The organism is Chryseobacterium sp. HNCC26DJ241, assembly GCF_057180505.1.
In genome coordinates this window covers 1-57,671 of record NZ_JBXUGL010000012.1, presented here as the reverse complement: position 1 = coordinate 57,671, position 57,671 = coordinate 1, and the positions used below count along the sequence as shown (strand labels likewise).

The following is a 57,671-nucleotide window of genomic DNA, read 5'->3' as shown; positions in this document are numbered from 1 at the left end:
GTAGTGTCATAGACCATCATACCTTTTACAGGGTTTGCGATATCTGTGGTTGGGTTGGCTACTCTGTTGATAACAAAACCTTTTGTTTTGCTTTCCAGTGCCGTCCAAGCGCCATTTCTTAGCATTGGCCAATTGCCATCACCCACTCCGGCTCTACCTAGAGCAGTAATACCATGTATGGTAGGTAAAGCACCTGCTCCTGTGGTGGCAGGCTTGTAGCAGAATGTACCAATACTTATCGAATAATCTTCCACCTCACCATCACTAGCGACTCCTGTTGGGTTAGTAACTTCAGACGCTAAGGTAGCAATACGGAAACGGGCATAGGTAGTACCAGCAGTTAAACCACTAAGACCAGACCACGTAAGGGTAGCTGTGGTAGCTCCATTCGCAATAGTAGTAGTCGCTTTTTCACTGGTATCAAACACACCATTTTTATTAAAATCTATCCAACCACTAAGGTTAGTAGTAGCACCTGTAGTATTGGTAACATTTACTGTTACACTATATGTAGTAGAGTTAGTAACCAAAGTTGGGAAAGTAGTAATGCCATTTTCATCGTCTACTCCAGCCAAATCATCACCATCTGCATTAGTGGAAGGAACTCCCTCTGCCTCGACATCCGACAACGAGCCTAACATTAATTTTGATGTATTTGTTGTAGCATCAAAGAAAGATGGTGCATGCCTTGCTCCGTTGCTTGACAGTAAGGTGCCATAAGTATCTGGTGCATCGCCAAAATCGAATATTCCAAACGGATTCAAAGGAAAAGCACACGAAGTAAGATCCAGCGCAGTGCCACCAGAATAATTACCTATAAAATTAGAAGAAAAATCCTTATTGATTTTATATAGCCCAGAAGTATTGGATATGTACATATCCCCATTAGATGAGAAGGCTATACCATTAATCCCAGAAGTTATGGTTCCCTTAGCCACATAGTAGGCCGTAACATTTGTTTGTGGAGTGGTAGGTATAGGCGTGGGAATTTTAAATAAGTAATAGTCTGAACTTACACCCGTACCTGTAACAATCCAAAGATTGCCATTCCCATCGAATGCCATATCCCCACCTTGTAAGCTATTAATGAGCGAATTAACACTTGCCCCACTTTGATCTACATATTGGTTAGTAATATTTGTCCATGTATTTGCGGCTATATTGTAATAGGCTAATTGTCCTGCAGCATCAATAGAATAATATCCAGTACCATCTGCAGATACTCCACCCCTGTTCTGGGTATTACCTCCCGAAGAGGTGAGACCTGCGTATGTATTGGTAGCTGGGTCAAATGAAATAAAAGTTTTTGGGGTACCAACTGACACCTGATAATAATAAAATTTTCCATTTACAGGGCTGTAACCCATTGCATTAGCACTGCTTGCGGGTGTAGTATAAGCAGTTGTATTGAGTGCACTACCCAAAGCTCCAGATGTACTTGGAGAGACAAAAGGCCTAATTACTCCACCACCTGATAAAGCGAAGATGGTGCCCACATTACTACACACCGAAAAAGTCATCCCAAAATTAGCTTGTGTTATAGAAGAATTTACAGTGCCTAAAGATAATATACCGTTTGGTGTTCCGTCACTGCCTGTACAGCTTGCAGTGTTCACACAATTTTGTTCCCCTGTGTTTACCCAGCCAGTAGGTAAGGTAACGGTAGGCGTGGCCGTTTGCAATAATGTTGCAGCCGTAGTGGTAAGATATACCGTATAATTATTACCAGAACTGGCATTTAGAGTATAAGTACCAGATGCAGATACGGTGGTAGTATTTACAACCTGACCTGTCGTGTTATTATATAGCACAGCATACAATGTATTGCCAGTGTTAGTACCTGTACCATTTACAATATTATCAGTAAGCCCGTTGGCATCATTATACACATTACCGGAAATTGGTAAGCTTAGTGTTGCAGTTGGGCAGCTGGCACCATCATTGTTATCTGCAGGAACTGAGGTGGACAACAAAGTTGCTGTATTAGTGGCAAGATCTATCTGATAAAAATTGCCCAAGTTATTTGCAAATACATACAATTTTGTAAAGTTTGCATCTGAGAATACTGAGCCGAAACCTAAAGTCTCGCTCTGTATAGTAGATCCTGTAACGGCAGTGCTGCCAATTGTAACAGCAGCAGTTACCGGATTTATAGTAACTATTTTAAATTTATTTACCGCATCAGTTGCATTAATTAAGCCATACAGTAGGCCTGTATTAGGATTATATGCCAAATCTCTTGCTCTTGTTGGTACAATAGTAGTACCATAAGGTGCAGTATCTAATATATAGCCAGCTGTAGGGTCTACCAGTTGCAAAAAATTGGCATGGTTAGGATTAATATCTACAACATAATAGGTAGTTCCTGCTTGGTTGTTAATGAATAAATATCCGCCAGGGATAATGTCTCCAGCATTTTGAATTCCGCCAGGAAGATTTGGAATAGTAAATGAAAGCACTGCTCCAGTCGCATCTATACGCACAACTTTGTTATTAGCTACATCATATCCCCATATATAATTATCAATATTATAGCCAATAGAATTTATATTTACAGATCCTAAGCTGGCAACTAAAGTTCTTACACCAGTGTTTACATTGTAACTATAAAGTGTATTGCCTGCGGATGTACCTGCTACCTGATAAGCCACACTCTGACAAGTAAATGGTGTACCTGGCGTTATACGGATGCCAAAATTAGCATTTGTAACAGCGGTACTTACTGCTCCTATAGATAAAATGCCGTCAATGGTACCATCACTACCTGTACCAGAACCTAAATTTTCGCCTACAGTCACCCAATTCGTAGGTAATGTAACGGTAGGCACTGCTGTTTGCCCTACAGTGGGGCTGGCTGTAGTGATATATATATTATAACTATCACCAATAGCTACCGATGGGAAACTATAAGTACCGCCTGATGCTACAGCAGCTACAGCAGCCACTGTACCAGTGGTGGTATCATAAAGTACAGCATTTAGCCCACCTGCATTAGTACCGGTACCATTTACGGTGTTATCGGTAAGTCCGTTGGTATCATTATATACATTACCAGATACTGTGGTAGTACTGGTTGCAATAGAGGTACAAAGACTTGGGACTACCCCTGAAGGATTTAGCTGGGTAAAATTACTTCTTTGGATATTGCTAAGGTTCAGCCATATAGAGCCATAAGAAGCACTATAGCCCGACTGGCCTGTTGCCCATAGTGTATTATCATTTTTTGCTAAATATGAGAAAGTTTCCCCCGCCATAATATCTTTGGCACTGCCATCACTAATCACTTCTACAGGGGTGGCTATATCAGTATTAGATACGCCATTACCGGTTTCTCCGTAAATATTATCTCCCCATACCCAGCCCGTATTATCGTTTTTAATAACTGCCATTTTGTAACCGCAGGAGTAGCGTAATACATTGTTTGTAATAGATACCGGATTAGTAGTAGTAGAAGTTTGAGAATTATTCCCTAATTCATAATATGTATTGCCCTAGCCATATAGTTGCCCACTACATACAGTGTACCCAGAATAAGACCCGATAGCATAGTTTACGGGCTGATACCATAAACGCCCACCAAACCCATCACCTACAAGGCTGTTCAGTGCCTTCATATTATTGGGAGATAGCATACCCAATAAAAGGGAAATGGCTAAAAGTTTGTATTTTAAAAATAATGTTTTTCTCATATTTTTTTAATTAAAAAGTAGTTAAATTAAAAACTACTATATATTATTTAAATTTTTATTCGTCATTTGAGGTTTAATTTTATGTAAAATTATATAAATGTTATTTTTATATTTATTATCATATGTTAATAAAATTTGGTAAAAAAAGATTATGTATTTCATATAAAATCTCTTTATCGTTTTCTAATCGTCTTAAGTCGCTCGAGGTCATCATCATACCTCGCTCGAGGTAACTACATTATTTCGCTCGAGGTAACCGCGTTGCTTCGCTTGAAACAATCATCTTAAGTATAACATAAACTTTTTAAAAGGAGTGGCGCAAAAATTTCACGCCGCCCGAAAACCCTAAGATGAAAAAAAAATTTTTATTGTACCGTAAGTGTTTTATCAAACTCTGCAGTGCGAGGTTCTTTAAGGATGTTAGTAGCGGCATATTGTGTTACTACTTGCAGTTTGTATGTTCCTGCAGGTAATGCCGGGATGATGATGATGATTTCCGACGGGTTGTTGGTAACCACATCAGTCGGGTCTACAGCTATTCTGGTATTGGTGGCAGTATCCACAAAATAAACACCATTGGCTGTGTTCTCCCCAGCTATTTTTATCTTGTTCCCTGTTATTTTTAGATTTCGGTTCGGGGTAAGCGCATCGTTTACCGAGCCAGTTTTCACATCTTTCACCTCCAAAATGGTAGTAGAAGCATCTGCTACTCCTAAAATATTCACTTCTATTGAAGGGATTTCTACTCTTAATTTTTCACCCTGATTAAATTTGAAAAGTATATTATGCTTTGCAGGATTGAATGTTTCTGTAGGGCTATTGAACACGCCACGGATAAGGGTAGAGGCCGTGAAATAACCAGTGTTTACAGAATACCCATCACATAACTGGTAAGCCATCTCCTTCAAGAAAAGTTCTGTGGCGTGTTGCATGGAAGGAGCAGATACATCTGAACCGCCTCTATTAACGGCCGCTTCACATATTTCTTTCACATTTAGGGAGCGCTCGCTTACTGTGCGGGAAATGTAATCATTAGGATCATCTTTCGTGAGAAGATTCTCATACAAATAGGCTTTAATCTTGTGTAAAATAGACATAAAATTATATATTTTAATTAAAATTTATTGTTATAAAAGTTGGGTGGTGGGAGATAGCTGTATACATTCCTACATGGGCAAACCAATACAAAAATAGTATGTGCATAGCTAGGCCAAGTAAAGTGTTTTTTTCATCATTTGTGCCGCAATAATCATCTTCTTTGTGAGTGATAATTATTTGATGTGCAAAAATAAATAAATTTAATTAATAGGCAAATAATTTTGTGTTTTTTACATTGATATATAGTTAGTTATGAGTAAAAAGTAATTAATTTTTATTTATATCATTTTACCATTAAATTTCCTTAATAAAATGGCACTCCTACGGAGTGCGTTTGAGATAGCCTATTTATTCTACACAGATGTTGCTCCTACGGAGCAAACTAACTTTATGGTATTTTTCAAAGATAATTTGGTATTAGATGCTTTAAATAAATTTAATAAAAAATCTCCAGAAATTTCTGGAGATTTTTTATTTTGTAGAAGTCCCCTTTGGGGATTTAGGGGCTTACATATTCCTCCTATACTTTCCGCCCACTTCAAAGAGAGCATTGGTAATCTGTCCGAGAGAACAATATTTCACCGCTTCCATCATCACTTCAAAAAGATTTTGCTGATTAATTGCTGCTAATTGTAGTTTTTGCAACCATTCCGAAGTTTTATCTTCATTCGATTTCTGGAAATTTTCTAAATTTTTGATTTGCAATTGTTTTTCTTCTTCCGTAGAACGAATCACTTCGCCTGGTAAAACGGTTGGTGAACCATCTTTTCCAAGGAACGTATTTACCCCGATAATTGGATATTCTCCTGTATGTTTCAGCCATTCGTAATGCATCGATTCTTCCTGAATTTTTGAACGTTGATACATCGTTTCCATCGCACCCAAAACGCCGCCTCTTTCCGTAATTCTGTCAAATTCTGCGTAAACGGCTTCTTCCACCAAATCCGTCAATTCTTCAATAATAAATGAACCCTGCAACGGATTTTCATTTTTCGCCAAACCGAGTTCTTTATTGATAATCAACTGAATCGCCATTGCTCTTCGTACCGATTCTTCCGTCGGAGTTGTGATGGCTTCATCATAAGCATTGGTGTGAAGCGAGTTACAATTGTCATAAATGGCGTAAAGTGCTTGTAACGTGGTTCTTATATCGTTAAAATCAATTTCCTGAGCGTGAAGCGAGCGTCCGGAAGTTTGGATGTGGTATTTCAACATTTGGGAACGCTCATTGGCGTGATACTTCAGTTTCATTGCTTTTGCCCAGATTCTTCTTGCAACTCTGCCAATTACGGCATATTCCGGATCAATTCCGTTGGAGAAAAAGAAGGATAAATTCGGGGCAAAATCATTGATATCCATTCCTCTGCTCAAATAATATTCCACATACGTGAAACCGTTTGCCAAAGTGAAAGCCAATTGGGAAATCGGATTTGCTCCGGCTTCTGCAATATGATAACCGGAAATAGAAACCGAATAAAAATTCCGAACTTTTTCTTTAATAAAATATTCCTGAACATCGCCCATCAATCTCAACGCAAATTCCGTAGAGAAAATACAGGTATTCTGAGCCTGATCTTCTTTCAAAATATCTGCCTGAACCGTTCCCCGAACTGAGGCGATGGTTTCGGCTTTAATTTTCTGATAGGTTTCTTCATCTACAATTTCGTCTCCCGTAATTCCTAACAATTTTAAACCTAAACCATTATTGGAAGGAGGAAGTTCACCATTATATTTTGGTCTTGATAAGCCTTTATCATCAAATTTTGCTTTTAAAACTTCTTCAACTTTAGATTCCAGACCATTTTCAATAATGTATTTTTCAACATTCTGGTCAATAGCTGCATTCATAAAGAAAGCCAGCAACATCGGAGCGGGTCCGTTAATCGTCATGGAAACCGATGTCAAAGCATTAATCAAATCAAACCCGGAATACAATTTTTTGGCATCATCCAAAGTGGCAATAGAAACTCCCGCATTTCCAATTTTTCCATAAATATCGGGTGGAAGAGCAGGATCTTGTCCGTAAAGTGTTACAGAATCAAAAGCTGTTGAAAGTCTTTTCGCAGGCATTTCCGCAGAAACATAGTGGAATCTTCGGTTGGTTCTTTCAGGACCACCTTCTCCGGCAAACATTCTTGTCGGATCTTCTCCCGTTCTTTTGAAAGGGTAAATTCCTGCCGTAAAAGGAAAAGCTCCGGGAACATTTTCCTGACCTTTCCATTGGATTAAATCACCCCAATCCTGAAATTTTGGCAAAGCTATTTTTGGAATTTTCAGGTGAGAAAGAGATTCGCTTTTCGTTTCTACATTTATTTCTTTTCCACGAACAAGATAGGTGTAAACATCGGCTTGATGTTTTTGTTTAAAATCTTTCCAACCGTTCAAGAAATAAATATTTTCCTGATTCAGTTCTTTTTTAGTTTTTTGATAAACTTTTTCAATTTTTTCCTGACAATGCTCGTCATCAATCAAAATATTTTTTGCACCACGAAGCTGATAAAGATTCCGTGCAATTAAAGCCTGCTGTTTTACCTCATCATCATAATTACGATTGTTTTCTACAATTTCAGAAAGATAACGAACTCTTTTTGGAGGGATGATAACAGTTTCATCCTGAGAATTTTGTTCCTGATATTCGTGTAAATTTAGTTCTGGAAATTTAGAGTTGATTTTTTTAATGAGTTCGTTGTATAATTCTGTTGTTCCCCAATCGTTAAACTGAGATGCTTTGGTTGAAAAAACAGGCATTTCTTCCAAATTTTTATCAAATAATTGATGATTTCTCTGGAATTGCTTTCGTACAGCTTGTAGAGCATCAAGAGCACCACGTTTGTCAGATTTATTCAAAGCCACTAAATCTGCATAATCCAGCATATCAATTTTTTCCAATTGAGTGGAAGCTCCATATTCAGGAGTCATTACATACATTGAAACATCAGCAATATCGGTAATTTCAGAACCGGATTGTCCGATTCCCGAAGTTTCTAAAATGATAATATCCGGATGGGAAATTTTTAAAATATTTAAAGCCGAATGAATATATGGCGAAACGGAAACATTGTTTTCACGGGTTGCCATAGAACGCATATAAACTCTTTTGTCGTTAATGGAATTCATACGGATTCTGTCTCCCAACAATGCTCCTCCTGTTTTCTTTTTGGAAGGATCTACCGAAATAATGGCAATTTTTTTGTCAGAATTAGCTCTTAAAAATCTACGAACCAATTCATCCGTTAAAGAAGATTTTCCTGCACCACCTGTTCCTGTGATCCCAATGATCGGAATAGTTGAATTTTTTGCTTTTTCGTCAATAGCTTTTACCAATTCTGGTTTTTCGTCTGAAAAATTTTCAACAGCAGAAATTACTTGTGCAATGGATTTAGAATCCTCAAAAGAAATTTTGTCCAAATCGGCAACTTCCACATTTTTACCCGTCGCAAAATCTGATTTCTGAACCAAATCATCAATCATTCCCTGAAGTCCCATTTCTCTACCATCATCAGGAGAATAAATTCTGTCAATTCCATAGGACATTAAATCTTTGATTTCTTCCGGTAGAATTACGCCACCACCTCCACCAAATATTTTGATTTGTGGAGATTTTTTTTCTCTTAAAAGATCATAGATGTATTTAAAATATTCGTTATGACCGCCTTGATATGATGTTAAAGCAATTGCATTGGCATCTTCCTGAATGGCTGTGTTTACTACTTCTTCCGCAGATTTGTCATGACCAAGATGAATAACTTCACAACCGGTTCCCTGAATAACGCGACGCATGATATTAATTGCTGCATCATGTCCATCAAAAAGAGAAGCTGCGGTTACAATTCTTACTTTATGTTGAGGTTGGTATTTTGGATTTTCCATAAAAAATTTTGAAAAAATTATGAATTCTTCAAATATAAAAAACTCTGACGGATTATGAAAAACTATAGAAAAATTCTTTATACATGGCGGTTTAAAATGATATTTTCCTATCTTTACAGGTCTTGTATTTTTGCCAAATAAGATTGATAAAACATAAATTATGAAATTACTAAAACTAAAAAAAGTTCTATTATTATTTTTATTCTTTTCCATAATATTTGTCTTTTCTCAGGAGAAAATTTATTTTGACGAGACTTGGAAAGTCACTACAAAGGAAAATATGATGTATTATCGGGAATCTTCAAAAAATGGAAATCTGACACACATCAAAGACTTTTACAAAAACGGAAATCTGCAAATGGAAGGAGACGTAAGTGATGCAACTCCCGGAAGCGAAGTGTACGAAGGGAAAATTACATGGTATTACCCTATCGGAAAAATACAGAGTATTGTGGAATATCATAAAGGTGTTGCTTATGGAATTTCCAAAGATTATGATGAACAGGGAAGGTTACTAAAAGACTTTGTATATGAAAAAGATGATAATTACAGTGGTTCTTCTTATTCCTATAAAGATGAGTATGCTGAAAACAGCAGTTTTTCCGAATATAAAAATTCAAGATTGGTTAAAAATGTGATTTTTGATAATTCTATGTCTGGAATTCGTTATGAAACTTATTATAATCAGGATTTTGAAGAAAATGAAATTAAATTTTTTGGCGAAAATGGTAAGCTAATCGGAAGCAAAACAGTAAAAGATGGAAAATACAAAGGAATTTCGGTAGAGTATTATTACAAACCGATGAGAGTGGCTAAAATAGAAAAGTACGGAACCGAAAACGATATTGCCGAAAGTGTTCAATATTATGAAAATGGAAAAATTGCTCAGGAAATTAAATTCAACAAAACTTCGGGAACTAAAAAATCGTATGATAAAAATGGAAACAAAATAGGAGAGCTTATTTATAAGTATAGCAAAGAATTTTCAGGAATGCTACCTTGGGATGGAGTTGATGCAGATTTTTCTTATTCCAATTCATTTTTTGAAAATAGTAGAGTATATGAAAACGGGAAAATAATTTCTCAAAAACAATTTTATCCAAACGGGAAAGTAAAATCCGAAACTTTTTATAATAATAATCAGGAAGCCAAAACCAATTATTATAATGAAGACGGTAGCGTAAAAGGTACTCTTGTAAATGATGAATACGGTTCACCTTATAATGGAATTCTTTATTCGGATTACAGTGAAATGGTCTATAAAGATGGAGTAGTGGTTTTAGAAAAAGCTTTTGATGAAAGAGGAAAATTAAGATATGAAAGAAAACTGCTTTCCGACCAAAAAAAATATGATGTACAGGTGTACAATTATCAGCAATCTTTACTTTATCATTATCAGGTCGCTACAGAAAGCTATGATGGTTTTACAGGTGAAGTTGCACAGTATGAAAATGGAAAAGAAAAAAATAAAGCCAATTTTATTAACGGAATTCTGCAAAGTGGGAAAATAGAATTGGAAACACAAAATGGGAAAATAGAATTTGAACGAAATGGAGATTGGCTGATATCAAAACAATTTGACATCAACAGAATTGTTGTAAAAGAAACAAAGGAGAATATGAATGAAGGTTCAAATTATAGCCCTTCCATTATTTTCTATGAAAGTACTTTTTTGAATGAATATTATTAAAAAATGAAGAAAGCAATTATTTATTTTACAGCAGGAACACTTATCAGTTTTTTGCTAAATTATTTTTTATTAGGCAGTTTAGGATGGAAAGCGGATTTGTATCACGCATTTGCATTTGGATTAGGTTGGGGTTTGGCTTATTTTGTGGATCATCCGGAATGGCCGCTTGCACGGAAAATGGGTATTTCTCTTATTGGTATTGTTTTACTTCTAATAATAGGTTTTATTTTCTTTGACTTTGAGATTGCTATTCCGTCTATCATCAAATTTTCTACTGTTTTTGTAGCGTATTATCTCATTGCAAGTTTTAGGGAAAGTAAATCTTTACGTCAATAAAAAAGAAGAAAGCAAAAAATTGGCTTTCTTCAATTTAAGATATATAGTAAACATTTGTGTTTGATGCTTCTCATCACCAAATTATGTGCCAAAACATAATTCAGCAGTTATGCATTTTATCATCTTGGTCTTTGATTTTAGAAAAAACTTTTCCAATTCAAAAAATATCCTTACCTTTGCGCACCCTTATTGGGAAAATTATGTTTAATCGTTAAACTTATAAGTGTGAATACATTAAGTTACAAAACAATTTCAGCTAACAAAGCTACCGCTAGAAAAGAATGGGTTGTGGTAGATGCTGAAGGACAACCATTAGGTAGATTAGCTTCTACGGTTGCAAAGATTTTGAGAGGTAAGCACAAGACAAATTACACTCCGCACGTAGATTGTGGTGATAATGTAATTGTTTTGAATGCTGGGAAAGTTACGCTTTCCGGAAACAAGTGGGCAGATAAAACTTACATTTGGCACACTGGATATCCAGGTGGACAAAAGTCTATGACTGCAACTGAGCTTTTGAAAAAAGATCCATTGAAAGTTTTGGAAAAATCTGTAAAAGGTATGCTTCCAAAAACAAAATTAGGATCTCAGCTTTACAAAAACCTTTATGTATATGAAGGATCTGAGCATAAGCACGAAGCTCAACAGCCAAAAGTAATTAATGTTAACGAATTTAAATAATTAATATGTCTACAGTTCATAAAATCGGAAGAAGAAAAACTTCTGTAGCAAGAGTTTACGTAAAACCAGGTTCTGGAACTATTACAGTGAACGGAAAAGATGCTAAAGAATATTTTTCTACAGATGTAATGGTTTACAAACTGAACCAGCCTTTCATCCTCACTGAAACAGCAGGACAATATGATGTTACTGTAAATGTTTTCGGAGGAGGTAATACAGGACAAGCTGAAGCAATCAGATTGGGTGTTTCCAGAGCGCTTTGCGAAATCAACGCAGAATTTAGAGCGACTTTGAAGCCAGCAGGTCTTTTGACAAGAGATGCAAGAATGGTGGAAAGAAAGAAACCAGGTCAGAAAAAAGCAAGAAAGAGATTCCAATTCTCAAAACGTTAATATCAAGATTCAAGATATCAGAAACAAGATTCAAGACTTTCTTGTCACAAATCTTTGCTCTTGGTTCTTGGCTCTATTATCTAAACAAAAAATTGCCCGTTACGTTTAGCATCCAAACGCTTCTCCCATCTAAAGAAGTTGTTGATTGCCTAAAAAGCGGAAAGTAAACTAACAAAAAACAAAAACATGGCAAAAGCAAATGTAAAAGACCTTTTAGAGGCAGGTGTACACTTCGGTCACATGACAAGAAAGTGGAATCCGAATATGGCTCCGTACATTTTCATGGAGAAAAATGGTATTCACATTGTAGATTTACATAAAACAGCAGTAAAATTGGATGAAGCATGTTCAGCTTTGGAAAAAATTACTTCTGCAGGTAAAAAAGTTCTTTTTGTAGCTACTAAAAAGCAAGCTAAGGAAGTTGTTGCTAAGCACGCTCAAGAACTTAATATGCCTTATATTACTGAAAGATGGCCAGGTGGAATGCTTACAAATTTTGTAACAATCCGTAAAGCTGTTAAAAAAATGAACGCTATCGACAAAATGAAAAAAGATGGTACGTTTGAAACTTTATCTAAAAAAGAAAGACTTCAGGTAGACAGACAAAGAGCTAACCTTGAAAAGAACTTAGGTTCTATCGCAGACATGGTGCGTCTTCCTTCTGCTGTATTTGTAGTAGATATTTTGAGAGAGCACATTGCTGTAACTGAAGCTAAAAAATTGGGTATTCCAGTTTTTGGTATCGTTGATACAAACTCTGATCCAAGAAAAGTTGATTTTGTAATTCCAGGAAATGATGATGCTTCTAAGTCTATCGACATGATTTTAAGCGTAGTTTCTGATGCTATCAAAGAAGGACAATCTCAAAGAAAAGCAGATAAAGAAAAATCTAAAGAAGAAGGAGAAAAAGTAACTGCTGATGCAGATAAAGATTTTGATGCGGAATAAGATATTTTTCTTTTAAATAAAATTACGGCTCGCCAAAGGCGAGCCGTAATTTTTTAAATATTCTTATGCATTTTTACTTCATTTTAGAGAAACTCTGAGAAACATGAGCAGCGGAATTGTCTTTCATAATTTCAGGATTATTAAGAACAATCATAAAACTTTGAGTAATGTTTTTAGACGTCTGATAGCTTATAGAACAGACATTGCTGGATAGAGAATATTCTCCCTTATCTACAACCAAAGAGTTTTCTCCATGCGAAGGAATGGCTAAATTGTATGTTTTTTTTCCATTAACTCTCAAAATAAGATCACAGTCTGATTTATTTTTAATAAGCAAAATAGCTTCAGTATTGTGGATGTTTTCGTTAAAAAGAGTATTGAGCAATTTTATGGTTTTATCTTTATGCTCTTGTGAAGTTTCATTCAATAATTTATGAAATTCTTCCGTTTCTTTAATATTAGGATTCTTATTATTTAAAATAGAGGTTGGAATGTCAATTATCCATGGTCTTGCAGCCATAGGTTTTGCTGTTTCCTTGCCCTTTGTCCAAGCTTCATTTTTTAGCTTTATAAGCCGTTTTTTCAGGACAGTTCTTCTGGGATCTTCTGGATGTGCAGTCTGAAGAAATTCTTCTATTTCCTGAATATTCTGGCTATAAATCAAATTTTTGTCATATTTCTTTTGCGCAGTAGCCAAACATGCAATGTTTAGAGCTATGAAAGTAAATAGCGGAAAGATATTAATTTTCATTTATAATCTATGAAATTCTAAATTTAATATAGGTTATGGTTTTTCCTTTTGCTGAGAAAAGCTCTTCATAATAGGTTTTAATTTCCCGTAAATGTTCAGTTCCGGGTTCATATTCGGGTGCTCCATAAATATCATGATGTGCAGTGATGATTTCATATCCTAAACCTTGCAGAAGACCAAGAGTATAACCATGAAGAAATTCCGAATCGGTTTTCAGATGAATAACTCCATTAGGTTTTAGAATTTTTTTATACCTATTGAGAAAATCGGAATGGGTCAAACGATGTTTTGTGCGTTTGTATTTTATTTGCGGATCCGGGAATGTGATCCAGATTTCATCCACTTCATTTTGGTCAAAAAAACAATCTATGAGTTCTATTTGAGTACGTAGAAATGCTACATTTTTAAGATTTTTTTCAACGGCTTCTTTTGCTCCGAACCAAAAACGTGCTCCTTTAATATCAACACCAATAAAGTTTTTGTCAGGAAATGCTTTTGCCATTCCTACAGAATATTCGCCTTTTCCACAGCCAAGTTCCAGTACTATTGGATTGTTGTTTTTAAAAACCTCATTTCTCCATTTTCCTTTTAGATGAAAGCCTTCTAATGCTTCTTCTCGTGTAGGTTGAATAACATTCGGAAGAAGTTTATTTTCTGCAAATCTGGCTAATTTATTTTTACCCATATATTAATTATGCTAATATCTAAAGATATTTTCTTTTTTCAAAAATTTTTTTGTTATTTGGAATTGTTACTGATAGCAACCGGATTACCCAAAGAAATCATCATTGCTTTTTGTACCGTTTTTTGAGAAGCATATTGAGCACCACAAACAAGGCTTGAGAAAAGATAATCTCCTTTTTCTACAACTATTGAGTTTTCACTTTTTGCAGGTACAGCTATCCTATATTTGGTGTTTCCGGCTCCTTCTATTCGCATAATAATATTACAGTCGGATTTGTTTTGAACCATTATGATGCTTTCTTTACTCATTGGGTCGTTATCAAAAAGAGAATTAAGGATTTTTGTAGTTTTCATTTTGTGATCCAGTGGTGATTCATTCATCAGCATTGCAAATTCTTCTGCTTCAGGATTTTCCTGAGTCTTTACTTCAGTGGTTGTAGAATTAGAGTTGCTATTGGAAGGAGTTTCGGTTATTGTTTTTGCTTTATTTTCAGTACTTGATATTTTTGATTTCGAGGTTTCCAAATCTGCCTTGTATTTAGCAATTTGCTTTTGTTTGATGATGGCATTCATTTCTTCAAACGAAATTTTTGTTGAAGGCCTGCTTTTTAGTAGCGCAAGCATTTCCTGCATTTCTTTTACTCTTTGGTCGGCAGGATGTGCATTTTGAATGTACTCCTTCATCATCTTCATCACTTTTGGCTTCAGTACAGATCTTCGCGGATCATCAGGATGAGCATCTCTTAAAAAAGCATTGATTTCATATATACTTTTACTTTTAAGAATATTACTATAATCTTTCATTCTCATCTGAGCCGAAAGATGGTTAATAAAAAAAAGGCTTAAGAAAAGAAATAATTTCTTTTTCATATTATCAAACAAAAACATCATCTCTACAGTATATTGAAGATTTGAGGGCTGCTAATATAGGAATTTTTACCTGTGAATATGTCAGATTTTTTGCAAACAATTATCATGAATGCTAAAATCATTTGGTGTAAAAATAATCAAATTTTATTGAATATTCTCTAATAGGTAAGAGTTTTTTAGACGTTTTTGATATATAGGCTGGTACTTTTCGATATATACTGCTATCATATTGAAATTGTTTGCCTCCAGATAAGAAGTGAGATTATCTGAACTATAAACAAACTGAAGAAAATTATCAATAAGATTTTCCGGAATTTTCATGCTTGCAAAGTATTCGTTTCCAAAGTATTGCCGAATTTCTTTTACATAAACAATCATCTTTTCGTATCGGTATAATCTTTCTTTTTTCTTTTTTTCTCCAGAGATTAGGTCATAGATGCTATTAAGCCCGAAAGTAAGGCCGCCATCTGCAAAACTTGCAACGGGAAGTTGAGTTGGTAGTCCATCTCCTTTTGGCTGTGGAAGTCCAATTGCTTTTTGTAGAGCCATCGTTTTTTCTCCGGTTTTAAGAGAAAGAACATCTTTTCTTAGATTTCCACTCGGCTTGAATTTGCTTATGACTACTTCCTGAATATCATAATATGCAATTTTCAATTCTACGAAATTGGTTTCGTTTTCTAAAAATTCTTTTGTGATTTTGATATCTTTTCTATCCGTTACAATAGAAGTAAAGCGAATGACATCTCCCAATTTAGCTTTAATATGAAATTTTCCATATACATCTGTACGGATTGTTTTGAAATCATTGAGGTTTGTAACGAAGACCTGATTGAGATAATAATTGGAATTATCACGAATAAAAACCTCTCCCGAAAAAAATTGCGCTTGTAACTGAACAAGCACACAAACACAAACTAAGCTAAATATTCTCTTCATATATCTTGAACAAAAGTAAATAAGTTTTTTGGAGATTCCTTATTATTAGATATTTAGAGCAGGTTAAAGTTTGGTTAAACTTTTACCGGAAAATGTTAAATAAAAATAAAAAAGCAGAAATTTTTCTGCTTTTCTATAATTTAATCATTAAACGACCTGTTTTTTACGAGTACCCATCCTGAATGTTGGTTTACAGCTTGAGAACCGGGATCACGCCACTTTACAATATACCAGTAGCTTCCCGTTTTTACAGGGTTTCCAGAGATTTTTCCATCCCAAATAAAATTATTGGACTTATCTCCTGTAAATATGTTTACTCCGTTTCTATCGTATACTTTTAGTAAAACATCTTCTTTGTAAGTAAGATCAGAATAATTCAAGGCATCATTGTAGCCATCATCATTTGGTGTAATGACATTAAGCAGTCTGATCACAGTGAAAACTTGTGTTGCAGGAGCACAATTGTCAGCTGAAATCACATAAGCAGTATTTTGTCCGTAAGGAACATTGGTAAATACATTAGAATTTTGATAATGAATACCATCCAGTGAATATTGATATGGAGGATTTCCACCTGTTGCATGTATGGTAGCCGTAGTTCCTACTATTTCTACGGAAGTAATTACCGGAAGATCAACTTCAGTTACGGAAACTTCTTGTCTGTAAGTACAACCATCAAATGTAAGATCTACCCAATATTCTCCTGCTCCAACATTAATGGTAGCTGTATTTTCGCCAGTACTCCATAGATAAGCATCAAAATCTGAACCTGGATCTAAAACTGTAGTGGTATCAGGACATATTTGTTGATCTTTCAGTATATCAGAGGTTTTAGGAATTTTTACAGTTACAATTAATTCACCAATTTCTGAACATTTTCCTGATTGAGAAAAACGAATATAATATGTTTTAGTTCCGCTAATATCAATAGTATTAGAAATTGGATTTATGTTTTGTTGAGCATTTGTAAGAGAATCAAAATAATCTGCTGTAACCGAATTATTAGTAGTGAATTCAGGCTTGTAATCCGACAGATTTACAGATTTTATACCATCCAAATTATCATCACATACTTTAGCGTGAAAACTATTGGTGAGTAATGTAATTTTATTTCCGAAACCTACATTTATTGATGTTTTAACAGTAGGGCAATATGGAGATTTTATTTCTACATAAATAGTTTTTGCCGTATTGTACGACCAATCATCAGGTAAAACTTGTGTTAAAGCCGAATCAGCATAATAGTTTATGGTATAAAGTGATGCATTCGACAAAATAACCGGAGTAACTTCAGTGGAAAATTTAAGATGAATAATACCATCAAAGTCTTCATCACATTTCATTCCATTGAAGGCATTAATATTAGGACGAGCAATTGGATAATCAACAATTTTTACGGTTTGTTTATAGACACATCCATCAGCATTGGTAAGTTCTACCCAATACGTTCCTTTTCCTTTATTCACGATTTGTGAAACTTCACCAGTACTCCATAGATATGAAATATATCCAGATCCTGCATCTAGGTTAATTTTTTCATTTTCACAAACTGTATAATTAGGCGCTAATGTTGTAGAAGGAGTTGAAGAATTTAATTCTAATTTTAAAGTTCCAATTTTATCGCAATATCCACTAAGGCTAATTCTATAATAGAAAGTTTTGTCAGCGGTAATAGTTTGCGAAGCTGAAATTGCATTGGTGTTATTTTTTGCATCTTGAAGTGTGGAAAAGTATTTTGTTGTTGCGCTTGTGTTGGCTATAAATAAAGGAACATAATTGGCAAGATTTACAGACTGGCTGCCATTCAAATCATTATCACAAACACCTTGTGTTGCATTTTCTGTAATTAAACCTAAAGAGTTGGTAAAACCAAAATCAATAGCTTTTACGATGTAAGGACAATAATTAGAATCTACTCTTACATAAATAGTTGTAGCCGCATTATATGTCCAATTATCCGAAAGATTATTATTTAAACCTGCATTTGCTTGTTGAAGAGTGGCATAATAACGTACTGTATAAATTGCGGAATTAGTTAGAATAACAGGCGTTACATCTGTTGAAAATTTGATATTGATGTTTCCATCGAAATCTGTATCACATTTATTGAAATCTACAATATTTAACTGAGCTTTTGGAGATTCAATCACTTTTACTTGCTGACGATAGATACATCCTAAAGAATTGGTGAGGTCTACCCAATAGGTTCCACCTCCTACAGTGATAGTTTGAGAAATTGCACCATTACTCCATAAATAATTACTAAAACCGGCACCTGCGTCTAAAGTAATGGTACTTCCTTCACATATTGTATATGTTGCAGCAAGTGTAGTAGATGGAGTTGCGGTCTTTAATAATACATCAAGTTTTCCGATAGCATCACAAAATCCTGAAATGCTTATTCTGTAATAAAAAGTTTTATCTCCGGAAATAGTTTGATTTTGGGAGAGTGCATTTTGGTTATTCTGAGCTTCAGCTAATAAGTTATAATATTTTACAGTAGCAGTAGTAACATTTGTGAAAAGTGGAAGATAATCTGAAAGATCAATTGTTTCCGAACCAATGGTGTTCTGATCACATACAGTTGTTGTGGCCGATGCAGTAATTAAAGAAACTTTACTTCCAATTTTTATAGGTATCTCTTTTATATCGGATGGACATCCGTTTGATGTATCCACTCTTATCCAGACAGAAGTATTTCCTGTAAAATTGAAAATACCGGTGAGGTTATTAGTACCTCCTGCTCCAGCATTTATTTGGTTATCATAATATCGTACAGTATAAGAGGATGCGTTTTGTAAAACAAAGGGAGTGATTTCATTCAAATCCATTTTATAGACTCCATCAATAATTCCATCTATTTCTTCATCACAATGTGTTTTGGTATAAAGATTAGGTTTTACTTCAGGTGCTAATATGGATTTTAGTTCAATTTTTGCGACGGCTGTACAACCAAAAGTATTTTCTAACTTCACATATACAAATCCATCTGCAGAAGTGTAACTTGTAACATCAGATGCAGGAATTGGCTGAGTTAAAGCGGCATCTTTATAATATGTTTTTGTTACACTCGTATTAGGTGTTACGGCAGCATTAGATAAATTATAAGTTGCAATACCACTAGTAGAACAACTGTTTAAAACGACATCATATTTTTCTATTTGATTGATATTAATAGTAGCTTGTACCGTTTCACAATCCGGAATAGTTCCACTTCCACAGAAGGAATACTTAAATTTATCAATTCCTGTAGCATTTGGATTTGCAGTATAGATGATCTTTCCATCGGTTTGTATTGCTATTGTTCCTTTTGTAGGAGCAGTATCAATTTTTACAGTTGGAGGATTTAATGTTTGCGTACTTAATACAAAAGCAGGAGTAATAGTTTGCGTGGTACAAATGTTATAATCTACATTGGTATATGTAGTACAATTAAAAAACTTGTAATCTGGTGTCTGTATTTCAGGGCAAGAACCTTGTTGAATTTTTACTGCATATATTCCAGCTTGTGTAGGTTCATATACATTTTGATTATTAATTCCTGGAGCAGGAATATAACTTCCACTTATATCTTTAGTTACCCATGAATAAGAGTTGAAACCTTCAGTAACAGATAGTTTCACGCCTGGAAGACATTCTCCTTCTTGTTTCAGAATAGCGGGAATGTAGGAAAATCCTGCAAAATATCCACCATAACCAACTGCGCCATCTCCTGCTGAAATACCGGCAGTAACAGCATTTGAAGAAGTAACAGAAATATTGCCATAAACAGTATCTCCTGGAGAAGTATTATCCTTTAAAGTATATGTGACCCAATTATTTGTACCATTTACAATGAAAGGTCCATTGCTTGAACCAAGATTCAATGGGACTCCATTTCTTTTAATTTCAATTGTAGCACCCTTTTCCGTGATAATGTTTAATTTGGTTGGTATGTTTTCCTTATAATCATTAATATTATTGATAAAGACCTTATTCTGATTTATTAATCCTATTTCGTCAATTTTTTTTGGTAAATAGCAGCTTAATGGAGGTATATAATTCATACCACCCGTTGCTTCTACACTTCCGCTAGCTGTGCCAGCTAATAGCTGATATACATATACATTTTTAGTGGTTTTAATAAACATATTATAATGATCAGATCCCTGATTTATATAAGCATTATTAGGAGTTAAATAATATTGTCCTGCATTTAAAGTCGTAGCAGGAGTTACAGAGTTATTTAAAAAAACTTGAGTATTATTTTCAGTAGCAATAATCAATGCTTTCTCCATATTGGAAGAAGTAGAGCCATTTCCTTTCATAAGGACAAATTCTTGTCCTAATTTATCTAAAGGAACACTTTGATCCATTAAAATATCTGAAGAAGTTGAAAAATCTCCTGCATATTGTCCATTATAATTTCCATTAGTTACTGATATTGGTTTATCTGCTGTTATTTTTGCTCCAATAAAACCAGTCCAGTTTTGGAAGTTGCTATCTAAGCCATCAATAATGTATGATTGGCCTTTATTTAAAGTAAAAGAAAACTGGCTTCTACTGATACCATCTGAAAATATTAGATTTGGAGAAAAACCATTGATTGTAATCTGAGTATTGTCTTCTGTTGCCAATACACTTGTCATAAAATTTAGATTGCTGTTGAATGAAAATGTTGTAATTGGTGCTGTAGCAACATAAAATTCTTTACCTATACCTGACGTTCCTTTAGATGTTAAAATTTCGGCGTGTTGTTTTACAGAAAATCTTAAACTCGCAAAGAAAGGTTTGTCTCCCTTAAGATAAATACCTTTATTAACAGGTTTAAATAAATCGGAAGTATTTTTTGTGATAATATTATTTCTTGGAATGTCAAAATATTTTGGATTATTTTTACTAATGCTTATAGTTCCAATTACAATATTGTTACTATATATTTTAACTTGAAAAGGAGTTGTTTCATTGGTTGAGGCATATACTCTTTGAATAGCAGCAGAGGAAAAATCGGGAATATTTCGATCCACCATCGGTGCAAACCAATGCTCCCTATCAAGCTGAGCATAAATATTAATAAAATAATAACAAAATAATACAAATAGTAAAAATCTTTTCATTTTAAATCAGATTGTTTGCAAATGTAACATTTTATTTGCTAAAATTTACCAAAGTAGCTTAGTTTCTGTTCTTTACAAAAATCCAACCTTTGTATGAAGTTATGATGTTAGTATCAGGTTCTTCCCAATTTAAAATATACCAATATGCACCAGTGGAAACCGGTCTTCCGGAAAGTTTTCCGTTCCAAATATAATTTTCTCCTTCTGATTTGAAAATCAATTGTCCTAATTGATCAAAAATCTGAATAGAAACATTTTTTTTAATTTTAAGATCACTATAATCTAAAGTATCATTGATCCCATCACCGTTTGGTGTAATGACGTTTATGAGATTGATAATCAGGAATTTTTCCTCTACAGTATAACATCCATCACCGGATTTTACATAAACTGTATGAAGACCTCTGGAAACATTATAAAAAATATTCGAGCTTTGGAAATTAATATTATCTAAAGAATATTGATAAGGTTGCGTTCCACCTGTTACAAAAACGGTTGCCGTATTTCCGTTTACATCAATATTAGAAATAACAGGTGTTTCAGAAGCAAAAACATTTACTTCCTGTTTATAGATACAGCCATTTTGGGAAGTAAGTTCCACAAAATATTTTCCTATTCCAATATTGTCTACAAAGTTTACAAATTGCCCTTCAGCAATTATATCTCCGTTTTCACTCATCCATTTATAATATTTGAAAGTAGTTTCTGCTTCCAATTTTGTGGTTGCATTTGGACAAATAGTTTGATCTGTAAGTGTATTCGATTTTTCCGGAGATTTTATAATGAAATTGATATGTTCGATTTGTGGGCAAAAAGTTGAGCTTTCAAATCGATAATAATAGGTTTTTGGAGAAGTATTGAAAGTTACTTGTGAATCTGTAATAGGATTGGTTGAATTTTTAGCATCATTTTCTGAAGAATAATAACTAACTGCAACGGAAGAATCGGAAGTGAATAAAGTATGATAATCAGAAAGAGTAACAGATGCTTTTCCGTCCAAATCGTTGTCGCAAATTTCTACATCAGCAGGATGATTCAAGATAATTTGATTTCCGATATTGAGATGAACAGGTTTTGTTATTGGTGGACAGTTTCCACTTTCTGCACGAACATAGATGGTTGTATTACCAGAATAGCTCCAATTATCAGGAAGTGGAGTAGTATCTGCTAAATTTAAATAATATTTTACATTGAAGTTTTGATTGTAATTGGTAATGATTTGATTGTTAAAATTTTGAAGATTTACCGAAATTTGTCCATCAAGATTTTCATCACAATTGGTAAAAGTTTTCTCAATAACTATTGGTTTTTCCGTATACTCTATTTTAATAGAGCCCTTTAATTTACATCCGGAAGAATTAATGATCACTTCATAAAATCCGGCTTCGATTACATTATAAGTTGCCGAAGTTGCTCCTGCAATTGGTATTCCATCTTTGTACCATTGATATGTCGAACCAGCAGTTGTCGCATTCAAAAGTAAAGTAGAATTTTCGCAAAGTGCAGTTCCGTTTGAGATTAATCGGTCTTGTCCTAAATCTTTGTTTCCCAGAAAACTTCCCGCTTTCAGAAAAACTCCTGAATCATATAATCCATTTCCCTGATCCGCAATTACTAATTTGATGTGATATTTATCTCCGGGAATAACATCAGTGGCGGCAGTTAGAATCTTTGTTTGTCCATTGAAACTAGTGGGTCCCAAATCAGGATTGTAATGTCCAAAATATTCTTCATTATTTGGAGGGCATTTTCCTCCACTTCCTCTTACATTATTAGAAGTGATGGGAGTTTGGCTATTAGGAATAACGGCAAGATTAGTATATTGCTGAGTTCCGTCTTTTCTAATGAGAAATGCGAAACCATCCGTATATCCACAAGTACCGGGATCGCCATTTCGTAAATATTGTTCGGATAGAAACATATAATCAAAACTAACTCGGCTGCTTATTAAAGAGATAAAATCAAATTCTAAAATTGTAGCATTAGTAGTATTACTTATCTGAACTGCATTTTCCAAATCCGAATCTCCACTCCAGCTTCCATTGGTAGCACTCTGAATTCCAGTGTTGGAACCTATTGCGTTTGGTGCAATTCCTGTGGAAAGAATTATTCCTTCATCCATTTCGAAGGAACTTCCATTTTTATTAAAATATCCCCAGCTTTTATCTCCACCTCCGAAATCTTTTCCATTAATACTGATGTTATCTACAGAAATACAAGTATTTTGTGTGCCAAAAAAAATATCTTTTACAAGTTGTTCAGGAGTATAATTAGTATCAACGCTAATATATTGAGCATTACTAAAGGAAAACCCTAAAATAAATAGAATAACCAGATAATATTTTGAAAAACAGCTACTTCCCATAAAGGTAAAACGGATGACAAAAATACTATATTTACTCGAAACAAAAAATCCTGCTAAATTTCAGCAGGATTTCTATTCAATATAATGTTTTTCTAAATTATGAAAGAGAAACTCTTACATATCCTAATACTTTAAGATCTGCATTTACAGATTTCACATAATCAGCAACAGATACGTTTCCATCTTTAATGAAAGCTTGGTGAACCAAAGTATTATCCTTGTAGAATCTTTGCATTTTTCCTTTAAGGATATTTTCAATGATATTTTCAGGTTTTCCTTCTTTTACTAAAAGTTCTCTTTCGATTTCCAATTCTTTGTTGATTGTATCCTGAGAAACTTTAGTTTCATCAAGAGCAATTGGATTCATCGCTGCAACTTGCATAGACACAGATTTTGCCACTTCATCAGCTCCGTCTACTTTTCCGGAAAGGGAAGTAATAGCAGCAATTTTGTTTCCAGCGTGGATGTAAGCTCCAACGAAAGGTCCCTGAATAGTTTCAAAAGCACCGATTTCAATTTTTTCACCGATTACTCCTGTTTGCTCAATAAGTTTATCAGCTACAGTCACTCCATGGAAATCAGAAGCAAGAAATTCTTCTTTGGAAGCATAGTTCATTGCTTGTTCAGCAAGTTCGTATGCTAATTCTACAAAAGCTTCATTTTTAGCAACAAAGTCAGTTTCGCAGTTTAGAGAAATAACAGCACCTAAAGTGTTATCTTCATTTACTCTTGCAATTACAGCTCCTTCGGAAGATTCTCTGTCGGCTCTGTTAGCAGCTACTTTTTGTCCTTTTTTTCTAAGGATTTCAATTGCTTTTTCGAAATCTCCTTCAGCTTCTACTAAAGCTTTTTTGCAGTCCATCATTCCTGCACCTGTTGTGTTTCTCAATTTTGCTACGTCTGCAGCAGCTGGTGTATACATAATGATATATTTTATTTAAAAAATTCGTAATTTAGTACTCTTTTTGAGCGGTGCAAAGATATGAAATTTAATATAAACTAAAAAGTCGATTTTTGCGTTTAGAAAATTTAAACAGTCATTAAATTTAAGTTGAAAAACAATATGAAAAAAGTTATTTATCTTTTCTTTCTCCTGATCTCTTTTCTGTCATATTCTCAGGTGATTACAGAAAAACAGGCTGAAAGCAGTAGTGATCCAAGAGTGGTGGCAACTTTTATCAAGAATAACCCAGATCATCCCAGAACGCCAGAATTTAAAAGAAAACTTTTGGCTTTGGTGAATAGTGAGAAAACTCCGAAAGAACAGGAGAAAATTGCAAAACCTGTAGTTAAATCTTTGGATAAGGAAAAATTAAAAACGGAAGTTAAAAGCGGAAGTACAAATTCAAACGTAAGCACAAGTCCAAACATGAGTACAAGTCCAAACGTAAGTTCCGGAGTAAGTGAAAAAAATAAAAGAACAGCAGAACTTCTAACGCATATGTTTAATAATGATCCGAACAGCACGGAAGCGTACGTTCAGATTGTTAATAAATCCAAATGCAATCTTATTGTGAAGATCAGCGGAAAGAAGTTTTACAATCTTACAGTTCCTGCCAATAATCAGAATTTTATATTGGTAGATAAAGGGAATTATACTCTGAGTTCTTCTATCTGTGATGCAAAATACAGCGCAACTAAAAATATAAAAGGAGATATTTCTATTACATTGAATGCTCCTATTATGAAAAAAGGGAAATAAAGATAAAAGAGAAATTTACTAAAAATTCCGGCTGAAGGCCGGAATTTTTTTATCCTTTAAATTCACCCATTGCAATGAATTTTTCCTGTCTCTGTTCTTCCAGTTCTTTTCCTGTAAATTTAGAAAAAGCTTTAATGTTTTGAAGAATGGATTGTTTTAAATTTTTATAGGCCGTTTCAGGGTCATAATGTGCACCACCTAAAGGTTCTTCAATGACTCCATCAATAAGTTTATTGCCCAACATGTCTTTTGGAGTAAGTTTCAATGCATTGGCAGCATCTTCTTTATGTTCCCAGTTTCTCCATAAAATGGATGAACAACTTTCGGGAGCTATCACAGAATACCAAGTATTTTCCAACATATACACTTTGTTTCCAACACCAATTCCTAAAGCGCCACCACTTGCTCCTTCTCCAATAATATAGGTAAAAATAGGAGTTTTCAAAATGGTCATTTCATAAATATTTCTGGCAATTGCTTCTCCTTGTCCTCTCTCTTCAGCTTCCAAACCGGGATAAGCTCCGGGTGTATCCACTAAGGTAATTACCGGAATATGAAATTTTTCAGCTAATTTCATTAATCTCAAGGCCTTTCTATAACCTTCAGGATTGCTCATTCCGAATCTTCTGCGTTGTCTTTCCTTTGTAGTTCTTCCTTTTTGGGTTCCGATCAGCATGACACGATTTCCGTCAATTGTAGCTAAACCACCAACCATTGCAGGATCGTCAGCAAAATTCCGGTCTCCGTGAAGTTCCAGAAAGCTGTCTTTATCCACGATTCCTTCAATAAAATCTAATGTGTAAGGGCGATCCGGATGTCTGGAAAGCTGTACTCTTTCCCAAGGTGTGAGGTTTCCGTAAATTTCTTTCTTTTTTTCGAGAATTTTGTCTTCAATCTGGCTGCAAGCAAGTTTTACATCAACACCGCTTTCTTCACCAACGAGGGAGCAGGTTTGATACTGATCCATCAACTCTTTTATAGGAAGTTCAAAACTTAAATATTCCATTCTGGATAAATTAATCTTTCAAATTTATAAAAATTATTGGGATTCTATTACAATTTACTAATTGCGAATTCCATGCGATTTATACTTTCTTCTTTTCCAAGGATTTCCAAAATATCCGGAACATCAGGCCCTTTCAGTTCTCCCACTAATGAAAGACGGAGTGGCATCATCACTTTTCCCATTCCCAAACCTTTACTTTCTGCAAAATCATGGATGAATTGTTTTAAAGATTCTGCTTCAAAATTTTGAGTAGATAATGCAGATGAAAGCTCTTTTATAATTTCTGAAGTACCTTCATTCCATGCTTTTTTGGTGGCTTTTTCATCAAAGGTTTCCGGTCTTTTGAAAAAGAATTTTCCATTTTCATAAATGTCTTTTACAAAAGTAGCTCGTTCTTTCATCAATGAAACAATTTTCAAAAGTTTTTCATCAGAAATTCCTGAATTTTTTACTTCATCTGTGTTTTTAAGTAAATCTAAAACTTCTTCATTCGATTTTAGCTGAATGTATTGATGATTAAACCATTCTGCTTTTTCTTTACTGAATCGTGCTCCTGCTTTATGCACTTTGTGAAGATCAAATTCCTGAATCATTTCATCCAGAGAAAGTATTTCTTTGTCATCAGAAGGACTCCATCCTAATAAAGCCAGAAAATTAACAAAAGCATCCGGCAAATATCCTTCTTCACGATAACCTTTTGAAATTGTTCCGGTTGCAGGATCTGTAAAATTGAGAGGAAATACAGGAAATCCGAATTTATCTCCGTCCCTTTTGCTTAATTTTCCTTTTCCTTCCGGTTTCAGAATCAAAGAAAGATGAGCGAATTCCGGAGCTTTCCAACCCATTGCTTCATACAATAAAATATGTAAACCCATGGAAGGAAGCCATTCTTCGCCACGAATAACATGGGAAATTTCCATTTCGTGATCATCAATGATATTGGCAAAATGATAGGTTGGCATTCCGTCATTTTTTACCAAAACTTTATCATCAAGAGTATTGGTATTCACAGAAAATTTTCCACGAATGATGTCTTCAAGATTTAATATTCTGTCGGTTGGCATTTTGAAACGCACAACATAAGGTGTTTTTGCATCAATAAGCTCCTGAACTTCCTCTTCTGAAAGTGAAATACTATTTCTTAAACGATTTCGGGTATCATAATTATATGCGAAAACTTCACCTTTAGTTTCATATTCAGCACGAATTGCATCCAATTCTTCCGGTGTATCAAATGCGATGTATGCATAATCGGTTTTTAAAATTTCGGAGGTATATTTATCGTAAATATCACGTCTTTCGCTTTGGCGATAAGGAGCATATTTTCCTCCATGTTTTGGGCTTTCGTCCGGAATTATTCCACACCATTCCAACGCTTCCATTATGTATTCTTCCGCACCTTCCACATATCTTGCAGTATCGGTATCTTCAATTCTCAACACAAAATCTCCGCCATTATGTTTTGCAAAAAGATAATCATATAAAGCGGTTCTTACTCCTCCTAAATGTAAAGGTCCGGTTGGACTTGGTGCAAATCGCACTCTTACCTTGCTCATTTTTTCAAAATTTCGTGCAAATTTAATAAAAATGAACAGATTAGTGTATTTTTGAATAATTTTTACAAGTATGACAAAAGTCAAAAAACAAAATAAATTAGCTTTTTACATTCATGGTTTTATGAGAGGTATATTACCTGTGAAATCATTTGAAAAGGAAATTGATGCTTTATATAAAATTCTTACCAAAGAGCAACTGAAAAATGTTGAAATACGAGTAGACTATTACAATAAGATAAATACAGCTATTACAGTACAACACAACGGAACAACTATAAAAGATCTGCTAAAGCCGAAAACACCAAAAGCGTATTATTTTGATACTTACGAATATGCGAGATATTTTCCAAAGGATAAATTGATTGATTATACATTTGGCGATGTCAATACTATTTTAGAATTTCCAATGATTGCCAAAAGTCGCCCTATTTATGGAAATAACGAAAATAATATTTTACTGAATCTTGATAAAGCAAGGCATTTTATTTATGTAGATGATAATTTGAATTATTCCCAAAAGAAGAATATCATGATTGGAAGAGCTGCGGTTTATCAGGAACATAGAAAAAGATTTTATGAAAAATATTTCAACAGTCCAATGTGCGATCTGGGACAGGTAAATACAAATGGAAATACCGAATGGATAAAACCTAAAATTTCAATTTTTGAACATTTAAAAAATAAATTTGTTTTGAGTCTTGAAGGTAATGATGTTGCCACCAATCTAAAGTGGATTATGTCTTCCAATTCTATTGCTGTTTCTCCTCCTCTGAAAATGGAAACCTGGTATATGGAAGGAATTTTAAAACCAAATGAACACTTTATTTGTATTGATGAAAATTATGAAAATCTTACAGAAAAGTTAGAATATTATATCAATCATCCAAATGAAGCTATGGAAATTATTGAAAATGCCAAAAAGCACAGATCACAATTTAATGATAAAAATGTTGAAAATTTAACATCACTTTTGGTTTTAAAAAAGTATTTTGAGTACATTCGCTAAAAAATCAAGTTCTATGTTAGAAATAGGAGAAAGACCTTGGGGGAAATATTATGTATTAGCCGATGAACCTAATTATAAACTTAAAAGAATTGTGGTAAATCCGGGACACAAACTTTCCTATCAGTATCATCATAAAAGGCAGGAGCAATGGACTATTGTTGAAGGCGACGCTACAATTATTTTAGATGGAGAAGAAATTCCGTTGTCTTATGGACAGAGTATTTTCATTCCTCTTGGTGCAAAACACAGAATTATGAATCTTTCCGAAAAGCCTGTAGTTTTTATCGAAGTTCAGACTGGAACTTATTTTGGTGAAGATGATATCATCAGACTTGAGGATGATTATGAGAGGGATTGATAAAGATTTGAGAGAATTTCTAAAATAAAAAAGAAGCTGTCCTACAATTTGTAGGGCAACTTTTTTAATAATTTTAAGTTTATAATCTTACTATAATCGTACATTAAAAAGATCATATAATTCTTGATTATCACCACCAACTATTCCTCTTATATAGTAACTAGTTCCTGAAAAAAAGTTATTTTTCTTCTCATATACTAATTTGAAATGAGGATTACTAACATAACCTCCTACATTACCAGAAGCCCAAAATGGATTATAATAAGGTGCACCATATATAACAGCGTTTCTATCGTTTTGAATTATAAATACTGGATTATAACCTAAAGGTCTTGCAGTATTACTTGTCCAGAGAGCATAAGTTCCGTAATATAAAACTAAATTTGAATCGTTCTGCATAACTAATTTAATTGGGGCAGAAGCGTTTATATTAAAATCTAGTACTTTATTCATACCAAGTTCACTTATGTGAATACTTTCTGCCAATCTAGTTGTGCTTGTAAAAGATATTGATTGAGGGTTGTTTGTGTCATTAGTGTTTTTAATATTTCCAGCATTTTTAGCTGTGGATGTTTCAGTCATCGAATCATCTTCTCTTGAGCAAGAATAAGTGATTGAAGCTAATACTACTAAAGCAGAAAATTTAAGTAAGTTTTTCATTGTATTTTTTATTTTAAAATTAATTATACAATAATAAAATATCTTTATCGTTTTTAACAAAAAAATCAAGAATAGTATAGTCTTTTTAAGACTAATTTTAATAGTATTATGAAGAAATAACATTAGAAAATATAGAGATATAAAAGGCTTTAGTCAAGAATATATGGCAATTAGAATGAATATTACACAAAGTGCATATGCGAAAATAGAAAATAACAAAACTAAACTGACAATTGATAGATTAAATGAAATCTCAAAAATTTTGGAAATTAATGTTTCCCTTTTATTACAAACAAAAGCGTTAGACAATAATACTATTCCTAACAATGAAACCAGAAATATTGAAAACCTGCATATTGAAAACAAACGACTACTAAAAGAACTTTTGGAGACTAAGAACCTTTTGATTGAGATTCTGCGAGAAAAGAATTAGAAAGTATAAATTAGTAATAATTTTTTAAAAGTAAAAACCCATCACAAACCTAAATAATGATTATCCAAGAATTACTTTTTCATAATCACAAATATTTTTATAAAAGCTAACCTATTTTAAGGATAATGAAAATGGTTTTTAATGTTTTTATTAATCCTGAACCAATAAAATTGGTAATTCTTTAAGATTGGGTTTATTGTGTAGTATATAAAGTGTAAAAAGTCTTTCTGCCAAAAAACCAATTACTCTCTTCTGAAAAGGATCAGTGCTTATTTCGATTCTTCTTTCTACTTCAAAAAGAATATCAAAAAGCCAGATGCAATATTTATCAGACCATTCCTTTTTGGCAATAAACATATTGCACAGATAAAGAACATTTCCATTGTCGAAGTACAATTCTATACTATCTTTATATTCAGGATATTTTTCGAGGATAACCTGCATACAGGTGATCCAGTCAGATTTTATGTGAAAGCGTTTGTATTGGTCGGTAATTGACTCAAAATCGCCATTGTCAAAAGTACAGAATGCTTTTTGTGGGATAATAACATCATATTTTTTTACCAATTCTATAATTTTTTTCTGAACCTTACTATCATTTTTCAGGTCGAGTAATCTTATATCATTTTCTTGAACGTTTCTTACAACATGCTCTTTATCTTTTTTGAAAAAAGGTTTTTTATAGTTTAGATCCAGATATCTTCTGTAATGGGCAAGACCGATAATAGCAAAATCCAGATTTTTCCATGCCCAATACAATGCACTCAGCTCATTGAAAGAACTATTTTTTTCTGAAATATGATCTCCAATATTATCCTTATAGTAATAATCTTTTATAGTATAATGAGTAATAGAAGCACCTACTTGGATAGGATAAAAAATACCGTTTTCCAAAATTGCAGGAGCTTTATGGGTTGCAACTATAATTTTTATATTAGGATTCATTAAATTCGGTTTTTATAGCTTTTAAAGAAGACGCAATAATTTGGTGCATATCATAATATCTGTATTCAGCAAGCCGACCACCAAATATTACGTGATTTGCCTGTTCAGCCTTTCTTTTATATTGATTATATTTGTTCTGGTTTTCCTGATCGTTTATTGGATAAAACGCTTCATTATCTTTAGTCCACGTTTGAGGAAACTCTTTAGTAACCGCTGTTTTTTTCTGTTTTCCGAATTCAAAATGCTTATGTTCAATAATTCTGGTAAAAGGATATTCTTTGTCATTATAGTTTACAACGGCATTTCCCTGATAGTTTTCTATATCCAAAACTTGGGTTTCAAATCTTAATGAGCGATATTCAAGCATGCCATATTCATAATCGAAGAATTCATCAATTCTGCCAGTGAAAACAGTTCTTTTTGCAAGTTTATTTAAATTTTCTCTATCTTTAAAATAGTCAATATTTGTACGACATTCAATGCCTTCAAGTAGCTTTTCGATTATTATATTGTATCCTCCAATTGGAATTCCCTGATAACGGTCGTTAAAATAATTATTATCAAAGGTAAAACGCACAGGTAATCTTTTAATTATAAAACTTGGAAGCTCTGTTGCTTTTTTACCCCATTGTTTCTCTGTATATTCTTTAATAAGAGTTTCATAAATATCTTTACCCACAAGTGAAATGGCCTGTTCTTCAAGATTAGATGGGTTTTCAGTGCCGTATTCCTTGATCTGTTTATCAATTTCTTTATATGCTTCGGCTGGTGTTTTTGTCCCCCAAAGTTGGTAGAAAGTATTCATATTAAAAGGTAAATTATAAAGTTTACCTTTTGCTATAGCAACTGGGGAATTAATGTACTGATTGAACTCTGCAAACTGATTTACATAATTCCAGATTCTTTCATCATTAGTATGGAAAATATGAGCTCCATATTTGTGTACGTTAATACCTTCAATATTTTCACAATAAATATTTCCACCCAAGTGTTCCCTTTTATCAATCACTAAACATTTCTTTCCTCTCTTGGTAGCTTCGTGGGCAAAAACACTTCCGAATAAACCTGAACCTACTATTAGATAATCGTACATCATAAGCTTTTGGTATTAAAAACAAAATTTACAGTTTCTTCAAATAAATTTTTATCATTGGAAATCATTTTTTTATAATTTTCAAAGTCTTTTATTTTTTCATCAAAATTATGCAAACAGTCTTCTATTTTAGAAATAATGTGAGGGATATTTTCTTCTGTATCTTCAAAATGATATTCGTCTAATATCGGCATATCTTCTTTATATTTTGCGGAGCCTTGTTTACCTGCAATTAAACAGCAATTAAGCAAAACAGCTTCTCTTGGCATTTTTTCCCTTCCAGGATGAAAACCAAAATCAATATACACTTTTGCTTTTTTCATCCAATCAGCAATTTCCTGCAAAGTCATATTTTGTAAAGGTTGCCATTTCAGATGAGGAGTTTTGTCTATGATTTTCTTTAAGAATTCCCCATTTTTTAAGGCATTGTAGATAATTACGCTTTCTTTTTGTGATCTCCAGTGGGTATCAATATGAAACATCTCATCCATATATCCTGAAATTTGTCCAAGAGGTTTGATGCCGTTCCTTTTAAGAAAATCCAAAGAAAAATATGAATGTGCAATATGCGAAATATTAGGATTCTTAAGTTTTTTGATTGTAGGAATCGGATAGTTTTTAAAAATTTTTTTTAAAAAATAAAATTTCTTTTTCTTAAAACGCTCCTGTACATTTTCTAACGTTTTTAAGTAAAAAATAACACTGAGCCACCATATGGTTCTTTGTGTTTCGGAGAATTCTTTATCCCATAATTTATAAGAATAAGTTTCTGGAAAAATGACAATATTGTCTTTAGTATTTTCTACTTCAAAACAGAAAGGAACATTATATTTTTTATAGTTATCGTGTACAGGAGTCGTATTTTTCCCAGCATCATACTGATCATAACACATAAATGCCTTTTTCCCTATTGCATTAAGTTGTGAACCTAACTGATGTAACTCTTCCGGACCACCGGTTGACAAATTGGCGGGACAAAGTATAAAGATTTTTGTATTATTATTAATTGTGATCATGTTGCTTTTTTTAATTCGAAATAATGTCTTTCCAGATAGAGATGATATCTTTTTTCTCGTTTTCTATACTGTAATTTTGTAATACAAATTCAGAAGCGTTTTTACCCATTTCGGATAACTGTTTATCTGAAAAATGATTGATTACATGCTCAATTTTTTTTACGTAATCAATAATATTTCCTTCTTCAACACTAAAAGAAAATTCATTTTTAAAATATTCTTTTCCTGCGCCACCTTCATATCCTATTACAACGCAACCACAAGCCATTGCCTCTACAGGAGGTAAACCAAAACCTTCTCTGTGATTAAAACTTAGGAAAACTGCACTTTCTTTTAGAACTCGGGCTACTTCGCTTTCGCCCATATTGTCAATCTCCACAAAAGACCAGCCTTTAATATTATTTCTTATTTTAAGAATGTTAATTACCTGTTCAAGATCATCCCGCAGTTTTCGGGGCATGAAAGCAATCTGTTTTTTCTTGTTTTCAGAAAAATTGAAAATCTCTGCATTAATTCCCAATCTCATTCTGTAGGTTTTGATATCCGGAAAAGTATAATTAATATAATTTTCTGCATCTTCTGAGGCAACAATTGTTGCTATTGTTTTTTTACTTTCGTAAGGATTGATAACTTTATCTGTATTGATAGGATTTCCGCGGAAAGTATAATAACAATTCTGGTTAAAAATGATCTTGTCTATATCTGGTTCAATACTGTTAATGGCAAAAGTATAAATTTCTGGAACGATGATTACAGCATCTTTTTCTATCTGAATTGATGTTTTTTTATAAGCAAACAGCTTTATTTTTGAAAATATATTGGGATTTTTATTCCGTAAAGTATTATTAAGAATTTTGAAAAAATAATTACTGTATTCTACTTTAGTCGTATTGCTGAACCATTTTACCTTATAACTTTTTTTATTATGAAGAATGACAGCATTATACCCGTTCTCATTCAGTACGTCTGCAAAGCGATATAGCTGCTTTACTCCACCGCTGGGTTTTTTGTTATCAGGACAAACAATATATACTTTTTTGTACTTTTTACTCATAAGATTCTTCTATAATATGTTCAACCCAGCTTTTAATACTGTATTTTTTATAAATATTTTCAGGCAGATCCTCATAAGGTGTTTCGAAAAACGCCCCAGGAATGTTCATATTATCTTCATCAATAACCAAAATATTAGTTGGGTTATAAAAATCATAATTTACAATATCCGGATTATTTGTAATTAGTTTTTTTCTTAAGCCCATTGCCTCAAATGGTCTGAAAGATAAACCGTTCTGATATTTATGTGCAAGATCCAGAATTATTTTTGTATTCTGATTATATACATAAGATTCATTGAACGGAACGATTTTGTTGACCAAGATAATATTTTCTTTTAAATTTTCAGGGATTTCTTGTGGATGATAAGAATATATTTGAGATTTTATATTTAAATGGGCGAAATTTTCTTTCAGGTAATTCAGTATTTTTATGAGATCAGGAAATCTTTTGTCATAAGTTCCGATAAAGAAAATGTCCCATTTTTCATGATCTTTTTTTTCTGTAACAAAATAGAAATTATTATTTCTTATCAAGTTGTACTTAACGCAATCTGTTTCATCAAAGCTGAAAGCCTTGTCAAAAAAATGTAAAGTGTGTTTCTGAGGTATTTTTGCAAAACTGTCCCAATAGATGGCTGCAGATTTTTTTGCATTTTTGGTAACTGTTTTAAGCTGTTCGTCTGTAAGAATATCTGGCCTATTTATAACAACAAGATCAATTTCTTTTTCCGATTGTAAAAGAGAAAGTAAATTTTTCTGATTATTAATAGTTTTTAAGTTTTTTTTAAGAAAGGTTTTCATAAAAAAATTGATGATCTTTTCGCCGATATTTTTATATTTATAAACAGGGTTGGAAATGATCATAGTTACTTCATGGCCACTGTACTTTTTCAATGCATCAAAAATAACATCATGAAATCCGTAATAATCTGGGGCGATAAATAAAATTTTCTTCTTTACATCCATTCTTTATAATTTAAAGACCCTTTCTATCCAACAGTCAAGTGTATAATATTTATAAATATTTTCAGGAATTTTTTCATAAGGCAACTCAATAAAAGACTTATCGAGATTGCTGAAATCTTCGTTTAAAACCAAAATATTATTAGGATTATAAAAATCATATTTTTTGATTTCGGGGTTATTGGTTATAATCTTTTTTTCCATTGCCATAGCTTCAAAAACTCTAAAACTAAGTCCTGTCTGTCCGTCTCGCATAAGATCTAATATAACTTTTGTGTTTTGATAAGTCGTTATGATGGATTTTGTAGGAATAGGTTTTCTTTTTAAAATGGAAATATTTTTTAGATTATTTTTTCCAAAGATCTTTATTTTTTCTGTCAAGGTTTTTTTTCCGACAACTATAAAACTATATTTTATACCTTTTTCTTGAAGAATTTTAGCTAAAGACAATAATATTTTGTTTCGATGTTTATCAAAAGATGTTATATAATATAAATCTAATTTAGGATTTTGCTTTTCTTGGGAGATATAATTTAGGTAATTGTAATTTGTAAGTCGTTCAAAGCCATGCTTTTTTATGTCTTCATCATCAAAAGAATATACTTTATCAAAGAGATGCAATTTATCTTGCACAGGAAACCTTTTCAGGTTGTCATACAAATATGTTATTAATCTTTTGGTATGCTTTTTTGCAAATTCAATGGTTTCAATATCCAAAGTATCCGCGTTTAGAATTAAGATTTGATCCTGAAATCCTAATTTTTTAATTGATTGTTTTACAAATTCCTGACGCTTTTGGTGCTTCAAATTTTTCCCAAGAAATACTTTACTAAAAGCATTTGTAGCTTTTTCTTTAAAATTGGCATGAGTTACTGCACCTATTTTAATATGGTGGGCATTAATCCCTCTGCTCTGTAATTTTTCTACAATATACTGGTCGTAATGCCAAAAGTCAAAACTAATCAAACAGATTTTCATTTACTACTATTTCTTTTTAATGATTGATAAGTTTCATAAACATATAAACTTTGTAAATAACTAATATTCCACCCGTTTTTACCATCTAAAATTCCTAACTTTAAAATATAGGTTTTTAAAAATTTGAAAATAACTTTACTCCAGTGTATGAAAAAAGAATATTTTTTTTCTTTCAGATGAAGTTCTTCTCCTTTCAAATTTCCATAATGAAGCATTTTCTTTTTAAATTCTTCATAATTTTCAAAAGAATAATGTAATAATTTATTTTTTAAGATCCCTATTTCACCATTTACAATCAAAGTTTCATGCACTTTTTTATTAGAGTCATAGCGAGCTTTTGATTTTCTGAACAGTCTGAAGTTTTTATCATTCTGCGTTCCGGAAAAATTTATTTTTTTCTTCCCAAGAAAAAATGTTCTGTAAAAATAATATGCATCTTTTGCTTCAGGTTTTTTTATGGTTTCAATGATTTCTTTTTCCAATTCCGCCGTAGTTCTTTCATCACCATCCAAAAATAAAACCCAATCATTTTTAGCCATGTTTAAAGCTAAATTCCTTTGCTGGGTAAAATCTTCAAATTTATTTTGAATGATTTTTACTTTGGGGTTTTTAGATGCAATTTCTACGGTTTTATCAGAACTGAAAGAGTCCACAACAATTATTTCTTCGCAAAAACGAAAACATTCAAGAACTTCCCGAATGTTTTTTTCTTCGTTATACGTTATGATTAAACCACTTACTTTCTCAGCGAGTTCAGGCATATTATTTCTTAAAATCCAAAACCGTTTTCTCAATAATTCTTACACAGTCCAAGAGTTGTTCTTCGGTAATTACCAATGGAGGTGCTAATCTGATGATGTTTCCGTGTGTTGGTTTTGCCAATAATCCGTTTTCTTTCAGTTGTAGACAAAGATTCCATGCTGTTTTGCTTTCGGGAGCATCATTAATTAAAATAGCATTTAACAAACCTTTTCCTCGTACTTTTGTAATTAAGTTTGTTTTTTCAATTACTTTTTCAATTTCTGCCCTGAAAATTTTCCCAAGTTCTTCAGCTCTTTCGGATAAATTTTCTTCTTCCACAACATCTAAAGCAGCCGTCGCAACAGCACAAGCTAATGGATTTCCACCGAAAGTAGAACCATGTTGTCCCGGTTTGATAACATCCATGATGTTGTTATTCGCTAAAACTGCTGAAACGGGATACATTCCGCCGGAAAGAGCTTTTCCTAAAATCAAAATATCCGGCTGAACATCTTCGTGATGACAAGCGATCAATCTTCCTGTTCTGGCAATTCCCGTCTGAACTTCATCAGCAATGAAAAGCACATTATGCTTTTTACACAATTCGGAAGCGGTTTTTAAAAATCCGTCATTCGGAACATAAACTCCCGCTTCACCTTGAATAGGTTCTACTAAAAAGGCAGCAATATTTCCTGCTTCTCTATTTAAAACTTCTTCTAAAGCAGCAGTATCATTATAAGGAATTTTAATAAATCCTGGTGTGAAAGGGCCATAATTTTGGTTTGCGTCGGGATCGTTTGAAAAAGAAACGATAGTTGTGGTTCTTCCGTGAAAGTTATTTTCACAAACGATAATTTTTGCCTGATTTTCAGAAATTCCTTTTACTTCATAGCTCCATTTTCTGGCTAATTTTACGGCAGTTTCCACTGCTTCTGCTCCGGAATTCATCGGTAAAACTTTGTCAAAACCAAAAAGAGAAGTTATCTTTTTTTCATATTCTCCCAATTTTGAATTGTGAAAAGCTCTTGATGTTAAGGCTAATTTCTGAGCTTGCTCGACTAACGCTTTCACAATTTTTGGATGAGAATGCCCTTGATTAACAGCAGAATAGGCGGAAAGAAAATCATAGTATTTTTTGCCTTCCACATCCCAAACAAAAACTCCTTCACCACGATCTAAAACAACGGGAAGAGGGTGGTAGTTGTGAGCACCGTATTTATCTTCAAGTTCAATGAAATAGTGTGAATTTCTAGTTATTTCTACTGTTGACATAGTATTCTGAATTTTTACAAATTTAATAATTTAATATGAGAAGATACAAAATAAAAAACTGCCTTATGTAAAGACAGTTTTCAGAACTATATTTTAGAATAGTTTTAATGATTATCATACTTTTTATCCATTACAAAACTTTCCATAAATTTTGTAGTGTAATTTCCGGAAAGATAGGCTTCGTCTTCCATCAATTGTCTATGGAAAGGAATGGTAGTTTTAATTCCTTCGATATAAAATTCTTCCAAAGCACGCTTCATTTTTGCAATAGCTTCTTCACGGGTTTGAGCTGTAGTAATGAGTTTGGCAATCATAGAATCGTAATTAGGTGGAATTGAATATCCGGAATAAACGTGAGTGTCTACTCTTACTCCATGACCACCAGGAATATTAAGTCCGGTGATTTTTCCTGGAGAAGGACGAAACTCATTGTAAGGATCTTCTGCATTTATCCTACATTCGATCGAATGCAATTTTGGATAATAATTTTTTCCCGAAATTGGTGTTCCCGCAGCTAATAGAATTTGTTCACGAATAAGATCGTAATCTACCACCTGTTCTGTAATCGGATGTTCTACCTGAATTCTGGTATTCATTTCCATGAAATAAAAATTTCTATGTTTATCAACTAAAAATTCTATTGTCCCAACACCTTCATAACCAATGAATTCTGCTGCTTTTACGGCTGCTTCTCCCATCTTTTCACGAAGTTCGTCCGTCATAAAAGGAGAAGGAGTTTCTTCTGTTAATTTTTGATTTCTTCTTTGTACAGAACAATCTCTTTCGGAAAGATGGCATGCTTTTCCATATTGATCACCTGCAACCTGAATTTCGATATGACGTGGCTCTTCAATCAGTTTTTCCATGTACATTCCTCCGTTTCCGAATGCTGCTACAGCTTCCTGAATGGCAGAATCCCAATGTTCTTTTAGATCTTCGGCTTTCCAAACTGCTCTCATTCCTTTTCCACCACCACCGGCAGTAGCTTTTATCATTACGGGATAGCCAGTTTCTTCTGCAATTCTTGCAGCATCTTCATAAGATTCGATTAATCCATCAGAACCTGGAACACATGGTATTCCTGCTTCTTTCATGGTAGCTTTTGCAGTAGCTTTGTCCCCCATTTTTTCAATTTGTTCCGGAGTAGCTCCAATAAATTTGATGCCGCTTTTTGCACAAATTCTTGAAAAATTAGCATTTTCTGAAAGGAAACCATATCCGGGATGTATAGCATCAGCATTTGTGATTTCTGCTGCTGCTATAATATTAGGAATTTTAAGATAAGAATCTTTACTTACTGCGGGACCTATACAAACTGCTTCATCCGCAAATCGGACATGAAGACTATCTTTGTCAGCAGTGGAATAAACAGCTACGGTTTTGATTCCCATTTCTTTACAAGTGCGAAGAATACGCATTGCAATTTCGCCACGATTGGCAATTAATATTTTTTTAAACATAACTTTAATTAGGTAAATTAGTCAATTAGGTAATTAGATAATGAGTGAGGAAACTTAAAAGTTAGCAAATCTAACTTCTAACTTCTAACTTCTAACTTCTAACTAAGTTTATGATGGATCTACTAAGAATAAAGGTTGATCATATTCCACTGGAGTAGAATCATCTGCCAAAATTTTAACAATTTTACCGCTGATTTCAGATTCTATCTGGTTGAATAATTTCATTGCTTCAATTACACAAACCACTTTACCAGGAGAAACCTCATCACCTACATTTACAAAAACGTCTTTATCAGGAGATGGTTTTCTATAAAAAGTTCCGATCATTGGAGATTTGATGGTTACATATTTACTTTCATCCGCCGAAGAATCTGTTTTTTCTGCTGGAGATGGAGCAACAGGAGCTGCAATAGGAGCAGAAGCAGGAGCAGATTGTGGAGCAGCGTGATAAACTGTAGGTTGCTGAACGTAACTTACCTCGCTTCCCGCAAGAGGAGTTTTAATAGTGATTTCAAAATCTTTTGTTTTGTATTTCACTTCAGAAACCTCTGCTTTCGACACAAATTTGATGAGATTTTGTATGTCTTTAATATCCATAAAGTTGTTTTTTATTGTTATGCCAAAGATATCAAAAAAAGGTATAAAAACACCAAAAACCACTCAAATTTTAAAAAATCTGAGTGGTTTTTGTATAAAATTGAGGTTTTTTGGGGAAAACCTGTTTTAGTTTTCTTCAGTAGTTTCTTCCACTGCTTTTTCCAATACTACTTTTCCTCTGTAGTATAATTTTCCTTCATGCCAGTGCGCTCTGTGGTAAAGGTGAAGTTCTCCAGTTGTAGCATCTTTTGCCAATTGAGGAGCTACCGCTTTGTAGTGCGTTCTTCTCTTATCTCTTCTTGTAGACGATTGTCTTCTCTTTGGATGTGCCATTGCGTAATAATTTTTTAATTTGATGAGTGATGAGATTCCTCATCTCATCATATTTAAACTATTTTAATTTTTATCTTTTAATTTTTTTAAAGCATCCCATCTCGGATCGCTTTTGTGTTCTTCTTCGATATCTTCTTCCTCTATTTTTGGGCTGAATTTTTCCAAAATTTCCAAATCTTCATCTGTAACATCTGGCGAAATTTTTTTCATTGGAATAGAAAGAGCTACATTTTCATAAATTAGCTGAGCTATATTGAAAGCGTGATCATTCGTTGGAATAGTGATTACATCTTCATTACTGTCATCATATTCTTCTCCGAATTTTACCAAAACTTTTATCTCATTCTCAATAGGATGATTAAAAGGTTGATTGGTAATATCACAAATTAGCTCTACTTCACCTTTTGTTTTAATAACAAACTCTAAAAAAGTAGAATGTTTGTCCAATAAAACATCCACTACAATTTTAGGATTGGTAAATTCCTGCTCGATATCAAATAACTGAAAGAACGCTTTGTCAATTTCAAAACAGAATTCATGTTTTCCGTTTTTCAGTCCGGAAAAGCTTACATCATAGTTTCTTAGCTTGTCCATAAATTGAGTGTGCAAAAATAATACAATTTATTAATATAACAAAATTTTTTAGAAAGACTTTTTATTGCCAAATTTTACTCGAACAAATTTTCTCAAATTTTATTCTTCATCAGGTAGATCTTCGTCTATTCCATTATCAGCAATTGCTTTTCTTGGTTTTAGACGATTGCTCATCAGTTCCTGAAATTCGGAACGGTTTTTATAAATCTTAATTGCCATGAAAATAGCTTCTGTAAAACTTTGCTCATCGGCAATATTTTGTCCTGCAATATCATAAGCCACTCCGTGATCTGGAGAAGTACGGATGAAAGGCAAACCGGCTGTATAATTCACACCTTCTTCATAAGCTAATGTTTTGAACGGAGCCAATCCCTGATCGTGATACATTGCTAAAACTGCATCAAAATTTTTGTATTTATTTGGCTGAAAAAAACTATCCGCAGGAAACGGCCCGAAAGCTAAAATTCCACCCTCGAAAAGTTCTTGAATGACAGGTTCGATAATTTCAATTTCTTCGTTGCCAATTGCTCCTCCGTCTCCGGCATGAGGATTAAGTCCAAGAACCGCAATTTTTGGTTTTTGAATGCAGAAATCTTCAATCAAAGTCTGATTAAGTTGTTTGATTTGTTTTCTGATTTTTTCTTTAGAAATATTTTCAGCGATTTGGGAGACAGGAATATGATGCGTGGAAACCGCTACCTTCAATTCATCTGTAACTAAAAACATCAAGCCTTTTTTCTTTGCTTTTTCTTCCAAAAATCCTGTATGTCCGGCGTGTTTGAAGCCATATTTCAGCATTTCATCTTTGTTGATGGGAGCTGTTACTAAAACATCAATTTCGCCTTTCATTAAAGCATTGGTCGCTGCTTCCAAAGATTCAATGGCTAATTTTGTGGATTCTTCTGTAGGTTTTCCGAGTTCTACAGCTACATTGTCTTTCCAAAGATTCACCATATTCAGCTTACCACCCTGAGCTTGCGAAGCATCAGTAATATAATTGAAATTCAGATTGAGTTTAAAAATATTTTTCTGATAAGTGAATAACTTTCCTGAGCCAAAAATAATGGGAGTGAAAAAGTCGGTAATGTTTTTATCTTTCAGGGATTTCATTATAATTTCAGGACCGATTCCGTTGAAATCACCGATTGAAATTCCTACTCTTATTTTATGATGTTTTGAGCTCATTTTGACTATCTTTGGAAATTAATAGAAAGTACAAATTTAGCAAAATAATAATATGTTCACAGGAATTATTGAAGCAACAGGAAAGGTAGAGAAAATTGAAAGATCGGGAAGCAATATTCATTTTACGTTAAGCTGTCCTTTTACTCATGAATTGAAAATTGACCAAAGCCTTGCTCATAATGGTTGTTGTCTTACGGTGGTGGAAATTTTAGAAAATAAATATGTTGTAACTGCTATTGATGAAACTTTAGAGAAAACCAATCTTGGGAACTGGACAGAAGGAACTGAAGTCAATTTGGAACGTTGCATGAAAATGGATGGAAGATTGGACGGTCATATTGTTCAGGGACATGTAGATAAAACAGCAAAAGTGGTTTCTATTGAAAATAAAGATGGAAGCTATTTCATTACATTTAAATATAATGAAGGAGGAAACTTCGTAACAGTTCCGCAAGGTTCTATTACGGTGAACGGTATCAGCCTGACAGTTGCAAAAAGTGAAGATTTTTGTTTTTCTGTAGCCATTATTCCGTATACTTGGGAATTTACCAATATGAAACATTTGAAAACAGGAGATTTAGTAAATCTTGAATTTGATATTATTGGAAAATATATTTCTAAGCTAATGAAAAAACAAAATGTCTAATAATTCCGGATATCGAAGCTATAGTCTTCGGAATAAAATTTTTTGGGGATTCATGCTTATCTGTATCCTAAGTATTTTGGGATCGGCAGTATTGTCTTTTTTTATTCTGAGGAATAATGCTTCTGAACAAAGCCGCACACAAATGCAGAAAAAATCGGATGCAATGATGTCTGCATTGGACTATGCGGTAAGCCACACTCAGGTACAAACTAGTGATCTTCCGGAAATTCTCGGAAACGAAATTTTTGAAATTTCCGATATCAATAAACAAGATATTATTCTTTACGATTTGAGGGGAAATTATATTCTTTCCAATAAAGATTTTAATTTGGTTTCGCAGAAAAAAGTTTCTTTAGAAATTGTAAATCAGCTTTTGGCTTCGGATAAAAGGATAGATAAAAAAAGCTACGACGAAAAAACCCAAAGTACCATCACTTCTTCGTATATGATTTTGAAGAATAATATGTTGGAACCCATCGCAATTGTTTATTTTCCTTATTATCATAATGATTCTGCGTATTTGGATGTATTCAACAAGTATGTGAAGTATATTATTCTTATTGATATTTTTATCATTATTTTCAGTATTTGGCTCAGTTGGATTATTTCAAAAAATCTTACTAATACTTTGACGAGATTTTCAGAAAGAATTAATAGAATTAATTTTTTCCAGAAAGATCTCCGCCCGATTAGATATTATAAAAATGATGAATTGGGTATGTTGGTAAAAGCATACAATAGAATGATTCTTCAGATTCAGGATCAGAAAGAAAGATTGAGCCACACAGAAAGAGAACACGCTTGGAGAGAAATGGCAAAACAAGTTGCCCATGAAGTGAAAAATCCGCTCACTCCGATGAAACTCACTATTCAAAATTTTGAACGAAAGTTTGATCCAAATGATCCTCTTATTTTTGAAAAAGTAAAAAAAATGAGTTCTACAATGGTGGATCAGATTGATCTGATTGCGGCCGTTGCCAGTGCATTTTCACAGTTTGCCCAGTTGCCGGAAAAATATAATGAAGTTTTTAATCTTCCTCAGGAAATTTCCAATATTATTGAAATTTTTAGTGGAGACAAGATATTTCTTCATACCAATAGAGACGATATCACCATAAGTATGGATAAAATTTATCTAAACCGGATTATTACCAATCTTGTTACTAATGCAAAACAAGCAGAGGTTCCCGGAAAAGAAATGATTATCAATATAGATATAGAACAGGTGAATAAAAGAATAACAATAACTGTGGAAGATAATGGACATGGCATTCCGGAAGAAATTCTGGGAAGAGTTTTTGAGCCAAATTTTACTTCCAAAAATTCTGGAATGGGATTAGGTTTGACTATGGTTCGGAAAATGATAGAGGATTATAACGGAGAGGTTACAGTAAAATCGGAAGCGGGAAAAGGGACAAAATTTATCATTTCTTTGCCATCTAATATTTAAACGAAGTGAAGCCTTTTCATTTTCAGCAGTTCAGGATTTTACAATCAAAAGAAGTATTTCGGGTAGGAACCGACGGAGTTTTGCTGGGAGCATTTGCTTCGGTAGAAAATGCATATAAAATTCTGGAAGTTGGAACAGGGACTGGTTTGATTTCGTTGATGCTCGCTCAGAGAAATCCAAATGCAAATATTCATGCTCTGGATATTTCTCCAATTTCAAACGAACTCTCTGCAAAAAATTTTGAAAATTCCAAATTCAGAGGCAGACTTTTTTCTTTTCAGCAGGATTTTAAAGATTTTCAAAGTGAAACCCAATTTGATTTAATCGTCTCCAATCCTCCCTATTTTGAGGAAAATGATTCTACAAAAGATGTTTTGGCTCGGCAAAAAACCGAATTGAATTTTTTAGAATTAATTAAAAAATCGGCTGAATTGATTTTAGAAAAAGGAATATTTTCTGTGATTATTCCATCTGATTCAGCGAATGATTTTATTGCAGAAGCGTCAAATTTTCAGTTTAAATTATTTAGAAAAATTAATATTTTCGGAATTAAAGGAGGAGCTTTAAAACGAAATATCCTGGAATTTTCTAAAACAGCCTTCCCTGTGGAAATTGTAAATTTTACGATAGAAAAAAGTCCGAGAAAATATTCGGACTCCTATCTTGAACTCACTAAAGAGTTTCATATTTTCAAAAAATAATTATTCGAAAAGTTCGGCCGTATCCAAAACGGTTACTTTTCCGTCTTCACAACGAATTGCTTCCCCCGGAAAATTATGAATCATGTGATAATCATGGGTAGCCATTACAACAGCACAGTGATTTTCCTGAGCAACTTGTTTCAGCAATGTCATAATATCATTGGAAGTTTCCGGATCTAAGTTTCCTGTAGGTTCGTCTGCTAAGATAAGTTCCGGATGATTGAGAAGTGCTCTTGCAATAGCGACACGTTGTTGTTCGCCTCCGGAAAGTTCATGTGGCATTTTGTGTTTTTTTGTTTTCATGCCAACACTTCCGAGAACTTCATTTATTCTGTCATCAATTTTTATTTTGTCTTTCCAACCGGTTGCTTCCAGTACAAATTTTAAATTTTTTTCTACGGTTCTGTCCGGTAAAAGTTGAAAATCCTGAAATACGATTCCAAGTTTTCTTCTGAGATTAGGGATATCGGAAACCTTTAAAGTAGCCAAATCATATCCTGCTACATTTCCTTCACCAGCTCCTAATGGAATGTGTCCGTACAAAGTTTTCAAAAGCGAACTTTTTCCGGAACCGGTTTTCCCGATCAAATAGCAGAATTTTCCTGTTTTTATGTGGAGATTCACGTTATTAAGAACGGTAAAATTCTTTTGGGCAATCTTTGCATTTGAAAGATTGATGATGTTTTCTCCTGTTATATGTCTATGAGGCATTTTTAATATAATTGATAAATAGTGAAAATAAACTAATGGGTTTTGAAAAACTCATTTTTATGACAAATCAAAAATAGTTAAAACTTGTTTCAGAAGAAAAATTTTAGCAAATTTTAACAAACAAAAAATGCCTGAAAAAATACTTTTCAAGCATAATTTGTATATGATAATGCAGAAATTATCTTTTAGCGCGTGAAGCACTTACAGTTAATCTCTTTCTGCCTTTAGCTCTTCTTGCAGCAAGAACTCTTCTACCGTTTGGCGTAGACATTCTTTCTCTGAAACCGTGTTTGTTTCTTTTCTTTCTCTCTGATGGTTGGAATGTTCTTTTACTCATTACTTCAGTTTATAAAGTGTTCGTATTGTTCTAAATTTTCAGGTTGCAAAGATAGATAAATTTTTATAATTCGCAAATTAATTTTCGAATTTTTGGATCAGTGTTTTAATTATTCTGTTTCTTTTTACTATCAATAGGGTATTTATAAGAAGTATAATATTTTTCTGAAAAAAATATAAAAGTTTTTAAAAAAAAAATTTATGTTTGGAGTTGAAATTAAACTAAACTATCTATGAAAAGAAAATTATTTTTTTACTTGTTTATGCTAAGTGTTGTTTCTAAAGCGCAAGCGTTTACCGAAAATTTTGATATTCCACCACCTGATGGTTGGTCTTATATCAATAACGGAAGCCCAGATTATAACGAACAATGGGGATATTGGACAAATTATTGAGAAATGATACCGCATAGTGGAAATTTTATGGCAGGAATACAGTTTTCTTCCAGTTATACTCATGATGATTATTTAGTAACTCCTCAATTCCAAGTAATAGAAGGAATTTCGGATAAGCTATCATTCTATGCTAATAATTACAGTGGTAGTTTTCAGGAAACGATCAGTGTGCTTGTTTCTGAAACTGATGCTACTTCCGAAGCATTTACGCAGACTATTGTTGCCGATCTTGCTCCAACTTCAGGAGCATGGACAAAGTATGAGTATGATCTTGCACCTTATATTGGAAAAAATATTTATATCGCTTTTCATTCCGGTACAACATTTAAATGGTTTGTGGGCATTGATGATGTAGAGGTTTCTGGAAATACTTTGGCAACTATAGATATAAATAAAAATAAAGCATTCTTGTATCCGAATCCTTTTCAAGATGTATTAAATATTTCCGAACTAGAAAACGTTAAAGCAATTTCCATATCGGATGTTTCCGGAAAAACCGTGAAAAATGTAAAAGTGGATAAGCAACTGGATGTATCGGATTTAAAAGCAGGATTATATTTTATCACTTTAATTATGGAAGATGGAAGTGTAAAGACACTGAAGGCAATTAAAAAATAAATTTGATAAAATTAAATTTTTACGATCGTTTCTTGTGCTAGGCAAGAGACGATTTTTTTATGAACATGTTCTTTTGTAGAATTCTGCCAAGCTCATTAGGAATTCTTATATTTGAACCTCAAAATATCCTTTAAAATGTTTACATCATCTGAACTTTTAGAAATTAAAAGCCTTCTCAAGCCGGAAAATAAAATTGCCATTATTACACATTATAATCCAGACGGAGATGCTGTTGGAAGTTCTTTAGGATTAAAACATTTTTTAAATGCAAAAGGTCTATCAGCCGAAGTTATAGTTCCTAATGATTTTCCAAGATTCTTGAAATGGATGCCTGAAGCAAAAAAAGTTACCATTGCAGATTACAAAAGAAAAAAAGCATGGGAAATGATTGACAATGCTGATGTTTTATTTATTTTGGACTTCAATGCATCTCATAGAAGTGGGAATTTGGTGGGACCATGGATAGAAAAATCAAAAGCTGTAAAAATTCTTATTGATCATCATCAGCAGCCGGAGCATTTTAATTTTGTGTATTCTGATACTTCTATCCCCGCCACATGTCAGATGGTTTATCATTTTATTGAGGCTTTGGAGGAAGAAAATTTAATAAATCAAGATATCGCAGAATGTTTATACACTGGAATTATGACGGATACAGGCGGATTTCGTTTTCGTTCGACTAGTGCAACTACACATAGGATTATTGCCAATCTTATTGAAAAAGGTGCTGATCCGGCAAAAATTACCTCAAATACTTGGGATACAAATACGGTGTCAAGACTTCATCTTTTATCTCTGATTTTGAGCCGAATTGAAGTAGTGAATGATGGAGAAATTGCAATTCTCTACCTTACAAGAGAAGAACTCAAACAATATGGTTTTGAAAAAGGAGATACAGAAGGTTTTGTGAATTATGGATTGAGTATTGCAGGAACAAAGATGGCAGCGTTTTTTATGGAAGATCTTTATGAGGATTTTATCAAAATTTCTTTCCGTAGCAAGGATGATTTAGACGTAAACCAATTTTCCAGAAAATACTTTAATGGAGGAGGCCATATCAATGCTGCCGGAGGAAAATATTTCAAAGACATTCAAAATACTATTGAGGATTTTAAGGAAAAAGTCAATTTATGGAATTAAGCAATTAATGATACTATTGCTATAAATAATTATGTAGATATATAGTAAAGGGTTTTTTTTATCAAAAAAAATTCTTTTTTTTTGATAAAAAAATATATCTTTGGGATGATAATTTTTTAAAATCAATTTATATGAAGAAATTTTTACTATCAAGCCTATTAGCATTAGGTGTTGGTGTAAATGCGCAGTATGTGGTTTTTCAAGACAGTTTTGAAAGCTATACTGATTTTGCAATTACTGGCGTTGGTAGCTGGACGCTTACCGATGTAGACTTAAAACCAACTTATGGATTTTCGGGAGTTACTTTTGCAAATAGTGGTGTTGCAAAATCTTTTCAGGTTTTTAATTCTACAGCGACAACTCCGGCATTAACTCCGTCTGCAACCTCTAACTGGGCTGCAAGAACAGGAAGTAAAAACATGGTATGTTTTGCTTCAAACGCTACTCCTTGGAATAATGACTGGTTGATTTCTCCTCAAGTACAATTGGCTGCTGATGGAGGATCGTTAAGCTTTTGGGCAAAATCTTGTGATACTAGTTATGGTGCAGAAAAATTTCAGGTGTTTATCTCTACAACAGGAACGGCTGTTGCTGATTTTACAGCGCTTCCGCCTGCTGGTGTAGTAACAACTCCTGCAGATATTACTTGGCACGAATATACGTATGACTTAAGTGCCTATGCAGGGCAACAAGTATATATTGGTATTCAATGTACTTCACAAGATCAATTTGGCTTTGCAGTTGATGATTTCAAAATTACGACGAGTATTGCTCCAACTACAGCACCTGGTTGTAGTACTCTTACTTCACCTGCAAATGGAGCAACCAATGTTGCAACAACTGCTACTAGCTTAACTTGGAATGCGTCTTCTGGAGCAGAATCTTATGATGTGTATATGGATACTAACACTGATCCTACAACTTTAGTAGGAAATGTTACAGGTACAAGTTACACTTCTGCAAGCAATCTATCTCCCAACACTACATATTACTGGAAAGTGCTTCCAAAAAATACAGTAGGTTCCGCAACTGGATGTTCTGTTTATTCATTTACGACAAAAACGCCTAATCCACCAGGTTGTGTTTCTAGTACTACTCCTGCGGATGGAGCAACAGGTGTTGTGTATGGAACTACACCATTATCTTGGTCTGCTCCTACAACAGGTGGAACTCCAACAGGATATGATGTGTACTGGGGAACAAATTCTTCAAGTTTATCATTATTAGGAACAGTTACTGGTACAACAGCTAATGTTACGAACACTACAGCTAATACTACATATTACTGGCAAGTAGTTCCGAAAAATGCAGATGGATCCGCAACAGGATGTTCTGTTTATTCACTTACTACACAAAGCAATCCGTTCGCGCCATATTGTAGTGGAAGTCTTACTTATTCAAGTGGTGTAGAGCCTATTACAGGTGTTGCAATCGCTGATATGACCAATACTTCTTCGGCTGCTACCACTAGTTCTTCTCACGAATCATTTATAAATAAAGTGGCTACAGTAGAACAAGGTAAAACATATCCAATTACTTTACAAGCTTACACTGGAGGTAATTTTTATAACAGATTTACAGTATTTGTAGACTGGAATCAGGATGGAGATTTTGTAGATGCTGGAGAGGCATATTTTGGTAGTGCAGCTACTCTTCTTCAAATCAACAATTCTACTGGTGTAGATGGTAAAACAGTTGTAGGAAATATCGCAGTTCCAGCTGGCGCTACATTAGGAAATACTAGAATGAGAATTAAAAAGAATTATGCTACTCAAACTTCTACTACTTATTTCTTAAGCCCATGTTATTCTTCTGGTACTTCACTTACTTCAACTTCAGGAACTACTGGTTATGGACAAGCTGAGGATTATACAATCAACGTTGTAGCAGCAGGAACTTTCGCTGTAAGTGAAACTTCTAAAAATAAAGTTTCCGTATATCCAAATCCGATGAATGATGTTTTAAATATCGTTTCTGCTGATAAAAAAGTAGAAGAGGTTTCTTTCTATTCTGCGGATGGAAAACTAGTTAAAGTATCTAAAGGTTCTACTGCTGTAGATGTTCAAGGTTTAGCTTCAGGAGTTTATATTGTAAAAGTGAAATCTTCAAATGGAGAGCAAACTTTCAAAGTAATCAAGAACTAATATTTGAATCAATATTATATAAATAAAGACTGCAAATTTGCAGTCTTTATTGTTTTGAAAAAATATTCAAAAAATATTTATAGAACGATGTGTTTTGGAAAATTATGAAGAAGCTCTGTATTGATGATTGCTGAGCATACTTCCGGTTTTTCCCAATGTCCATTGTGTCCGCAATCCAAAATATAAGATTTGATATTTGTTTTGTCGGGTAGATTTTTAATGACATTTTCTGTTTTTACGGCGTTATCATATTTTCCTGCAATAATGAGAATTTTAGCATCCAATTGCTCCATGACGGAAATTCGGTCTGGTCTTTCAATCATCCCTTTTACACAAGCTAATGCACCGATATTATCTGTGGAAAGTGCGATTTGTTTTGCAATATTTATTTTTCCTTCCAGAATATCCCATTCATTGGAATTGAAAAGATTAGGAATTCCTGCATTTACATAATGAGGGAAAGCATCTTTTATAATTCTGAAACTTTTTCTTCTTTGCTCTTTCTTTTCTTCATCATCGGCAAAATAGGAGGAGAAAAAGAGTGTCAGGCTTTTTAAATATTTTGGAAATTTTTCAGCAAAAGCAAGAGAAACGTAACCTCCCATTGAATGTCCCAAAAGATGAACATTCTCCAAATCCAAATCATCTAAAACATTTTTTACTTCTTCTGCCATCATTTCCATCGTATGGATTTCTCCCAATTTTTCAGATTCTCCGTGACCAGGTAAATCGATTTTTAGTAAAGAAAATTCTTTGGAAAGATAAGGTTCCATATCATTCCAAATGCTCAAATTTTCCATAAAACCGTGAAGTAAAACCAATACTTCCTTTCCGTGACCGGACATTCTGAAGTTTAACATGATGATGAATTTTGGATATTTAAAGTTATAATTTTATATCAACATAATCTATAAAACCGGAAGAATTCACCATATCTTGAAGTCTCCATGTTTTTCCGCCGTCTTTACTCATGAAGGTTTTGGTGCCTTTTCTTGTATACACTTTTCCGTTGTCATTTTCTTGAAGGCTTTGAGAAATTTCTCCTGTAAAATTAAAATGCTTTTCGGAAACCCGAATTCCTGATCCATTGATTTTTGCATAATTTTTTCCGGATTTTATTTCGCCTTTTATTTCATATTCGTCGTGGTTGCCTTCCACTTTTTTGAATGTTACATTTCCACTTCCCGAAATTCCATTATGCAAGAATGTATGAGTACCACTCATATTTTCAAAATGGTTTTTATTGCGGATGCTGTCGTTTATCTTATTTCGGACAACATTTATGGAATCTATGATTTTTGTGCTGTCAATCTCTTTTTCATTTGAAATTGTATCTGTTTTTTTACAAGAGAAAATCAGCGATAATGCCAATAAAGGAAGTATTTTTTTCATTACTAAAAGTTTTTTCAAAAATATAAAAATGAACATTAAAAGAAAAGCGCTGTCAGAGCTTTAAACTCTAACAGCGCTCTATGAAAATATTTTTTTCAGCTACTTTACAACTTCTTCATAAGTGGTTTTTTCTAAAGGTTTTATGTCTGAAATTCCGTAGCGTTCACTTTTTGTAATCGCCATATTGTCGAGAATATCAACAAAATTTTTATAATTGGCTTCATCCGTTGGTTTTATAATGACCGTGAAATTTTCAGGTATTGGAGCTGCTTTTTTATAGGAAGTAATCAGTTTGGAAATTTCCATTCCTTGCATGGTTGTTTCTTTAAGATCAGAAGGTTTTAAATCTTTCAGCTCTTTTTGATAATAGAAAACTCTATTATTTTCACCCAAAATAAAAGTAAGCTGATTCCGATAATCAATTACACTGTGATTTGGACCCGAATCTTTTGCAGGAAGTCCAAGATCCATCACATTTGGTTTGGAAAAATTAGTTGTAAACATGAAAAACGTAATAAGCAGAAATCCCAAATCTACCATTGGAGTCATATCTACACGAATTAGTTTTTTGCGGGAAGTTTTCTTGTTCCCACTTTCAGGAGTTATTACTTCGGCCATAATTGTATTTTTAAAAATTAAACAAAAATTGAAATTCAATTAATAAGAACTATTAATCTTTGTTAAAAAATACAAACTCTGTACCTTTAGCACAAATTCGTTAAAAAGGTGTTTGAAAAAGTAAAGAATAAATTAAAAATACACATTTAAAATATTCGCTGAGTTGGAGTTAGCTGCAAATCTTCGATCTTGCCGAAAAGGAATTATTCCCAAAATTTCATTATTTCCATCGCACAAAAGCCATATTTTTTGTTTGTCCAAAATCGATAACTTTTCATCCTTAAAAAATTTGGAAACTTTCTTTTTGCCTGTCATTCCTGAAGGAAAAAAGAAATCTCCTTCTTTTTTGTGCCTTAAGAATAAAGGAAAAATGAGTTTATTTACATCCAATTTCCAGATTTTATTTTCAGAAGTGCTATCAAGATAATCAGAAAGATGGATTTCAAAATTTTTAGATTCAGCAGAATTAAAATCTTCTATCAAAAGAATTTCTTCTTCATGCTTCGTATTTCTAACTTCATACTTCTGATTTATAATCAATTCATTTCTGTTCACTAAAAGCTGAAAGTTTTCCGAATGAAAAATGCTTCCGGTTGCTGCTTCAAAAATTTTTTTGATTTCATTTTCATCATTAAAACCGAATTTTCGAAGAATTTCAAATTTTACGAACGGAGATTCATGCAAAAGCTGTTCTTTGTTGAGAATAATAGTTTCATCTTTTTTCGTGGAAATTTTCTCCAAAAAATCTTCTATTTTTTCTTCAACGAAGTTTTTAGTTTGAGAAAGATGATCTAAACTTTTGCTGAAACTATCCAGAAAATTTTTGTTGGTTTCCAGTAGTTTCGGAACAATTTCATTTCTGATTTTGTTTCGCAGATAATCATTTTTTTGGTTGCTTTTGTCTTCTCGGAATTCAATATTATTTTCTTTCGCAAAATTGTAAATTTCCTTTTTGGAAAAGGGAAGGAGTGGCCGCAAAATTCTGTTTTCGTTTTTAGGAATTCCGCTTAGACCTTTGATTCCGCTTCCTCTGGAAAGATTGATGATAAACGTTTCCAGCTCATCATTCAGATGATGCGCCGTTACCAAAAAATCCAGTTTTTCTTTATTCAAAGTTTTCCGAAAAAAATCGTACCGTAAATTTCTTGCCCATAATTGAATGGAATTTTCAGGTTTTTCAGTTTCTGAAACTTTATAAAGATGAAATTTAATCCCATTTTTCAAGCAAAAGTTTTCTACCAATTTCTGATCAGAATCTGAATCTTCTCCACGCAATTTGTAATTGATATGAGCAATTTCAAATTTCAAATTTTGGGCTTTGAATAGAAAAGCCAAAACTATAGAATCTACACCGCCACTTACAGCAAGTAGAAATTTTTTTTCACCGATATTTTGTGAAAGACTTTGAAGATTCTTTTGAAAATTTTCTAAGGAAAGCATCTTGAAATTTTTAATGATTTCTAAAATTAAGCAAAGATAAAGTACTTTTTAAAAATGAATTTGTATTTTTGGAGGAAAGATGGCTCTTTTTTTGATGCCTCTAAACCATAAATTTTAATTATTCTAAAAAGCTTTATATGAAATTAGGGAAAATTTTAGCCATAGGAATTATGGCCGTTACAATGACCAGCTGTGTGAGCAAAAAGCAATATGATGCATTGAATTTGAATTACAAGCAATGTATTGAAAATATTGGTGAAAGACAGCGGGAAATTCAGGATCTTAAAAGCCAGAATGCAGGCTTGCAAAGCGAAAACAATTTGCTGAAAGATCAAAATAATGCTCTGAAAAGTTCTTTGGATGCTTGCTTGGCAAACACGGGAAAATCTTCAGCTAATATTGATAAATTGGTGGGAGAGATCAATGCTTCGAATTCTTACATCAAACAATTGATATCTTCAAAAAGCAGAAATGATAGTTTGAATCTTGCATTGTCCAATAAACTAAAACGTTCTTTGGATAATATTGCTGACGCAGATGTAGACGTAAAAGTATTGAAAGGAGTAGTAATGATTTCACTTTCGGATAAGATGCTTTACAAAACCGGAGATTATAATATTTTGCCGGCAGCTCAGGAAGTTTTGGGTAAAGTAGCAAGAGTAATTAATGATTATGATAAATATTCTGTATTGATTGAAGGAAATACGGATAATGTTCCTTTAAGTTCTGCCAATCTTCCAAAAGATAACTGGGATCTTTCTGCTTTGAGAGCTACTTCAGTGGCAAAAATTTTGCAAACGCAGTTTGGAGTTGATCCTTCGAGAATTACAGCTGGAGGTAGAAGTGAATACAATCCGAAATCTACTAATATGAGCGTTTCCGGACGTGCAGAAAACCGAAGAACGGAAATTATCATTATGCCAAAACTGGACGAATTCATGCAACTGATGGATATTGCTCCGGTGAAGAAATAATATAAATAAAATCCCAAATTTTTTTTGGGATTTTATTTTAAATACTAGTAAGTTCATTTTCGGCAAATGTTGCAGAATTGCCATCATCGAATAGTATTTTATATAAATAAAAAATCTGTGAAGTAGTAGGATCTTTAAGTGGGATTATTTTTTTTATAACTGCTTTTTTTCCCTCAGTTGTTACTTTTTGGCCTACACGAAATAAAGGTTGGTTACTAATCCTGTCTAATGTTTCTGTAATAGTTTGAAACTCTTGGTCATTTAGGATATAATTTCCATTTATTTTTTCGAAGCTTATAGCAAAATTGTTTTTATTTTTTTTCTTAATGCTACCAATAGCTCCTTTTTTTACAGTGAATATTTCATTTTCTAATTCAAGATCATCATTTAATTGAAAATAATACGTTTCCATGCCTTAGGTTTTTAAAGTTATTTTTATTATAAGTCTGGTTTTATTTTATCCCAAATTGCTTTTAATCTTTTTATTTCAAAATCTACTTCATCATTATTCATTTTATCGAATTTTGAAAGATCAATTTCTTTGGCTAATATTTCTTTTGCTTTTTGAAGTTTATACCTCTCAATGTCAAGGTCTGTTTTATTTTGCTTGAAATCTGTAAGTTCTGATATTTCATCTGTTTGAATGGTATTTCCTGAGCTATCTGTGGTGTTAAGTTTTTTAGGGAAGATTGCTTTTGAGGCAGCAAGAATATTAACAGATTGCCTTAGAACATCAAATCCCGCTTTCATGACATCTGTATCATCAAGTCTTACTCCTTTTATAGTGAAATTATTATTGTAATCTCCACTTTTTTCCTCTGTTTCAGGATTAGGATTTGCTCTTAGAAGGATAGCAATATCAGAATGTCCCCATTTTGTTTTCACATAATTATTATTGAAATTACTATTCCAGAGTACTTCTTTGTTTTCATTGCTGGTGATAAAAGAATTGTTGATGTCCCCCAATATTGAAAATCTTTGCCTTGGAGATATTGATGCAGCTGCTAGTTTTTTTACAGAATCATCATTAAGTAATTTTTCCGTCATATTAGAGCTGCTTTCGCTGCCTTTCATAGCATTGGAAAGGTTTTCTTTCATAGTGTTCATATTCATTCTTATCTCGCTAATGTTTTTAAAAAAATCAATCATGTCATTTTTCTGTAAAGATATTTTCGCATTATTGATGAAATTATTATTGGCAGTGTAAACGTTGTGGATAATATTTTTTACTATTTGTTTTGCCGATTCACTCAGGTCATTGCCTAAAGCATCTATATAGCTTTTGTAGAATGTGTTATAGAATATAATATTGTTGCTTTCGAGTTGCTCGACAAGGAATCTATTCTTTCTATTATCAAATTCTTTTTCTACAAGCTCTCTTTTTGCTACCGATACATCTACTGTTATTGTAGTGCAGCTACAAAAAAGAAGAAACGTTATTGCAAAATATATGTTTTTCATGGGGCTAAAAATTTTATTAGTACGACAATATTTTTTGTATAATCTCTCTCTTTTTATTTTTATCATCAGTTTTTTCCAATTGCTCAAAAGACAAATCAACTAATTTTATATAATTAGTTTTGTCTGTGCTTAGTTCAAGCTTTTGTTTATTGATTTGAGAAGCCTCTTCTAGTTTTTCATTAATAGACATTCTATATATGCTATTCAAAATACTTTGATTATTGGCTAAGCTTGAAATGTTATTAGAAATAGCTTGTGCTCTTCCTGAAAATAATAAAACTAATTCATTCCCATTCTCTTCGGATGCAGTATTATTTTCTTTGTCTGTAGAAATTGGAAATAATCTGGCTTCACTTTGTTGTTTTATTTCGTTGAAATATAAATTGACTGCTTTTTTATCAAAATACCCCGACATATACCTCGAACTTGTTAAAAACGAATGCCCTTTGATGGACACCCTATAATAATTGGGAAGTGTAACTTCATTAATATTATCTTTGTAGTAATGCATATCATTGAATGATACACAGGAAGTTAGAGATAAAACTAAAGCTGATAGAGAATATAAAGTTTTCATGTTTTTTTTGGTAAAATTATTGGATGTAAAAGCAAATGTCAATTACCCTTTTGTGTAATTTTTCATAATCTTATGCGTGAGTTTCTTCGAAGAACAAAACCTTCAAAAAGTTCTTTATATAGGAATAAACTCTTCTAGCGAATCGAAATTTTTATAGATAGAATAGATGGATAAAACATAATTTTTGATGCCGTTCTATTTACTGAGAAAATAATTAAAAATAAAATCAACAAAAAAATCTACAAGTATACTTGTAGATTTTTTTGTGTTATTGGTAGACGTTTTATCGTCAGAATCTGTATGAATTTCGATTTTTGTTTAGTAAATCAATCAATGTTTTAAGTAAGATAACTACTAAAGTATTATCATTATTGAGATTAATATCCAGAAAATAAGAAAATTCAAAATACAGGAGTAAACTGAAAATCCTTTAAAGAGTAGGTACAATTTTAAAACTTATTAATTATGAAAAATTCAATTTTGAAACTTAAAAATGCGAAAAAATTATCAAGAAATGAACAAATTTCAATTTCAGGAGGTAATGGAGGTTGTTGGATAATTACTTGTGGCTTAACACAAGAACAATGCGATGATCTAAATGGACGCATAAATAAAAGCACAGGTTGTTGTGGTTATGTTCCATTAACTCAGTATTGTTAATTTTTACAAAGCATTATCAATTAAAAGTTTATTTGTTATGAAAACATAA

53 protein-coding genes (1 of these 53 running past the window's edge) are annotated in these 57,671 nt (G+C 33.1%); 18 read left to right on the top strand and 35 right to left on the bottom strand.

Going from position 1 to position 57,671, the window contains the following annotated elements; translation table 11 throughout:
• The 3 genes from AC2A1C_RS07865 to AC2A1C_RS07855 form a co-directional block, all read right to left on the bottom strand.
• Positions 1 to 3,389 carry the 5' portion of a beta strand repeat-containing protein gene (locus tag AC2A1C_RS07865; protein ID WP_484025018.1) on the bottom strand. The gene continues 85 nt to the left of window position 1, outside the view, so only the first 3,389 of its 3,474 coding nucleotides appear in the window; its start codon is at positions 3,387 to 3,389; its stop codon lies beyond the left edge, outside the window.
• A gap of 665 nt (positions 3,390 to 4,054) precedes the next feature.
• Complete coding sequence (locus tag AC2A1C_RS07860) at positions 4,055 to 4,786, bottom strand: DNA-binding domain-containing protein (protein ID WP_484025016.1); 732 nt, start codon at positions 4,784 to 4,786, stop codon at positions 4,055 to 4,057.
• Between the two features lie 508 nt (positions 4,787 to 5,294).
• On the bottom strand, positions 5,295 to 8,657 hold the full coding sequence (locus AC2A1C_RS07855) for a methylmalonyl-CoA mutase family protein (protein WP_484025015.1): 3,363 nt from the start codon (positions 8,655 to 8,657) through the stop codon (positions 5,295 to 5,297).
• Between the two features lie 160 nt (positions 8,658 to 8,817).
• On the opposite strand from AC2A1C_RS07855, the gene AC2A1C_RS07850 reads away from it, so the two are divergent.
• From AC2A1C_RS07850 to rpsB, 5 genes are all read left to right on the top strand, one after another.
• Entirely contained in the window at positions 8,818 to 10,347 is a 1,530-nt protein-coding gene (locus AC2A1C_RS07850) for a toxin-antitoxin system YwqK family antitoxin (RefSeq protein WP_484025013.1), read from the top strand.
• A gap of 3 nt (positions 10,348 to 10,350) precedes the next feature.
• A complete protein-coding gene (locus tag AC2A1C_RS07845; RefSeq protein ID WP_484025012.1) occupies positions 10,351 to 10,683 on the top strand; it encodes a hypothetical protein in 333 nt (110 codons plus the stop codon).
• Between the two features lie 225 nt (positions 10,684 to 10,908).
• A complete protein-coding gene (gene rplM, locus AC2A1C_RS07840; RefSeq protein WP_484025011.1) occupies positions 10,909 to 11,364 on the top strand; it encodes a 50S ribosomal protein L13 in 456 nt (151 codons plus the stop codon).
• Positions 11,365 to 11,369: 5 nt separating this feature from the next.
• The gene (rpsI, locus tag AC2A1C_RS07835) at positions 11,370 to 11,756 is read left to right on the top strand and encodes a 30S ribosomal protein S9 (protein ID WP_484025010.1); all 387 of its coding nucleotides are present in this window, start codon (positions 11,370 to 11,372) and stop codon (positions 11,754 to 11,756) included.
• Positions 11,757 to 11,942: 186 nt separating this feature from the next.
• Positions 11,943 to 12,704 carry a 30S ribosomal protein S2 gene (gene rpsB, locus AC2A1C_RS07830; RefSeq protein WP_484025008.1) on the top strand — a complete coding sequence of 254 codons (762 nt, stop codon included), beginning with the start codon at positions 11,943 to 11,945 and terminating at the stop codon, positions 12,702 to 12,704.
• 73 nt (positions 12,705 to 12,777) lie between these two features.
• On the opposite strand, the gene AC2A1C_RS07825 is transcribed toward rpsB, so the two are convergent.
• From AC2A1C_RS07825 to tsf, 7 genes are all read right to left on the bottom strand, one after another.
• Positions 12,778 to 13,455 carry a DUF6759 domain-containing protein gene (locus AC2A1C_RS07825; protein WP_484025007.1) on the bottom strand — a complete coding sequence of 226 codons (678 nt, stop codon included), beginning with the start codon at positions 13,453 to 13,455 and terminating at the stop codon, positions 12,778 to 12,780.
• Between the two features lie 7 nt (positions 13,456 to 13,462).
• Positions 13,463 to 14,140: a tRNA (guanosine(46)-N7)-methyltransferase TrmB gene (trmB, locus tag AC2A1C_RS07820; RefSeq protein WP_484025006.1), complete on the bottom strand. Its 678-nt coding sequence runs from the start codon at positions 14,138 to 14,140 to the stop codon at positions 13,463 to 13,465.
• 53 nt (positions 14,141 to 14,193) lie between these two features.
• Positions 14,194 to 15,009, bottom strand: coding sequence for a DUF6759 domain-containing protein (locus tag AC2A1C_RS07815; protein ID WP_484025005.1), 816 nt, complete (start codon positions 15,007 to 15,009; stop codon positions 14,194 to 14,196).
• A 144-nt stretch (positions 15,010 to 15,153) separates the two neighbouring features.
• Positions 15,154 to 15,945, bottom strand: coding sequence for a hypothetical protein (locus AC2A1C_RS07810; protein ID WP_484025003.1), 792 nt, complete (start codon positions 15,943 to 15,945; stop codon positions 15,154 to 15,156).
• Positions 15,946 to 16,085: 140 nt separating this feature from the next.
• Positions 16,086 to 21,041 (bottom strand): T9SS type B sorting domain-containing protein, encoded by a 4,956-nt coding sequence (locus tag AC2A1C_RS07805; RefSeq protein WP_484025002.1) that lies wholly within the window; start codon positions 21,039 to 21,041, stop codon positions 16,086 to 16,088.
• A gap of 58 nt (positions 21,042 to 21,099) precedes the next feature.
• On the bottom strand, positions 21,100 to 23,406 hold the full coding sequence (locus AC2A1C_RS07800) for a choice-of-anchor L domain-containing protein (RefSeq protein ID WP_484025000.1): 2,307 nt from the start codon (positions 23,404 to 23,406) through the stop codon (positions 21,100 to 21,102).
• 97 nt (positions 23,407 to 23,503) lie between these two features.
• Entirely contained in the window at positions 23,504 to 24,328 is an 825-nt protein-coding gene (gene tsf / locus AC2A1C_RS07795; protein ID WP_484024999.1) for a translation elongation factor Ts, read from the bottom strand.
• A gap of 141 nt (positions 24,329 to 24,469) precedes the next feature.
• Between tsf and AC2A1C_RS07790 the strand changes: the two genes are divergently transcribed.
• Positions 24,470 to 25,108, top strand: a complete 639-nt coding sequence (locus tag AC2A1C_RS07790) for a DUF6759 domain-containing protein (protein ID WP_484024997.1) — start codon at positions 24,470 to 24,472, stop codon at positions 25,106 to 25,108.
• A 49-nt stretch (positions 25,109 to 25,157) separates the two neighbouring features.
• Here AC2A1C_RS07790 and AC2A1C_RS07785 read toward each other — a convergent pair whose 3' ends face one another.
• Both AC2A1C_RS07785 and gltX read right to left on the bottom strand, forming a co-directional pair.
• Entirely contained in the window at positions 25,158 to 26,114 is a 957-nt protein-coding gene (locus AC2A1C_RS07785; RefSeq protein ID WP_484024995.1) for an acetyl-CoA carboxylase carboxyltransferase subunit alpha, read from the bottom strand.
• Between the two features lie 47 nt (positions 26,115 to 26,161).
• Entirely contained in the window at positions 26,162 to 27,670 is a 1,509-nt protein-coding gene (gltX, locus tag AC2A1C_RS07780) for a glutamate--tRNA ligase (protein ID WP_484024993.1), read from the bottom strand.
• A gap of 70 nt (positions 27,671 to 27,740) precedes the next feature.
• On the opposite strand from gltX, the gene AC2A1C_RS07775 reads away from it, so the two are divergent.
• On the top strand, positions 27,741 to 28,676 hold the full coding sequence (locus tag AC2A1C_RS07775; RefSeq protein ID WP_484024991.1) for a glycosyltransferase: 936 nt from the start codon (positions 27,741 to 27,743) through the stop codon (positions 28,674 to 28,676).
• A gap of 13 nt (positions 28,677 to 28,689) precedes the next feature.
• Complete coding sequence (locus AC2A1C_RS07770; RefSeq protein ID WP_484024990.1) at positions 28,690 to 29,034, top strand: phosphomannose isomerase type II C-terminal cupin domain; 345 nt, start codon at positions 28,690 to 28,692, stop codon at positions 29,032 to 29,034.
• Positions 29,035 to 29,124: 90 nt separating this feature from the next.
• Here the strand turns inward: AC2A1C_RS07770 and AC2A1C_RS07765 are convergent, their stop codons facing one another.
• The gene (locus AC2A1C_RS07765; protein WP_484024988.1) at positions 29,125 to 29,694 is read right to left on the bottom strand and encodes a hypothetical protein; all 570 of its coding nucleotides are present in this window, start codon (positions 29,692 to 29,694) and stop codon (positions 29,125 to 29,127) included.
• A 121-nt stretch (positions 29,695 to 29,815) separates the two neighbouring features.
• Here AC2A1C_RS07765 and AC2A1C_RS07760 point away from each other — a divergent pair, with 121 nt between their 5' ends.
• Positions 29,816 to 30,127: a helix-turn-helix domain-containing protein gene (locus AC2A1C_RS07760; RefSeq protein WP_484025065.1), complete on the top strand. Its 312-nt coding sequence runs from the start codon at positions 29,816 to 29,818 to the stop codon at positions 30,125 to 30,127.
• Between the two features lie 150 nt (positions 30,128 to 30,277).
• Here AC2A1C_RS07760 and AC2A1C_RS07755 read toward each other — a convergent pair whose 3' ends face one another.
• From AC2A1C_RS07755 to pdxA, 13 genes are all read right to left on the bottom strand, one after another.
• On the bottom strand, positions 30,278 to 31,072 hold the full coding sequence (locus tag AC2A1C_RS07755) for a DUF4422 domain-containing protein (RefSeq protein WP_484024986.1): 795 nt from the start codon (positions 31,070 to 31,072) through the stop codon (positions 30,278 to 30,280).
• Entirely contained in the window at positions 31,062 to 32,168 is a 1,107-nt protein-coding gene (glf, locus tag AC2A1C_RS07750; protein ID WP_484024984.1) for a UDP-galactopyranose mutase, read from the bottom strand. The genes AC2A1C_RS07755 and glf overlap by 11 nt, the downstream gene beginning before the upstream one ends.
• A complete protein-coding gene (locus AC2A1C_RS07745; RefSeq protein WP_484024983.1) occupies positions 32,165 to 33,181 on the bottom strand; it encodes a hypothetical protein in 1,017 nt (338 codons plus the stop codon). Before AC2A1C_RS07745 ends, glf begins: the two co-directional genes overlap by 4 nt.
• Before the next feature lie 10 nt (positions 33,182 to 33,191).
• On the bottom strand, positions 33,192 to 34,235 hold the full coding sequence (locus AC2A1C_RS07740) for a glycosyltransferase (RefSeq protein ID WP_484024981.1): 1,044 nt from the start codon (positions 34,233 to 34,235) through the stop codon (positions 33,192 to 33,194).
• Positions 34,228 to 35,202, bottom strand: coding sequence for a WaaS/CpsH family glycosyltransferase (locus AC2A1C_RS07735; protein ID WP_484024980.1), 975 nt, complete (start codon positions 35,200 to 35,202; stop codon positions 34,228 to 34,230). The genes AC2A1C_RS07740 and AC2A1C_RS07735 overlap by 8 nt, the downstream gene beginning before the upstream one ends.
• Positions 35,203 to 35,205: 3 nt before the next feature.
• Positions 35,206 to 36,177 carry a WaaS/CpsH family glycosyltransferase gene (locus AC2A1C_RS07730; protein ID WP_484024978.1) on the bottom strand — a complete coding sequence of 324 codons (972 nt, stop codon included), beginning with the start codon at positions 36,175 to 36,177 and terminating at the stop codon, positions 35,206 to 35,208.
• Positions 36,174 to 36,938, bottom strand: coding sequence for a glycosyltransferase family 2 protein (locus AC2A1C_RS07725; RefSeq protein ID WP_484024976.1), 765 nt, complete (start codon positions 36,936 to 36,938; stop codon positions 36,174 to 36,176). The genes AC2A1C_RS07730 and AC2A1C_RS07725 overlap by 4 nt, the downstream gene beginning before the upstream one ends.
• A gap of 1 nt (position 36,939) precedes the next feature.
• A complete protein-coding gene (gene rocD / locus AC2A1C_RS07720) occupies positions 36,940 to 38,190 on the bottom strand; it encodes an ornithine--oxo-acid transaminase (RefSeq protein WP_484024975.1) in 1,251 nt (416 codons plus the stop codon).
• A 104-nt stretch (positions 38,191 to 38,294) separates the two neighbouring features.
• The gene (gene accC, locus AC2A1C_RS07715; protein WP_484024974.1) at positions 38,295 to 39,650 is read right to left on the bottom strand and encodes an acetyl-CoA carboxylase biotin carboxylase subunit; all 1,356 of its coding nucleotides are present in this window, start codon (positions 39,648 to 39,650) and stop codon (positions 38,295 to 38,297) included.
• Between the two features lie 108 nt (positions 39,651 to 39,758).
• On the bottom strand, positions 39,759 to 40,247 hold the full coding sequence (accB, locus tag AC2A1C_RS07710) for an acetyl-CoA carboxylase biotin carboxyl carrier protein (RefSeq protein ID WP_484024972.1): 489 nt from the start codon (positions 40,245 to 40,247) through the stop codon (positions 39,759 to 39,761).
• Positions 40,248 to 40,373: 126 nt separating this feature from the next.
• Complete coding sequence (rpmF, locus tag AC2A1C_RS07705; protein ID WP_484024971.1) at positions 40,374 to 40,580, bottom strand: 50S ribosomal protein L32; 207 nt, start codon at positions 40,578 to 40,580, stop codon at positions 40,374 to 40,376.
• A 63-nt stretch (positions 40,581 to 40,643) separates the two neighbouring features.
• Complete coding sequence (locus tag AC2A1C_RS07700) at positions 40,644 to 41,174, bottom strand: YceD family protein (RefSeq protein WP_484024970.1); 531 nt, start codon at positions 41,172 to 41,174, stop codon at positions 40,644 to 40,646.
• Between the two features lie 99 nt (positions 41,175 to 41,273).
• Positions 41,274 to 42,359, bottom strand: a complete 1,086-nt coding sequence (gene pdxA / locus AC2A1C_RS07695) for a 4-hydroxythreonine-4-phosphate dehydrogenase PdxA (protein WP_484024968.1) — start codon at positions 42,357 to 42,359, stop codon at positions 41,274 to 41,276.
• Between the two features lie 52 nt (positions 42,360 to 42,411).
• Here pdxA and AC2A1C_RS07690 point away from each other — a divergent pair, with 52 nt between their 5' ends.
• The 3 genes from AC2A1C_RS07690 to AC2A1C_RS07680 are packed head-to-tail and all read left to right on the top strand — an operon-like array spanning position 42,412 to position 45,156.
• Complete coding sequence (locus tag AC2A1C_RS07690) at positions 42,412 to 43,005, top strand: riboflavin synthase (protein ID WP_484024966.1); 594 nt, start codon at positions 42,412 to 42,414, stop codon at positions 43,003 to 43,005.
• Positions 42,998 to 44,455: an ATP-binding protein gene (locus AC2A1C_RS07685; protein WP_484024964.1), complete on the top strand. Its 1,458-nt coding sequence runs from the start codon at positions 42,998 to 43,000 to the stop codon at positions 44,453 to 44,455. The genes AC2A1C_RS07690 and AC2A1C_RS07685 overlap by 8 nt, the downstream gene beginning before the upstream one ends.
• Positions 44,456 to 44,460: 5 nt before the next feature.
• Positions 44,461 to 45,156, top strand: coding sequence for a tRNA1(Val) (adenine(37)-N6)-methyltransferase (locus AC2A1C_RS07680; RefSeq protein WP_484024962.1), 696 nt, complete (start codon positions 44,461 to 44,463; stop codon positions 45,154 to 45,156).
• Here AC2A1C_RS07680 and AC2A1C_RS07675 read toward each other — a convergent pair whose 3' ends face one another.
• A complete protein-coding gene (locus AC2A1C_RS07675; RefSeq protein ID WP_484024960.1) occupies positions 45,157 to 45,867 on the bottom strand; it encodes a cell division ATP-binding protein FtsE in 711 nt (236 codons plus the stop codon).
• A gap of 178 nt (positions 45,868 to 46,045) precedes the next feature.
• On the bottom strand, positions 46,046 to 46,204 hold the full coding sequence (rpmH, locus tag AC2A1C_RS07670; protein WP_162031914.1) for a 50S ribosomal protein L34: 159 nt from the start codon (positions 46,202 to 46,204) through the stop codon (positions 46,046 to 46,048).
• Positions 46,205 to 46,436: 232 nt separating this feature from the next.
• On the opposite strand from rpmH, the gene AC2A1C_RS07665 reads away from it, so the two are divergent.
• From AC2A1C_RS07665 to AC2A1C_RS07650, 4 genes are all read left to right on the top strand, one after another.
• Positions 46,437 to 46,598: a hypothetical protein gene (locus tag AC2A1C_RS07665; RefSeq protein ID WP_484024958.1), complete on the top strand. Its 162-nt coding sequence runs from the start codon at positions 46,437 to 46,439 to the stop codon at positions 46,596 to 46,598.
• Positions 46,599 to 46,601: 3 nt separating this feature from the next.
• The gene (locus AC2A1C_RS07660; protein WP_484024957.1) at positions 46,602 to 47,216 is read left to right on the top strand and encodes a choice-of-anchor J domain-containing protein; all 615 of its coding nucleotides are present in this window, start codon (positions 46,602 to 46,604) and stop codon (positions 47,214 to 47,216) included.
• 135 nt (positions 47,217 to 47,351) lie between these two features.
• Positions 47,352 to 48,356, top strand: coding sequence for a DHH family phosphoesterase (locus AC2A1C_RS07655; RefSeq protein ID WP_484024955.1), 1,005 nt, complete (start codon positions 47,352 to 47,354; stop codon positions 48,354 to 48,356).
• 131 nt (positions 48,357 to 48,487) lie between these two features.
• The gene (locus tag AC2A1C_RS07650; RefSeq protein WP_484024953.1) at positions 48,488 to 50,500 is read left to right on the top strand and encodes a choice-of-anchor J domain-containing protein; all 2,013 of its coding nucleotides are present in this window, start codon (positions 48,488 to 48,490) and stop codon (positions 50,498 to 50,500) included.
• A 77-nt stretch (positions 50,501 to 50,577) separates the two neighbouring features.
• On the opposite strand, the gene AC2A1C_RS07645 is transcribed toward AC2A1C_RS07650, so the two are convergent.
• The 4 genes from AC2A1C_RS07645 to tilS all read right to left on the bottom strand — a co-directional run bounded on the left by AC2A1C_RS07645 (position 50,578) and on the right by tilS (position 53,950).
• Entirely contained in the window at positions 50,578 to 51,360 is a 783-nt protein-coding gene (locus tag AC2A1C_RS07645; RefSeq protein WP_484024951.1) for an alpha/beta fold hydrolase, read from the bottom strand.
• A 25-nt stretch (positions 51,361 to 51,385) separates the two neighbouring features.
• Positions 51,386 to 51,892 (bottom strand): hypothetical protein, encoded by a 507-nt coding sequence (locus AC2A1C_RS07640; protein WP_484024949.1) that lies wholly within the window; start codon positions 51,890 to 51,892, stop codon positions 51,386 to 51,388.
• A 99-nt stretch (positions 51,893 to 51,991) separates the two neighbouring features.
• The gene (locus AC2A1C_RS07635; RefSeq protein WP_484024948.1) at positions 51,992 to 52,510 is read right to left on the bottom strand and encodes an ExbD/TolR family protein; all 519 of its coding nucleotides are present in this window, start codon (positions 52,508 to 52,510) and stop codon (positions 51,992 to 51,994) included.
• Positions 52,511 to 52,642: 132 nt separating this feature from the next.
• Positions 52,643 to 53,950: a tRNA lysidine(34) synthetase TilS gene (gene tilS, locus AC2A1C_RS07630; RefSeq protein WP_484024946.1), complete on the bottom strand. Its 1,308-nt coding sequence runs from the start codon at positions 53,948 to 53,950 to the stop codon at positions 52,643 to 52,645.
• A gap of 137 nt (positions 53,951 to 54,087) precedes the next feature.
• On the opposite strand from tilS, the gene AC2A1C_RS07625 reads away from it, so the two are divergent.
• Complete coding sequence (locus tag AC2A1C_RS07625; RefSeq protein WP_484024944.1) at positions 54,088 to 54,924, top strand: OmpA family protein; 837 nt, start codon at positions 54,088 to 54,090, stop codon at positions 54,922 to 54,924.
• A 37-nt stretch (positions 54,925 to 54,961) separates the two neighbouring features.
• Here AC2A1C_RS07625 and AC2A1C_RS07620 read toward each other — a convergent pair whose 3' ends face one another.
• From AC2A1C_RS07620 to AC2A1C_RS07610, 3 genes are read right to left on the bottom strand one after another with little or no spacing between them, the layout of a single operon-like run.
• A complete protein-coding gene (locus tag AC2A1C_RS07620; RefSeq protein ID WP_484024943.1) occupies positions 54,962 to 55,336 on the bottom strand; it encodes a hypothetical protein in 375 nt (124 codons plus the stop codon).
• Between the two features lie 26 nt (positions 55,337 to 55,362).
• Entirely contained in the window at positions 55,363 to 56,385 is a 1,023-nt protein-coding gene (locus AC2A1C_RS07615) for a hypothetical protein (protein WP_484024941.1), read from the bottom strand.
• 16 nt (positions 56,386 to 56,401) lie between these two features.
• The gene (locus AC2A1C_RS07610; RefSeq protein ID WP_484024940.1) at positions 56,402 to 56,962 is read right to left on the bottom strand and encodes a hypothetical protein; all 561 of its coding nucleotides are present in this window, start codon (positions 56,960 to 56,962) and stop codon (positions 56,402 to 56,404) included.
• Between the two features lie 465 nt (positions 56,963 to 57,427).
• On the opposite strand from AC2A1C_RS07610, the gene AC2A1C_RS07605 reads away from it, so the two are divergent.
• Complete coding sequence (locus tag AC2A1C_RS07605) at positions 57,428 to 57,622, top strand: hypothetical protein (RefSeq protein ID WP_484024938.1); 195 nt, start codon at positions 57,428 to 57,430, stop codon at positions 57,620 to 57,622.
• Positions 57,623 to 57,671: the final 49 nt, after the last annotated feature.

Excerpts from the sequence above, each read along its gene's own strand:
- AC2A1C_RS07735 (WP_484024980.1), bottom strand. The coding sequence starts at position 35,202 with ATGGATGTAAAGAAGAAAATTTTATTTATCGCCCCAGATTATTACGGA.
- AC2A1C_RS07610 (WP_484024940.1), bottom strand. The coding sequence starts at position 56,962 with ATGAAAACTTTATATTCTCTATCAGCTTTAGTTTTATCTCTAACTTCC.
- AC2A1C_RS07740 (WP_484024981.1), bottom strand. The coding sequence starts at position 34,235 with ATGAGTAAAAAGTACAAAAAAGTATATATTGTTTGTCCTGATAACAAA.
- rocD (WP_484024975.1), bottom strand. The coding sequence starts at position 38,190 with ATGTCAACAGTAGAAATAACTAGAAATTCACACTATTTCATTGAACTT.
- trmB (WP_484025006.1), bottom strand. The coding sequence starts at position 14,140 with ATGGGTAAAAATAAATTAGCCAGATTTGCAGAAAATAAACTTCTTCCG.
- AC2A1C_RS07640 (WP_484024949.1), bottom strand. The coding sequence starts at position 51,892 with ATGAAAAAAATACTTCCTTTATTGGCATTATCGCTGATTTTCTCTTGT.
- AC2A1C_RS07605 (WP_484024938.1), top strand. The coding sequence starts at position 57,428 with ATGAAAAATTCAATTTTGAAACTTAAAAATGCGAAAAAATTATCAAGA.
- rpsB (WP_484025008.1), top strand. The coding sequence starts at position 11,943 with ATGGCAAAAGCAAATGTAAAAGACCTTTTAGAGGCAGGTGTACACTTC.
- AC2A1C_RS07800 (WP_484025000.1), bottom strand. The coding sequence starts at position 23,406 with ATGGGAAGTAGCTGTTTTTCAAAATATTATCTGGTTATTCTATTTATT.
- accC (WP_484024974.1), bottom strand. The coding sequence starts at position 39,650 with ATGTTTAAAAAAATATTAATTGCCAATCGTGGCGAAATTGCAATGCGT.
- AC2A1C_RS07810 (WP_484025003.1), bottom strand. The coding sequence starts at position 15,945 with ATGAAGAGAATATTTAGCTTAGTTTGTGTTTGTGTGCTTGTTCAGTTA.
- AC2A1C_RS07785 (WP_484024995.1), bottom strand. The coding sequence starts at position 26,114 with ATGGAATATTTAAGTTTTGAACTTCCTATAAAAGAGTTGATGGATCAG.
- pdxA (WP_484024968.1), bottom strand. The coding sequence starts at position 42,359 with ATGAGCTCAAAACATCATAAAATAAGAGTAGGAATTTCAATCGGTGAT.
- AC2A1C_RS07700 (WP_484024970.1), bottom strand. The coding sequence starts at position 41,174 with ATGGACAAGCTAAGAAACTATGATGTAAGCTTTTCCGGACTGAAAAAC.
- AC2A1C_RS07730 (WP_484024978.1), bottom strand. The coding sequence starts at position 36,177 with ATGAAAATCTGTTTGATTAGTTTTGACTTTTGGCATTACGACCAGTAT.
- AC2A1C_RS07665 (WP_484024958.1), top strand. The coding sequence starts at position 46,437 with ATGAAAAGAAAATTATTTTTTTACTTGTTTATGCTAAGTGTTGTTTCT.
- AC2A1C_RS07615 (WP_484024941.1), bottom strand. The coding sequence starts at position 56,385 with ATGAAAAACATATATTTTGCAATAACGTTTCTTCTTTTTTGTAGCTGC.
- AC2A1C_RS07765 (WP_484024988.1), bottom strand. The coding sequence starts at position 29,694 with ATGAAAAACTTACTTAAATTTTCTGCTTTAGTAGTATTAGCTTCAATC.
- rpsI (WP_484025010.1), top strand. The coding sequence starts at position 11,370 with ATGTCTACAGTTCATAAAATCGGAAGAAGAAAAACTTCTGTAGCAAGA.
- AC2A1C_RS07860 (WP_484025016.1), bottom strand. The coding sequence starts at position 4,786 with ATGTCTATTTTACACAAGATTAAAGCCTATTTGTATGAGAATCTTCTC.
- AC2A1C_RS07690 (WP_484024966.1), top strand. The coding sequence starts at position 42,412 with ATGTTCACAGGAATTATTGAAGCAACAGGAAAGGTAGAGAAAATTGAA.
- AC2A1C_RS07635 (WP_484024948.1), bottom strand. The coding sequence starts at position 52,510 with ATGGCCGAAGTAATAACTCCTGAAAGTGGGAACAAGAAAACTTCCCGC.
- AC2A1C_RS07660 (WP_484024957.1), top strand. The coding sequence starts at position 46,602 with ATGATACCGCATAGTGGAAATTTTATGGCAGGAATACAGTTTTCTTCC.
- tsf (WP_484024999.1), bottom strand. The coding sequence starts at position 24,328 with ATGTATACACCAGCTGCTGCAGACGTAGCAAAATTGAGAAACACAACA.
- AC2A1C_RS07815 (WP_484025005.1), bottom strand. The coding sequence starts at position 15,009 with ATGAAAAAGAAATTATTTCTTTTCTTAAGCCTTTTTTTTATTAACCAT.
- gltX (WP_484024993.1), bottom strand. The coding sequence starts at position 27,670 with ATGAGCAAGGTAAGAGTGCGATTTGCACCAAGTCCAACCGGACCTTTA.
- rpmH (WP_162031914.1), bottom strand. The coding sequence starts at position 46,204 with ATGAGTAAAAGAACATTCCAACCATCAGAGAGAAAGAAAAGAAACAAA.
- AC2A1C_RS07825 (WP_484025007.1), bottom strand. The coding sequence starts at position 13,455 with ATGAAAATTAATATCTTTCCGCTATTTACTTTCATAGCTCTAAACATT.
- AC2A1C_RS07725 (WP_484024976.1), bottom strand. The coding sequence starts at position 36,938 with ATGCCTGAACTCGCTGAGAAAGTAAGTGGTTTAATCATAACGTATAAC.
- glf (WP_484024984.1), bottom strand. The coding sequence starts at position 32,168 with ATGATGTACGATTATCTAATAGTAGGTTCAGGTTTATTCGGAAGTGTT.
- AC2A1C_RS07645 (WP_484024951.1), bottom strand. The coding sequence starts at position 51,360 with ATGTTAAACTTCAGAATGTCCGGTCACGGAAAGGAAGTATTGGTTTTA.
- AC2A1C_RS07685 (WP_484024964.1), top strand. The coding sequence starts at position 42,998 with ATGTCTAATAATTCCGGATATCGAAGCTATAGTCTTCGGAATAAAATT.
- accB (WP_484024972.1), bottom strand. The coding sequence starts at position 40,247 with ATGGATATTAAAGACATACAAAATCTCATCAAATTTGTGTCGAAAGCA.
- AC2A1C_RS07855 (WP_484025015.1), bottom strand. The coding sequence starts at position 8,657 with ATGGAAAATCCAAAATACCAACCTCAACATAAAGTAAGAATTGTAACC.
- rpmF (WP_484024971.1), bottom strand. The coding sequence starts at position 40,580 with ATGGCACATCCAAAGAGAAGACAATCGTCTACAAGAAGAGATAAGAGA.
- AC2A1C_RS07620 (WP_484024943.1), bottom strand. The coding sequence starts at position 55,336 with ATGGAAACGTATTATTTTCAATTAAATGATGATCTTGAATTAGAAAAT.
- AC2A1C_RS07755 (WP_484024986.1), bottom strand. The coding sequence starts at position 31,072 with ATGAATCCTAATATAAAAATTATAGTTGCAACCCATAAAGCTCCTGCA.
- AC2A1C_RS07675 (WP_484024960.1), bottom strand. The coding sequence starts at position 45,867 with ATGCCTCATAGACATATAACAGGAGAAAACATCATCAATCTTTCAAAT.
- tilS (WP_484024946.1), bottom strand. The coding sequence starts at position 53,950 with ATGCTTTCCTTAGAAAATTTTCAAAAGAATCTTCAAAGTCTTTCACAA.
- AC2A1C_RS07770 (WP_484024990.1), top strand. The coding sequence starts at position 28,690 with ATGTTAGAAATAGGAGAAAGACCTTGGGGGAAATATTATGTATTAGCC.
- AC2A1C_RS07845 (WP_484025012.1), top strand. The coding sequence starts at position 10,351 with ATGAAGAAAGCAATTATTTATTTTACAGCAGGAACACTTATCAGTTTT.
- AC2A1C_RS07745 (WP_484024983.1), bottom strand. The coding sequence starts at position 33,181 with ATGATCACAATTAATAATAATACAAAAATCTTTATACTTTGTCCCGCC.
- AC2A1C_RS07650 (WP_484024953.1), top strand. The coding sequence starts at position 48,488 with ATGAAGAAATTTTTACTATCAAGCCTATTAGCATTAGGTGTTGGTGTA.
- AC2A1C_RS07850 (WP_484025013.1), top strand. The coding sequence starts at position 8,818 with ATGAAATTACTAAAACTAAAAAAAGTTCTATTATTATTTTTATTCTTT.
- AC2A1C_RS07655 (WP_484024955.1), top strand. The coding sequence starts at position 47,352 with ATGTTTACATCATCTGAACTTTTAGAAATTAAAAGCCTTCTCAAGCCG.
- AC2A1C_RS07790 (WP_484024997.1), top strand. The coding sequence starts at position 24,470 with ATGAAAAAAGTTATTTATCTTTTCTTTCTCCTGATCTCTTTTCTGTCA.
- AC2A1C_RS07805 (WP_484025002.1), bottom strand. The coding sequence starts at position 21,041 with ATGAAAAGATTTTTACTATTTGTATTATTTTGTTATTATTTTATTAAT.
- AC2A1C_RS07625 (WP_484024944.1), top strand. The coding sequence starts at position 54,088 with ATGAAATTAGGGAAAATTTTAGCCATAGGAATTATGGCCGTTACAATG.
- AC2A1C_RS07775 (WP_484024991.1), top strand. The coding sequence starts at position 27,741 with ATGACAAAAGTCAAAAAACAAAATAAATTAGCTTTTTACATTCATGGT.